40 protein-coding genes (2 of these 40 cut by a window edge) are annotated in these 57671 nt (G+C 70.9%); 8 read left to right on the forward strand and 32 right to left on the reverse strand.

The window, feature by feature from the left end; all coding sequences use genetic code 11:
* The 6 genes from SK571_RS19815 to SK571_RS19840 form a co-directional block, all read right to left on the reverse strand.
* On the reverse strand, nt 1-979 hold the 5' portion of the coding sequence (locus tag SK571_RS19815; RefSeq protein WP_319985567.1) for a lantibiotic dehydratase C-terminal domain-containing protein. Its footprint begins 101 nt before the window's first position; the window shows 979 of its 1080 coding nt (coding positions 1-979); it begins with the start codon at nt 977-979; the stop codon falls past the left edge of the window.
* Nucleotides 976-3351: a lantibiotic dehydratase gene (locus tag SK571_RS19820; protein WP_319985568.1), complete on the reverse strand. Its 2376-nt coding sequence runs from the start codon at nt 3349-3351 to the stop codon at nt 976-978. The genes SK571_RS19815 and SK571_RS19820 overlap by 4 nt, the downstream gene beginning before the upstream one ends.
* Before the next feature lie 38 nt (nt 3352-3389).
* Complete coding sequence (locus SK571_RS19825) at nt 3390-3563, reverse strand: thiazolylpeptide-type bacteriocin (protein ID WP_094030699.1); 174 nt, start codon at nt 3561-3563, stop codon at nt 3390-3392.
* Nucleotides 3564-3668: 105 nt separating this feature from the next.
* The gene (locus tag SK571_RS19830) at nt 3669-6353 is read right to left on the reverse strand and encodes an AfsR/SARP family transcriptional regulator (RefSeq protein ID WP_319985569.1); all 2685 of its coding nucleotides are present in this window, start codon (nt 6351-6353) and stop codon (nt 3669-3671) included.
* Nucleotides 6354-6660: 307 nt separating this feature from the next.
* The gene (locus SK571_RS19835; RefSeq protein ID WP_319985570.1) at nt 6661-7284 is read right to left on the reverse strand and encodes a TetR/AcrR family transcriptional regulator; all 624 of its coding nucleotides are present in this window, start codon (nt 7282-7284) and stop codon (nt 6661-6663) included.
* Between the two features lie 9 nt (nt 7285-7293).
* Nucleotides 7294-9621, reverse strand: coding sequence for a glycoside hydrolase family 3 protein (locus tag SK571_RS19840; protein WP_319985571.1), 2328 nt, complete (start codon nt 9619-9621; stop codon nt 7294-7296).
* Nucleotides 9622-9757: 136 nt separating this feature from the next.
* On the opposite strand from SK571_RS19840, the gene SK571_RS19845 reads away from it, so the two are divergent.
* The gene (locus SK571_RS19845) at nt 9758-10465 is read left to right on the forward strand and encodes an AfsR/SARP family transcriptional regulator (RefSeq protein WP_319985572.1); all 708 of its coding nucleotides are present in this window, start codon (nt 9758-9760) and stop codon (nt 10463-10465) included.
* A 204-nt stretch (nt 10466-10669) separates the two neighbouring features.
* Here the strand turns inward: SK571_RS19845 and SK571_RS19850 are convergent, their stop codons facing one another.
* Nucleotides 10670-12877, reverse strand: a complete 2208-nt coding sequence (locus SK571_RS19850; RefSeq protein ID WP_319985573.1) for a hypothetical protein — start codon at nt 12875-12877, stop codon at nt 10670-10672.
* A gap of 271 nt (nt 12878-13148) precedes the next feature.
* On the opposite strand from SK571_RS19850, the gene SK571_RS19855 reads away from it, so the two are divergent.
* On the forward strand, nt 13149-14378 hold the full coding sequence (locus SK571_RS19855; RefSeq protein ID WP_319985574.1) for an MFS transporter: 1230 nt from the start codon (nt 13149-13151) through the stop codon (nt 14376-14378).
* 48 nt (nt 14379-14426) lie between these two features.
* Here SK571_RS19855 and SK571_RS19860 read toward each other — a convergent pair whose 3' ends face one another.
* From SK571_RS19860 to SK571_RS19875, 4 genes are read right to left on the reverse strand one after another with little or no spacing between them, the layout of a single operon-like run.
* A complete protein-coding gene (locus SK571_RS19860; RefSeq protein WP_319985575.1) occupies nt 14427-14993 on the reverse strand; it encodes a hypothetical protein in 567 nt (188 codons plus the stop codon).
* Nucleotides 14980-16581, reverse strand: coding sequence for a VWA domain-containing protein (locus tag SK571_RS19865; RefSeq protein WP_319985576.1), 1602 nt, complete (start codon nt 16579-16581; stop codon nt 14980-14982). The genes SK571_RS19860 and SK571_RS19865 overlap by 14 nt, the downstream gene beginning before the upstream one ends.
* A 53-nt stretch (nt 16582-16634) precedes the next feature.
* The gene (locus tag SK571_RS19870; protein ID WP_319985577.1) at nt 16635-17771 is read right to left on the reverse strand and encodes a toxic anion resistance protein; all 1137 of its coding nucleotides are present in this window, start codon (nt 17769-17771) and stop codon (nt 16635-16637) included.
* Nucleotide 17772: 1 nt separating this feature from the next.
* Complete coding sequence (locus SK571_RS19875; protein ID WP_319985578.1) at nt 17773-18846, reverse strand: hypothetical protein; 1074 nt, start codon at nt 18844-18846, stop codon at nt 17773-17775.
* Between the two features lie 171 nt (nt 18847-19017).
* On the opposite strand from SK571_RS19875, the gene SK571_RS19880 reads away from it, so the two are divergent.
* Complete coding sequence (locus SK571_RS19880) at nt 19018-19350, forward strand: YciI family protein (protein WP_319985579.1); 333 nt, start codon at nt 19018-19020, stop codon at nt 19348-19350.
* Here the strand turns inward: SK571_RS19880 and SK571_RS19885 are convergent.
* The 12 genes from SK571_RS19885 to SK571_RS19940 form a co-directional block, all read right to left on the reverse strand.
* The gene (locus tag SK571_RS19885) at nt 19336-19719 is read right to left on the reverse strand and encodes a VOC family protein (protein WP_319985580.1); all 384 of its coding nucleotides are present in this window, start codon (nt 19717-19719) and stop codon (nt 19336-19338) included. The two genes, SK571_RS19880 and SK571_RS19885, sit on opposite strands and share 15 nt — an antisense overlap.
* A 92-nt stretch (nt 19720-19811) precedes the next feature.
* A complete protein-coding gene (locus tag SK571_RS19890) occupies nt 19812-20768 on the reverse strand; it encodes an alpha/beta hydrolase-fold protein (protein WP_319985581.1) in 957 nt (318 codons plus the stop codon).
* Nucleotides 20765-22459 carry an ABC transporter ATP-binding protein gene (locus tag SK571_RS19895; protein ID WP_319985582.1) on the reverse strand — a complete coding sequence of 565 codons (1695 nt, stop codon included), beginning with the start codon at nt 22457-22459 and terminating at the stop codon, nt 20765-20767. The genes SK571_RS19890 and SK571_RS19895 overlap by 4 nt, the downstream gene beginning before the upstream one ends.
* The gene (locus SK571_RS19900) at nt 22446-33260 is read right to left on the reverse strand and encodes a non-ribosomal peptide synthetase (RefSeq protein ID WP_319985583.1); all 10815 of its coding nucleotides are present in this window, start codon (nt 33258-33260) and stop codon (nt 22446-22448) included. Before SK571_RS19900 ends, SK571_RS19895 begins: the two co-directional genes overlap by 14 nt.
* Before the next feature lie 29 nt (nt 33261-33289).
* Nucleotides 33290-35086, reverse strand: coding sequence for an ABC transporter ATP-binding protein (locus SK571_RS19905; protein WP_319985584.1), 1797 nt, complete (start codon nt 35084-35086; stop codon nt 33290-33292).
* Nucleotides 35087-35119: 33 nt separating this feature from the next.
* Nucleotides 35120-36148, reverse strand: coding sequence for an iron-siderophore ABC transporter substrate-binding protein (locus SK571_RS19910; RefSeq protein ID WP_319985585.1), 1029 nt, complete (start codon nt 36146-36148; stop codon nt 35120-35122).
* 93 nt (nt 36149-36241) lie between these two features.
* Nucleotides 36242-37075 carry an ABC transporter ATP-binding protein gene (locus SK571_RS19915; protein WP_319985586.1) on the reverse strand — a complete coding sequence of 278 codons (834 nt, stop codon included), beginning with the start codon at nt 37073-37075 and terminating at the stop codon, nt 36242-36244.
* 29 nt (nt 37076-37104) lie between these two features.
* Complete coding sequence (locus tag SK571_RS19920; protein ID WP_319985587.1) at nt 37105-38169, reverse strand: FecCD family ABC transporter permease; 1065 nt, start codon at nt 38167-38169, stop codon at nt 37105-37107.
* Entirely contained in the window at nt 38166-39224 is a 1059-nt protein-coding gene (locus SK571_RS19925) for a FecCD family ABC transporter permease (RefSeq protein WP_319985743.1), read from the reverse strand. The genes SK571_RS19920 and SK571_RS19925 overlap by 4 nt, the downstream gene beginning before the upstream one ends.
* Nucleotides 39225-39265: 41 nt before the next feature.
* Complete coding sequence (locus SK571_RS19930; protein ID WP_319985588.1) at nt 39266-39709, reverse strand: hypothetical protein; 444 nt, start codon at nt 39707-39709, stop codon at nt 39266-39268.
* A 473-nt stretch (nt 39710-40182) separates the two neighbouring features.
* Nucleotides 40183-40569 (reverse strand): hypothetical protein, encoded by a 387-nt coding sequence (locus tag SK571_RS19935; RefSeq protein ID WP_319985589.1) that lies wholly within the window; start codon nt 40567-40569, stop codon nt 40183-40185.
* Between the two features lie 35 nt (nt 40570-40604).
* Nucleotides 40605-41474: an alpha/beta hydrolase gene (locus SK571_RS19940; RefSeq protein ID WP_319985590.1), complete on the reverse strand. Its 870-nt coding sequence runs from the start codon at nt 41472-41474 to the stop codon at nt 40605-40607.
* Between the two features lie 81 nt (nt 41475-41555).
* Between SK571_RS19940 and SK571_RS19945 the strand changes: the two genes are divergently transcribed.
* Complete coding sequence (locus SK571_RS19945; RefSeq protein ID WP_319985591.1) at nt 41556-41882, forward strand: DUF3099 domain-containing protein; 327 nt, start codon at nt 41556-41558, stop codon at nt 41880-41882.
* Nucleotides 41879-42259, forward strand: a complete 381-nt coding sequence (locus SK571_RS19950; protein ID WP_319985592.1) for an NAD(P)-binding protein — start codon at nt 41879-41881, stop codon at nt 42257-42259. Before SK571_RS19945 ends, SK571_RS19950 begins: the two co-directional genes overlap by 4 nt.
* 266 nt (nt 42260-42525) lie before the next feature.
* On the opposite strand, the gene SK571_RS19955 is transcribed toward SK571_RS19950, so the two are convergent.
* Nucleotides 42526-43851 (reverse strand): TIGR01777 family oxidoreductase, encoded by a 1326-nt coding sequence (locus SK571_RS19955; RefSeq protein ID WP_319985593.1) that lies wholly within the window; start codon nt 43849-43851, stop codon nt 42526-42528.
* Between the two features lie 187 nt (nt 43852-44038).
* Here SK571_RS19955 and SK571_RS19960 point away from each other — a divergent pair, with 187 nt between their 5' ends.
* Nucleotides 44039-44701 carry a lytic polysaccharide monooxygenase auxiliary activity family 9 protein gene (locus SK571_RS19960; protein WP_319985594.1) on the forward strand — a complete coding sequence of 221 codons (663 nt, stop codon included), beginning with the start codon at nt 44039-44041 and terminating at the stop codon, nt 44699-44701.
* A 54-nt stretch (nt 44702-44755) separates the two neighbouring features.
* On the opposite strand, the gene SK571_RS19965 is transcribed toward SK571_RS19960, so the two are convergent.
* The 8 genes from SK571_RS19965 to SK571_RS20000 all read right to left on the reverse strand — a co-directional run bounded on the left by SK571_RS19965 (nt 44756) and on the right by SK571_RS20000 (nt 55998).
* Nucleotides 44756-47068 (reverse strand): beta-L-arabinofuranosidase domain-containing protein, encoded by a 2313-nt coding sequence (locus SK571_RS19965; RefSeq protein WP_319985595.1) that lies wholly within the window; start codon nt 47066-47068, stop codon nt 44756-44758.
* A 202-nt stretch (nt 47069-47270) separates the two neighbouring features.
* Nucleotides 47271-47582 carry a hypothetical protein gene (locus SK571_RS19970; RefSeq protein WP_319985596.1) on the reverse strand — a complete coding sequence of 104 codons (312 nt, stop codon included), beginning with the start codon at nt 47580-47582 and terminating at the stop codon, nt 47271-47273.
* 43 nt (nt 47583-47625) lie between these two features.
* A complete protein-coding gene (locus SK571_RS19975) occupies nt 47626-48465 on the reverse strand; it encodes a LacI family DNA-binding transcriptional regulator (protein ID WP_319985597.1) in 840 nt (279 codons plus the stop codon).
* Complete coding sequence (locus SK571_RS19980; RefSeq protein WP_319985598.1) at nt 48455-50908, reverse strand: glycoside hydrolase family 2 protein; 2454 nt, start codon at nt 50906-50908, stop codon at nt 48455-48457. Before SK571_RS19980 ends, SK571_RS19975 begins: the two co-directional genes overlap by 11 nt.
* The gene (locus tag SK571_RS19985; protein ID WP_319985599.1) at nt 50905-51660 is read right to left on the reverse strand and encodes an ABC transporter ATP-binding protein; all 756 of its coding nucleotides are present in this window, start codon (nt 51658-51660) and stop codon (nt 50905-50907) included. The genes SK571_RS19980 and SK571_RS19985 overlap by 4 nt, the downstream gene beginning before the upstream one ends.
* Nucleotides 51657-53336 (reverse strand): dipeptide/oligopeptide/nickel ABC transporter permease/ATP-binding protein, encoded by a 1680-nt coding sequence (locus tag SK571_RS19990; protein WP_319985600.1) that lies wholly within the window; start codon nt 53334-53336, stop codon nt 51657-51659. Before SK571_RS19990 ends, SK571_RS19985 begins: the two co-directional genes overlap by 4 nt.
* The gene (locus SK571_RS19995) at nt 53333-54331 is read right to left on the reverse strand and encodes an ABC transporter permease (protein WP_319985601.1); all 999 of its coding nucleotides are present in this window, start codon (nt 54329-54331) and stop codon (nt 53333-53335) included. Before SK571_RS19995 ends, SK571_RS19990 begins: the two co-directional genes overlap by 4 nt.
* 2 nt (nt 54332-54333) lie before the next feature.
* Complete coding sequence (locus SK571_RS20000) at nt 54334-55998, reverse strand: ABC transporter substrate-binding protein (RefSeq protein WP_319985602.1); 1665 nt, start codon at nt 55996-55998, stop codon at nt 54334-54336.
* A gap of 135 nt (nt 55999-56133) precedes the next feature.
* Here SK571_RS20000 and SK571_RS20005 point away from each other — a divergent pair, with 135 nt between their 5' ends.
* Both SK571_RS20005 and SK571_RS20010 read left to right on the forward strand, forming a co-directional pair.
* Nucleotides 56134-57366 carry an ROK family protein gene (locus SK571_RS20005; RefSeq protein WP_319985603.1) on the forward strand — a complete coding sequence of 411 codons (1233 nt, stop codon included), beginning with the start codon at nt 56134-56136 and terminating at the stop codon, nt 57364-57366.
* Nucleotides 57367-57486: 120 nt separating this feature from the next.
* Nucleotides 57487-57671 carry the beginning of a PH domain-containing protein gene (locus tag SK571_RS20010; RefSeq protein WP_319985604.1) on the forward strand. 367 nt of this gene lie beyond the right edge of the window, so only the first 185 of its 552 coding nucleotides appear in the window; its start codon is at nt 57487-57489; its stop codon lies off the right edge, out of view.

Genomic DNA, 57671 nt, shown 5'->3' on the forward strand with positions numbered 1-57671 from the left:
TCGGCGTGACGTCGCAGATCGCCAGCAGCTGGTAGAGGACGTTCGTGCCGATGCGGTAGACGGCCATCGAGCGCGCGATCGCCGGGTCGGAGAGGTCCACGGTCCACATCGCGGTGTGGTAGTCGCTGAACTTCGTCCGCTCGCCGTAGTTGTAGCGGCGGATCGCGTCCTCGTCGCCGATCTCGTAGGCGCGTTCGCCGTGGCGGGGGTTGGGTTCCGCGGTGAGCAGGCCCGCGTCGTAGCGTTCCTGCGTGGTCAGGCGCAGCGCGATGGTCCAGGTCTGCCAGGCCGCTTCCAGGTGGGTGGTGGGGTGGCCCAGCGCCACCTGCTCGACCAGGGCGCAGGCGGCGGAGGCGTTCGCGGTCCAGATCGAGTCCAGTTTGGACCGGATGGTGCCGTCGGCGTCGTTGGCCAGCAGGAAGTCTTCCACGTGCGAGACGAACGAGTGGTAGCCGTACCGCAGGCCGGCCGGGTAACGGCTGGCGTGGACGGCCATCGCGGTCAGCGCGAGGGTTGCGCGAGGCACGGAGAAGGAGTGTCGCAAGGCCGGAACGCCCAACCGCAGGCCTTCGGCGCGCACGGCGATGTGTGCCTCTGACAGGAGCGAGCGCAGTCGCGTGTCGTCGGTCGGCTCGATGCGCACGGAGTTGTTGGGGTGGAGCGGGGTGAACGGCGGCAGGAGCAGTTCGGCGACGGACGCGGACTCGGCGTGGGCGAGCAGAGAGGCCTCGCTCAGTTCCACAGTGGACGGATGTGCGGCCAGGTAGGAGCGCAGCAGGGTGGCCAGCAGCAACGCCGCCGTGGGCGAGGACGGGCCGGACAGCACGACCCGCACGTGCGGGCCGTGCAGCCAGTGGCGTTCCACGTGGCCCGTGACGTCGGAGAAGGCGGCTTCGGTGGCGGCGAGAGCGGGCAGGACGCCGTCGCGCAGCAGCGGTGCCTTGATCGGGTCGTGGTAGTAGCAGACGACGTCGGTCATCCGGCCCTCCGGTAGGTCTCCGCGACGACCTCCAGCACCTGTCCGGACGGCACCGGAAGTGCTTCGGTCAGCCGGACGTGGTCGCCATAGCGGGGCGTCAGGCGAGGCAGGCAGCGCAGGTGCAGCGCGTTGGTGAGGTCGGCGTACTGCGGTTTCGGGCCGTTCACGCGCGCCTCGAAGTCCTCGCGGGAGGTGATGACGCCGCCCATGCCCGCGAACAGCTGCGCGGGCATCCCGTACCGGGCACGCAGCGCGGTAGCACCGGCCACGGACGAGAACGCCTCTTGCAGTGCAGCGGAAGGGAAGTCCCAGTAACGCCGGCCGAGCACGACGTCGCGGTAGCGCAGGCGATCGGCGACGCGCACGTCACCGCGAACCTCGACGGGCTGCAACGGCGAGAGGTCGGCCGCGCCGCACGAGAGGTCGGCGTGCAGGGCGGCGACGCGGTCGGGCAGCGAGATCGGCATGAGGTACCCGAGGTACAGCACGTCCAGCACGGCACCGCTGTCCCGGCGCCGCAGTCGCAGTTCGTCGGTCTCCTGGTCGTGGAAGATCTCCAGTGCGTCCGGCGTGTGGTCGGCCCAGTGCGGGTCCTCGCCGATCTCGGCGCGCCCGAGCAGCGGGTGCAGGTTCGGGTTGAAGCCCTGCACCGGCCGGTACTCCGCGAACCCGCGGGGGAACACGCCGTCCAGCGTGGCCCGGACTGTCGCGTAGGCCTCGGGCGGCAGCAGGTCGAGGAACCGGCCGGGGAAGCGGCCGAACCCGTCGTAGACGTGGTTGACCACCAGGCCGTCCGGCGAGGGCTGGGCGAAGAACGAGTACGAGACCGGCCTGGTCTTCATCCACGAGGGCAGCAGGTCCGCGGCGGCGGTGACGACCTCGTCGGTGATCACGCCGTCCCGCACCAGATCGGCGACCTGGGCGCGGCTCGCCCCGAGACCACCGGTCGGCGCACCGGACATGGCCTCGTGCATCAGCGGCGCGCACTCGGCGAGGCGAGCGGATCGGCCGTGACCGAACTTCGCGACGAACAGGTCGCGCGAGTGCCGCCGGATCGCGAGGTGCCGGTCGAACAGCATCAGCAACGGGGTGAGGCCGGCCAGCGACCGCACGCCGTCGTAGCCGTGTGCACGGCCGAGCCGGAACGACTGGGGCAGCACGACGTCCTCGCTCAACGGCGTCACGCCGCCCAGGTCCGCCCCGGCGACCGAGCCCAGTTCCTCCCATGCCGCGAAGAGGGCGGCGAGCGCGGCAGGCCGCTGTGCGGCGTCGGCGTCGGCGAACGCCAGGGTGTCGCGGTAGATCGAGATGACCCGGTCGGCGAGTTCCGGACGTCCGGTGTCGCGCAGCCACGAGGCCAGCGCGGGGCAGGCGGCGGGATCCTGCGGGTCCGTCGGCAGCACCGGCACGAGCAGCTTGATGTCGAGCAGCAACGCGACGTAGTGCTGCGCGCGGTCGGACTCGCCGTCGGGCAGCCGGGTCGCGAGCGCGCTGGCGAGCTCGGCGGGGCTGATGCCCTTGGGGTTCGCGCCGGTGAGGCCGACGAGGAACTGCAGCGGCGCGCTCGACGCCAGTTCCACGTCCTCCTGGATGCCGACGTACGCGCGCAACGGCCCTCGCGCGGGAACGTCGCGGCGGAACTTCATCCGGCCGCCGTCGAGGTGCACGTCGGGGGCGAGGCGGTGCGGGTGGTCGAAGAGGTGCGCGCGGTCGGAGAGCAGGGCGGCGATCAACCGCGACAGCAGCACCTGGTTGACCCGCGTGACGGCGACCGGAGTGCCCCAGTCGGGCGTGGGCGCGTCGGGGGACCAGGTGGCCCAGCCGACCGCCGCGTACCAGGACAGGGGACTGGTCTTCGACGTCGCACGCAGGGCGTAGCGCAGCACGGCCGGTTCGGCCTTGCGGGAGCGCTTGTCACCGGTGCCGGCCCGCGCGAGTCCCTGCCACAGGTCGCGGCCGCTGAAGACGGCCGCCTTCCGCAGGGATTCGGTGCCGCACAACGACGCGAGCACCTCGCGTTCGGCGGCGAGCGCGTCCGGCAGGAGCCGCTCGACCTCCTCGGTCAGAGCGGCCCGCTGGTCCATTGCGGCCAGCCACTCGCCGAGCTGCGGAAAGCGCGACACCAGCGCGTCGGCCTCACCGCGAAGAGAGGGCCGAGGCGACCGTCCGTTGTGGACGTCGCGGCGCAACGGCAGCACGACCGAGCGGTGGTAGGAGTCGGAGTGCGTGCCGGCGCTGTCGTGCAACAGGTCCGAGACCGGGCCGGCCAGCGACACCAGCGAGGCCTCCACCGCCGCCAGCGCCTCCACCGCCCGCCGGAACGGCGCTGCCGCCGCAGCGCCGTCCGGGTGCGGCAGGGCCGCCAGGCGCACGAGTGCGTATGGCGCTGTTTCTCCCTGCGCGCGATCGCTCATGCGTTCTGGACGGGAGGCTGGGTGCAGCTGCTGCACGACGAGCTGCCGCACGAGCACGACGACGCGCCACCGGACGCGCCGGACTCCGGCAACGCGACCGAGTCGCGCAGGGAGGTGACCGCGAGGTCGCCGAGCTCCAGGTCGTCAGGGTCGAACGAGAGATCCTTCATGCCGTGTCCTCACGTCTTCAGTTGTGGCGAACTCGCCCGCGGGCTGTTCGGACCAGGCTGAAGAAACGCGATACGGCACCGATCGCACTTTACTTGATCGGCCGCTCACAGACGTGAGCGGACCTCGTCGGCCCTGGGCTCGCCGAGCTCCTCGAACAACGTCACCGACTCCAGCCAGCACTTCTCCGCGCCACGGCGATCACCGAGCCCGTCCAGCGCCAGCCCCAGGTTGTCCAGCGACTCGGCCTGCCCGTAGAGGTCGCCGATCGCCCGGAACGTCTCCAGCGCCCGCTCGACGTACGACACGGCCTCGGGGAAGTCGAGCAGCCCCCGGTACACCTCGCCGATGTTGTTGAGCAGGATGGCCTCGCTGTACGGGTCCTTGATGTCCTTGCGGATCTCCAGCGCCCGCAGGTACCGCGACAACGCGACGTCGAACCGGCCCGCGTCGGCGTGCAGCAGTGCGATGTTGTTCAGCGTCACCGCTTCCGTGTGCAGGTCGCCCAGCTCACGGGCGATCTCGGCGCACTGCTCGTAGCACGCCAGCGCGTCCTCGGGCCGGCCCTGCACCATGTGGACGATGCCGAGGTTGTTGAGCGTCGGCACCTGGCGCGACTTGTCCCCGGTCGCGCGGAAGATCGCGAGCGCCTGCTGGTTGCACTCGATGGACTCGTCGTGCCGCCGGACCTCGCGCAGCGCGATGCCCAGCGTGATCAGCATCCGGCCCTCGGCGCTGCGGTCGCCGACCGACCGGGCGGCGGCCAGCGCGACACCGTGCGTGTCGATCCAGTCCGCCCAGTGCTTGCGCAGGTTGAAGAAGTCCCACAGGCATTGAGCGAGACTCCAGGACTGCTCGGGCAACTCGTGCTGGGCGGCGTCGCGGATCGCGGCGACGAGGTTCGCGCGTTCGGTGTCGCACCACAGCAGGGCCGCATCGCGGTCCGCGAACGTGCGCGGGTGCACGGCCGGATCAGCGGGAGCGATCTCCAGTCGGCGCTGCGGGTTGAGCTGCTGCGCGCTGTGCCAGGACGTGTGCACGTACCAGTCGAGCACCCGGCGCCGCGCCAGCGCACGGGCGGGTGGCGGTTCGGCGGCCATGACCTGTTCGACGGCGTACGTGCGCAACAGGTCGTGCAGGCTGTAGCGGCCGGGAGTGTGCTGCTGCAGCAGGTGTTCGTCGAGCAACGTCTCCAGCAGGTCGCTCGCCTCGTACGCGGTCAGCCCGGCGAGTGCGGCGGCCGAGTCGGCGGTGAGGTCTTCCCCCGGGTGGAGTCCGAGGAGCCGAAACAGGCGCCTCTGGTTCTCCGGCAACGCCTGGTACGAGAGGTCGAACACGCCCCGGGTACCGAGGCCTCCTCCCCGTTCGAGCCGGTCCACCAGGTCCCGCAGCGTCCACTGTGGACGGCGGGCCAGGCGTTTCGCGGCGAGCGCGACGGCGATCGGCAGGTGCCCGCACAGTTCCGCGATCCGTTCCGCGGCCGCGTGATCGGCCCGGACCCGGTCCTCACCGGCGATCCGGGAGAGCAGTGCGAGCGCCTCGCCGGGCGTGAAGACGTCGAGGAATACCGACTTCGCGCCGTCCAGCCGCAGCAGCGTGCGGCGGCTGGTGATCAGCACCATGCAGGTGGAACCGCCGGGCAGCAACGGCCGCACCTGGTCCTCGCCCGCGGCGTTGTCGAGCAGCACCAGCGCGCGCTTGTCCGTCAGCCGGTCTCGGTAGAGCGCCGCCCGTTCCTCCAGCGACTCCGGGATCTGCCCGCCGGGCACGCCCAGCAGCCGCAGGAAGCTCTCCAGCACGGCTGACGGGTCGGCGGGCAGCTCGTCGGCGTCGAAGCCGTGCAGGTCGGCCCACAGTTGCACGTCCGGGTAACGCTGAACGAGCCGGTGGGCCGCGCGCACGGCCAGTTTCGTCTTGCCGACACCGGCCATGCCCTCGATCGCGGAGATCACGACGGTGGTCTGCGGCCCCGGCTCGCACAGCCGCCGCAGCTCGGACTCGCGCCCGGTGAACTCCGCGATGTCCATCGGCAGCTGCCGGTGCGCGTTCAAAGCCGCGGGCGAGGGCACCCGGCTTTCGAGGACCACCTGCTGCAACCGGCGCAACCGCGAGCCGGGTTCGACGCCGACCTGCTCGATCATGTGCTTGCGGGCCGTCGCGTAGGCCTCGAGCGCCTCGCTGCGACGGCCGGAGCGGTCCAGCGCGAGCATCAGCTGCGCCCAGAACTCCTCGCGCAACGGGTGCAGCGCCGTCTCGCGCCGCAACCGGTCGATCACGTCGTCGAACCGGCCGAGTTCCAGCGATGCCTTGGCGAACCGCTCGACGGCCGTGAGCCGGCGTTCCTGGATCCGGGTGAACTCCGCGCGCAGCAACGGTCCCGCGTTCAGCTCGGCGGTCGGGATGCCGTGCCACCTGGCCAGCGCCTGGCCGAACAGGTCGGCCGCGGTCTCCGTGTCACCGTCCGAGAGCGCGTTCTCGCCTTCGCGCACCAGCTGGTCGAACGAGTCGAGGTCCAGTTCGCCGGGCTCGACCACCAGCTGGTAGCCGTGGCCGGCCCGGGTCTTCAGCCGGTCACCGAGGACCTTGCGCAACCCGGCGACGTACGTGCGGAGGTTCGATTCGGGTGACACCGGCGGAGAATCCCAAACCGCCTCTGTCAGCTGTGCGACGCTGACGGCTTCGTTGGCGTGCAGCAACAGCATGGTGAGCACCGCGCGCTGCCGGGGGCCGCCCAGCTCCAGCGATGTGCCCGTCCGCCGTACCGCCAGCGAGCCGAGCAACAGGAACTCCACAGGTTGATCGCTCCTCGATGATCCAGGCGTTGGGGTGCACAGCCATACTCGCGCACTTCCTGATGGTCTGTGCACGGCCTGGGCGAAATCTGTGCACGCCCCCTGTCATCTTTGTGTCCAGATCCGGTACCTGCGCCGCCGGGCCCGAGAACTCCCGGGAGTGGGGGTCGGCGCAGTTGCCGGGTCCGGTTCCCCCAGAACCCGGCCGGCGTGTGAAAGTCACCGCGCACGTCGGCCACCTACCGCAAGACCGGTGGCCCGGACGGGTCCCCCAGACTGCACCGGGCCACCACCTTGCGGTAGACCGTCAGCCCGCCCAGCGGGCTCGCAGGGTTCGGGTGAACTCCTCGAACTCCGCCGTCATCGACACCTCGTCCGGTTGGAGCAGCCACTGCTGCTGCAACCCGTCGATCACCGCGATCGTCGTGCGCACCACCGAGCCGACCGGGGCGTCCGCCGCGATCTCCCCTCGTTCCTGACCGGTGCGCACGGCATCGGTCAGCCATCGCAGCAGTCCGCTGTAGTGCCGGCGCACCCACGCGTGCGCGGGGTGGCCGGGTTCGGTCGCCTCGGCGGCCAGCCGTACGAACAGGCCGACCAGGTGCGGCCGCGTCGCGTTGCGCGCCACCAGGGCGGCCAGCGCGTCGAACGCCGCCCAGCCCAGCGGCGGCCCCCCGCCCCCGGTGAGGAAGTCGCCGTCCTGCCGGTCGCGTTCCTCCAGCACGGCCGTCAGCAGCGCCGCCTTGCTCGGGAAGTGGTGCAGCAGGCCGGACTGCGAGAGCCCGGTCTTCGCCGCCACGGCCGCGACCGACGTCCCCTTGAAGCCTGTCAGCGCGAACAGTTCGGTCGCGACGGCCACCGCTTTGGCCCTGGACTCCTCACCGGAGACGTCGACTCGCGACCTGGTCCGATACCTGGGCGGGACCGACACCGCGTCACCTCACTCCTGATCAGCGGGCAGGGTGACGCGGACGTCGCCGAGCCCGCGGGCGATCAGCACCTCGCCGCCGGTCAGAGGGTGCCAGCCGTCCGCCCACGTCCGCTGGACCCGCGCGTCGCACGGCACCTCGACCCGCACGGTCTGCCCGGCCTCGACGTCCGCCACCGCGAATCCGACGAGACGGACCGTCTCGTCTCGTGGGCGGAGGTAGACCTGCACGACCTCGCGACCGGCCCGTTCGCCGGTGTTGGTGAGCTCCACCGAGACCGAAGCGAGCACACCGTCCGCAGTGGACGTGTGTGCGTCCCCGTACTCCCAGGTCGTGTAGCCGAGACCGTGGCCGAACCAGAACAACGGCTCGGACGCGCCCCGGTAGCCGATCGCGGTGCCTTCGGAGTACACCAGTTCGCCATCGGACGGAATCAGCGGCAAGGCGTCGGCGTCGGAGCGGGGGAACGTCGTGACCAGGCGCCCGGCCGGTTCGACGTCGCCGAGCAGGGCGGACGCCACCGCGTCACCGGCCTCCTGACCGGGCAGTCCGGCCCACAGCACCGCGTCGACCTGTGCGAGCCACGGCATGAGCACCGGCGTGGCGGCGTTCACCACGACGACGGTGTGTTTCGCGGCCGCCGCCACGGCCGCGACCAGTGCGTCCTGCTCGCCGGGCAACGCGAGCGTGGTCTTGTCGAAGCCCTCGGTCTCCTGCTCCTCGGTGAGGCCGACGACCACGACCGCCACGTCCGCCTCGCGCGCGGCCCTCACCGCGGCACCGATGGCGTCGGCGGGAGCGCGGGGCACCGGCTGGGTGATCAGGCCGACCAATGCGCTGGCCTCACGAACGCGGGCCGTGATCCGGTCACCCGGCGACAGCAGCACCTCGGCCGTCCAGTGCGGCGGCTTGAGCAGTGCCTCCTCGACGATGCCGTTCGCCCAGGCCAGCAGCGTGGCGTGCTGCCGTCCGGCGACGTCGATCGTCCAGTTGCCGAACCCGCGCACGCCGATCAGCATCTGAGCCGGCTCGTCCAGCACGACCTCACCGGACACCTCGATCGACGCGGCACCCTGCGCCCAGCCGCCGTACGCCGCGAGCTCGGCGATCTCCATCTCACGCGTCGCCAGCACTTGACCGTCCGCGTCGTACGTCGTCGCGCGGATGTCCTTCAGCACCCCGGCGGCGGGAGCGGCGTGCCGGACCCTGACCTCCACACCGTCCACAACGGACACCCGGTCGCCGAGCCGGGAGGTCAGCCCGTCCGCGATGCTGATGACGTGCGGCGGCCGCACTCCGGCGGAGCCACCGCCCTGCGCGACGGTGTCGATCGCGTGACGGCCGATCAGCGCGACGCGGGACTCCTGCAACGGCAGCACACCGGAGTTCTTCAGCACGGTCATGCCGCCCGCCGCGAACCTGCGCAGCTGTTCACGGCGCAGCGCGCTGCCGGGCGCGGGCAGGTCGCCGGGCCACGAGCGCTGCTCGCCGAACGCCCCGGTCCGCGACGCCAGCAGCAGCAACCGGCGCAGGTGGTCGTCGACGACCGACTCCGCGACCTCGCCCGCCCGCACGGCCGCGACCAGCTCGTCCTCCCACGGACCGCCCGGGCCGGGCATGACCAGGTCGAGGCCGCCGTTCGCGCTCGCCGCGGTGGACTTCGTGGCGAACCAGTCCGACATGACCAGGCCGTCGAACCCCCACTCGCCCTTCAGCACACCCTCGACGAGTTCGGTGTGCTCGGTCGCGGGGATGCCGTTGACGTTGTTGTAGGCCGCCATGACCGCCCACGGGGAGGAGTCCTCGACCACGATCTCGAACGGCAGCAGGTAGATCTCGCGCAACGTCTTCTCGTCCAGCACCATGCTCGCCGTGCGCCGCTCGGTCTCGGACTCGTTGGCCACGTAGTGCTTCGGCGTCGCCGCGATGCCCTTGTCCTGCAGGCCGCGCACGTAGGCGGCCGCGATGACGCCGGTGAGCAGCGGGTCCTCGCTGTAGGCCTCGAACAACCGGCCGCCGAGCGCCGTGCGGTGCAGGTTGATCGTCGGGCCGAGCACGACGTGGACCTGTTGTGCCGCCGCCTCGTCCGCGAGCACCTCGCCGACCTCGCGCGCCAGCGCCACGTCCCAGTGCTGGGCGAGCAACGTCGCGTTCGGCAGCACGCACGCGATCGTGCCGCCCCTGAGTTCGGCGCCGCGGACACCCGTCGGGCCGTCGGACAGCTTCAGCGACGCCAGGCCGATCTCCGGCTCCGGGTGCAGCGCGAACAGCGCGGAACCGGTGAGCAGCCGGACCTTCCGCGGCAGGTCGAGCCCGGCGATCGCCTTCTCGATGTCCATGTCTTCGAGCACACCAGAAGCACCGACCGAGTACTCGGTCGGTATGTCGTGCCGTTATCGTTCGGTTATCTCGCCGTGATGTGCCGTCGCGCGGCACACCCGTGGCACGCCTTTTCTCGTGTCCAAGGGGAGGGGAATGCAGATGAAGATCGAGGTGCGGCTCCTCGGGCCGCTGGAAGTCCGCGGGCCGAACGGACCGGTGCGCTTCACCGGGGCACGGCGGCGGGCCGTGTTCGCGTTGCTGGCGCTGAGAACGGGCCGCCTGGTGTCGAGATCCGCGCTGGTGGACGGCCTGTGGGGCGAGGACGTGCCGCCCACCGGGACCAAGACGCTGCAGGGGCACGTGGCCAAGGTCCGCCGGGCGCTCGAACTGGCCGGTGCGGACGGCGTGGTGCTGACGCGCGAACCGGGCTACCTGCTCGACGTCACGCAGGTCGTCGTCGACGTCGAGGAGTTCGACGAGCACCTGCGGTGCGGCAGGTACGCGGAGGCGCTCGCCCTGCACCGCGGTGATCCGCTGGCGGACTGCCCGGTCGAGGGCTGGGCCGGTGCGGAGATCGTGCGGCTGCGGGAGGCACTGGCGTTCGCCGAGGAGAACCACGCGGCCGCGCTGTGCCTGGACGGCCGCTACGCCGAGGCGATCGCGCAGCTCGAACGGCTCGTCGCGCTCTACCCGCTGCGGGAGTCGTTGTGGGACCTGCTGATGGAGGCCCAGCACCGGGCCGGCCGGGCCGGCGACGCGCTGCGGACCTACCGGCGCGTGCGGGCTTTGCTCGTCGAGGAGTTCGGGATGGAACCCGGCACCGCGTTGCGCCGCAGGGAGGCCGCGGTGCTGGCGGGCTGAGCCGAAGTGCCGTGGCCCGTGTCGGGGGTGCGGGCCACGGCACTTCGGTGACCGGTCAGTACTTCCCCCTCGGAGGTACTCACCGGAGGTGGGCCGTCGCTCGCCCTGGGGGGTGCGAGCGACGACCCGGTCCGAACTGGATCTCCCCTTGCGCCCATCCTGCGGGCCCGCGGTGGTGATCCGGTGGCCGTGCGGTGGTCAAGATCAGCCGGGCCGGTACGAACAGCGGTAGCCGGTGGTCACGGCCTCGCGCAGCGCGTCCGCCGTGGACTGCTCGGTCGCCGCGATAGTGTCGATGGCCCGCCGGATCGCCTTGCGCACCGCGGTTCTGGCGCGTTCGGCCGGGCCCGCGAAGTTCCTGGCGCGCCCGCCCATGCCGGTCTCGCGTTCGAGGTGGCTCAGCAACGCCTCGAGTTCGGCCTCCAGGCGCGGCGTCGGGTTGTCGTCGAGCCGGGCGCGCAGGTCCCGGACGCGCGTGAGGTAGGCGGCGCGGGCCACGGGGTCGAGCACCGGCTGGTTGCCGCTGTCCTCGCCGCCGACGAGTTCGAGCGCGGGGATCTCGGTGCCGGGATGGGCCACCAGCCGCGCGAGGTACCGCATGCCCACGAGGTCCTCGACGCGGGTTTCCCTGCCGTGGTGGCGGACGACCCACCAGCCGTTCTCCTTGCGGATCGTGATCCGGCCGGACAGCCCGTCACGGGCCTGCGCCCACATCGCGGCGCGTGCGGTCATGCCGATCGCGTTCGCGTCGTTGACGGCGATGTCGAACAACGCCCTGCCCCGCTCGCCGCCGACGGTCTGGGCGAGGGTGGCGCGGGCGTACGCGGTCATCGGCAGGTTGCCGAGCCGGATGTTGGTGGTGACAGCGCGTTCCAGGTGCTCGGTGGCGAGAGCGGGGTCGCCGAACGTCGTGGCGGCGATGCCCAGCAGCAGTTCGGCCGAGCCGAAGCAGACGATCGCGGTGGCCGGCACGACGGGCAGCGGGGCGAACGGTTCGAGCAACCGGTAGGCCTCGCGGGCGATGTCCGCCTCGCCCAGCGCCGCCGCCACGTGCACCACGCAGAACATGCACGTGATCCAGGTGCTCGACAGCGGGACCGCGGTGAGCCCGTTGATGGTCAGCCGGTGCAACGCCGACCGCGCGCGGTCCCGCTGGCCCGCCTCGAGTGCCAGCAACGCGAGCGCGGCCTCGAAGCTGAACTCCAGGTCCGGCAGCGTGGGGGAGTGCGTGACCTGCTCGGCGAGGTCGACCAGTTCGCCGCCGCGTCCCTGCAGCCACCGGATCGCGAAGAGGTGCGTGCTGTGGAACGTCTCCGCGTCCACGTCACCCGCCTCGACCCCGATCCGCAGGCAGGCCAGGGACTTCTGCTCGGCCTCGGCGAACCGGCCCGCGCGGATCGTGCGCATCACGTCCATCGCGGCGTGGAAGAAGAGCAGGGCCGGATAGCCGGACGCGCGCCGCGCCAGTTCGGCCTGCGACCGCTCCGCGTGCGGATCGCCCAGGCAGAACAGGTCCATCGTGCGGCGGCACAAACCGCTGAGCGCCAACAGGTCCAGGCCCGCAGCCGACGCCACGGAGATCAGTTCGCCGGCCAGCGCCAGCCGGAAGGCGGTGTGCTCCGGAGACCACAACGCGTGATGTGCCAACGACAACGCCTCGGCCAGGGTGAGTTGGTCACCGGTGCTCCTGGCCTGCTCCAGCGCTCGCAGCACGGACTCGGTCTCGCGCCGGTCGTAGGCCTGCTCGGCGGTGAGCCTGGTGATCAGCCTGGTGCGCAACGGTTCGGACGGCTGGGCGGCCAGCGCCTCGCGCAAACGGGCGATCGCGAGCGCGCGATCGGCCCTGCCGCGGTACTTGTTGACCCACATGCCCGGCAGGCCGAGCGCCGCCTCCGGATCACCGTCGCGCGCGGCCTGGTCGAGCAGCTCGCGGGCCTCGGTGATCCGGCCGCCGGCCAGTGCGGCGTGCGCTCGTGCGACGAGACGGACCGTCTCGTCCAGCGCGGTGGTGCCGGTGGAGGTGACGACGATGACGACGGGCAGGTGGTGCACGTTCCCGGCCACCAGCTGCGTGAGCTGGAACGCTTCCCCGCCGGCCACGTCGATGTCGTCCATCAGGATCAACGCGGGTGTGCGCTTGAGGACGTCGACGACCTTCTGCGCGCAGACCTCGGGTTCGGCGTCCAGCACCGCCGTGTCACCGCCCAGCCCGGCGAGGACCGCGTGCCACGGCCAGTACGCCGGAGCGTCGGCGCGGCAGGTCGTCCAGACGACGGCGAGACCCCGTGCCTGAGCCAGCTCCACGGCCTGGACCAGGTACCGCGTCCGTTCGGCCCCCGGCGGGCGGGTGACCGCGAAGAGCTGCCCGGACCCCAGTTCCGCCCGTTCGAACGCCGACTCCGGCACCAGCACCGCTTCACCCTCGAATGCACTTCTTCAGCCAGGACTGGGGAAACCTAGCGGAGGGCGGCGACCGGCACGTACGCGGTCGACACGCATTCAAGCGCGATGCTTGGGTTCGAGAGCACGGACACGGACCGATGCAGTCGATGGGGCAGGCATTCGGAGTCGTCTCCGCGTGCGTGCTTGCTAACGTTGCGTTCATGCTGGGGGGCACGGTTCACCGTGTGCGGGCGTTCGTATCCTCCGCACACCACCTGTTGCGACGAGCGGTGCTCGACTGATGGGGCGTCGCGCGTTCGCGTTGCTGTGGAGCGGTCAGGTGGTGTCCCTCACCGGGTCCGGTGCCGCCACCTTCGCGCTGAGCACGGCCGTGTACGCGGCGACCGGACAGGCCGCCGCGCTCGCCCTCGTGCTCGCCGCGAAGTTCGTCACGAGCATCTACCTGGCGCCGCTGGCGGGGGCGGTCGCGGACCACTTCCCGCGGCGCGGGGTGATCATCACCTGCGACGTGGCGCTCGCCTGCTGCGCACTGGTGCTCGCGGCGCTCGCCACGTCGCTCACCCCCGGCGTGATCGGTGCGATCATCGCGGTGGTGGCGCTGTCCGGCCTCGTCGACGCGGCCCTCTCGGTGAGCCTGTCCGCCTCGGTGCGGCAACTGCGCGGCGAGGCGGACCTCACCAAGGTGAACGGGATGGTGTCGTTCGTCGAGAACCTGCCGGCGTTCGCCGGTCCGGTGCTCGGCGCCGCCGTGTACAGCTTCGCGAGCCCGTCGCTCGTGTTCCTGTTCGACGCCGTGAGCTTCACGGTCGCCGCGTGCCTGGCCCTGGCGGCCCGCTGGGATTCCGCCCCGGCCGGGCCGAAACGGCCGCTGCGCCCGTTCGCCGGGGCGGCCGCGGGGGTGCGGTACGTCCTGCGCGACCGGAGGTTCCGGCGGCTGCAGCTCTCCTTCGCCTGGAACAACTTCTTCAACGGCATGGGCGCGGCCGTGCTGACGGCGTTCGTGCTCACCGCCGCGGAGAACCCGGAGTGGAACCTCGCGCTCTACACCATCGCGAGCTCCGCGGGACTCCTGCTCGGTGCGTCCGCGGTCGTCCTGCTCGCCGGTCGGGTGCCCCGGCGGTTCCTCATCGGCGGCGGGGTGCTCGTCGGTGGTCTCGTGGGCAGGGTCGCGCTGGTGGCGACCGCGCTGCCGTGGGCGTGGGCGGTGTCCGGCTGCGCGCGCAACATCGCGGTGCAGATGACCAACGCGCCGCTCACCGCGATCTGGCAGGAGCGCGTCCCGCAGGAGAGGCAGGGGACCGTGTTCGGCGCGCGGCGGTTGCTCGGTCAGGGTCCCTACCCGGTCGCCGTGCTGCTCGGCGGCCTGCTGACCGACCACCTCGTGTCCGCGGCCACGCTGCTGCTCCTGCTCGGAGTGGCCGAGATCGTCGTCGGGCTCGCGCTGCTCGCCGGCAGGGCCGTCGCCGAGCTGAGCGAGGCACCCGCCGAGACCCCGGCGCCCAGCCGGTGAGGGTGTGCAGACGTCGGCCATCCCGCCTGACGCGGGACCAGCGCGACGCTACTCGCGGTCTTCGAGGTAGCGGGTGTGGTCGGCCTGCCGTTGCGCGTCGGCCGCGTGGAACCGTTCCGCGGTCCGGACGGCGTCGGCGTGCAGCAGGTCCAGCTGCCGCACCAGTTCCGCGCCGGAACCCCGTGCGGCGGCGTACCACCACGGCAGGTTCAGGTAGGTCTGCACGGACAGCGGCAGGTCGGTGCCGACGAGCCTGGTGACGGCGTGCAGGGCGTCCGGGTCGCCGCGCAGTGCGCGGGGACGGTCCAGCATGCCGCGCAGGACCTCGGCGATCTCCGCGATCCTCGGCGCGACCTCGTCCGGCACCCGGAACGTCCGCACCCGCTCCACCAGCGCGTCCAGTTCGGACCGCAGCGCGCCCGCTTCCTCCTCCGGGTCGGTCACCAGGGTGATCCGCTCGGGTGGCGCGGCCAGAGCGCCGACGCCGTAGAGGCCGATGACGACCACGATCCAGTACGACCCGGCGAGCCCGGCGAAGTGCAGGACGAGACCGATCAGCCCGCCCGCGCAGCCGGCCAGGTTCTTCCAGGAGGCCAGGTACCTACTGATAGCCACGGATCTCCTTGAAGGCGGCCGAGAGCGAACGGCTGCGGGCGTCGAACACCTTGCCGCCGCTCATCTTCGCCACCTGCTCCATCTCGGTCGTGGCGCTCTCGCCGAACAGGACGGGGAAGATCGGGACGCCCTTGAGGTCCGGCGGCAGGCTCTGGTGGAACAGCTGGAAGTCGGTGATGCCCTCGCTGCCGGTGTTCTCGCCGTCGGTCATCAGCACGATCGACGTGAACCGGTCCGGGTCGGCGTCGATCTGCTGGCGCAGCACGTCGTACCCGCCGCGCAGGCTGCTGTAGATCGCCGTGCCGCCGGACGCTTCGAGGCCCGTGGCGGTGGTGCGGATCTGGTCGAGGACCGGGCGCGGGTCGTCCTTCGGCACCTCGTACTTCAACGCCGGCCGGGCACCGCTGCTGAACGGCAGCAACGTCACCTGCTCGCGGCCGTGGAACCGGCTGAACCTGCCGGCCAGCGACTCGTCGGCGCCGGTCAGCCCGGTGAGGGCCTGGCGCAGGCCTTCGATCCGGTCGCCCTGCATCGAGCCGGACGTGTCGAGCACGTAGAGCGTGCGGGACGGGCGGCGCAGCTGGTCGAAGTACGTGGTGATCAGACCGTCCACAGCGGACTGGCTACCGGGGAACGGGAGCTCCACGAGGTCCTTGGCGGCGAACCGGCCGTCCAGCGGAACCTGCGGCACGGCGGGCCGGCGGTGCGTGGTCTCCATGATCTTGCGCTGGACGTCGGCGCTCCTGAGGTGGTCGGAGAGTTTCCGGTGCGCCTCACGGGCTTCCGACGACGCCGACGTGAGCAGCGTGAGCGGGTAGTCGGCCGTCACCACGCCGTCGCTCGGGTACACCAGGGTCAACGGCTGTGGCATCGACAGCAGCACCGACTCGTAGTTGATCAGACCGTCCACCTCGGTGCCGGGGTCCTCACCCCTGGCGCGCCGCACGTAGGCCTCGGACAGCCAGCCGGACGAGCCCGCAGACAGCTTCTGGGCCGAGAAGAACTGCTTGAGCTGCGGCGCGACCGCGTCGATCCGTGCCGCGTCGAGCGCCGAGCCCGAACCCGACAACGCCGCCGCGACGCCGACCAGCGCGGAGAACCCGGAGTTGGAGGCGGACGGATCGGTCATGCCGTACGTGAACTTCTGCGCACCCGCGGCCTCGGCGATCTCCGCCCAGCCGACGCGCTTGCCGTCCCAGCCCAGTTCCTCCACCTTCTCGGCGGGCAGGCCGAGCACGACGGGGGACGACATCACCTTGGTCGGCGTGCCGAGCCGCTTCTGGGCCTCCGGCACGAGTTCGAGGTAGCGGTTGGAGGAGAACCAGACCGCGTCGAAGCCCTGCTCGGCCGCGCCGCTCGCGACCTTCTCGGCACCCTCGACGGTGCCGGTGAAGCTGAACTTCACGCTGACGCCGGTGGCTTGGGCGGCCTCGTCGAGGATCGGCTGGAGGTCTGCCAGTTCGCTGCCCGCGAGGACGCGCAGGGTGCCGGGGGCGGCGTCGCCGACCGGTCTGTCCGGATCGGTCGAGTCGGAACATCCCGCCAGCAGCGCCACGACGGCGACCGCGGGGACGAGGCGGCGGATCATGCTGGCTCCTGGAAGTCGCGCTGATGGCTCGTGGGTGGTGCGGCTGTGGCCGGTCACGGCTGGTCCCCGGTCTCCCGCACCCGGCTCAGGTGGTCGTGGGCGCGCCGGATCTCGGTGTCCAGCGCGGAGACCGTGCTCGACATGGAGTCGGCCGCGCGGGCCTTGAACGTGTCGATCGCGTCGATCGCCGCGTAGATCTGGTCGAACGAGGTCCGCACCGCCTCGACGCCGACGGCCGGGGTCGAGGCGATGCGCTGGATCTCCTCGCCCTGCAACGACATCAGCGTCGCGTTCGAGCGCAGGATCGAGTCGGTCAGTCCGCGCACGGCGTCCACCTGGTCGATCACCTCGCGCTGGCCCGCCAGTGCCGCCGCGACCGCCACGCCGATCCGCAACGCGGTGACGGTCGTGCTGACCGCCCGTTCGATGCCCTTGATCAGCTCATCGTTGTTGCGGCGCACCACGTCCAGCGCCAGGTACCCCTGCGCGCACACGGCCAGCTGGGTCAGCAGGTCCTGATGCCGTTGCCGCAGACCGAACAGCACGTCGGCACGCAACGCCTGCGCGCGTGCGGGTTCAGCGAGGTCCAGGACCGCGACCTGCCGTTCGACGGCCTCGTCCATCTCGGCGGCCAGCGCGGCGTCCTGCGACAGCTTGGTCATCAGGTCCCACAGCCGCTGCCGCTCGCCCTTGATGGCGGCGTTGTCGCGCTTCAGCGCGTCCTGGCCGGACCTCAGCTTGAGCACGATGCGGTTGAGCGGCTCGTCGGCCGCGCGCAGCCGTGCAAGCAGACTCCGGGCCGAGTTGCCGCCGGGCAGGAAGCCGAGGATCTTGCGGCCGGTCAGCTTGCTCAGGTCCTGCGGGTCGAGCTCGCGAACGGAGCGCCGCAGCTCGGTCAGGCTCGTCGAGACCTGCGCACCGTGCGGTGACGAGACGGACGCGAGCGTGCGGTCGAGCAGACGGCCCGCGATCTGCGCCGCCAGCCGCATCTCCGCCTCGCCGAGCACCAGTGCCTCGTCGGCGATCCGGCCGAAGTCCGGTGACTGCGGGTCGACGGCACCCAGGGCCGAGACGAAGGCCTCGGCCCGTGACGACAGCTCGGCCTTGTCGCCGACGGGGATGAGCCCGGCCGCGCGGCCGACCGGCACGGGCTCGACGGGATCCGGTGGTGTCAGAACGAAGTCGGTCACGTCAGTACTGCTTCGCGATCGCCTCGAGCATCCGCTCCAGGGTTTCGTGCGCGGGCGGTTCGACCACGTCCAGGATCGTCTGCGGCACGGTCAGGCTCTTCTCCTCGACGACGTCGTTGAAGTGCTTGGGGTCAGCCGTGCGGAACCCGAACGTCGCGGCGAGCCTGCCCAGTTCGGCATCGCTCTGCAGCAACTGCCCGACCCGGTCACCGGTCTCGCGCAACGGCACGAGCGTGTGCTTGGACAGCACGGTCGGCGCCGGGTAGAGCAGCTTCATGTCCGGCCGGACCGACGAGTCGCCCCGCACCACCCGGTCCACGAACTGCGCCTCGTACGCCAGCACCAGCGGCGTCTTGCCCATCCCGGCGGACAGGTAGTCCTCGAACGGCCCCTCGGTGCTGCTCTGCGTGTATCCCTGGTCCAGGAACAGCTTCGACACCGCCGGCAACACCTTCGCCTCGGCGTCCTGCGACGACACCACCCCGCCGTTGGCGACGAACGACGTGATCGCCAGGTACATCGCCGCCGAGTTCGAGTCACGCGGATCGGTCGTCGTGACGAGCAGGTTCTTGCGCGCGGGATAGGCCGTGTTGCCCGGCAGCTGGTCCCAGCGCGTGCCCTTGGCCGCGAGATCCAGGTACGCCTGCACGTCGAACGTCTGGTAGCCAGGCCCGGCCTTGACCACACCGGCCTTCGTCAGCAGGTCGACGATCGGGTCGAACGTGGCGACCACCATCGGTGACGAGAACGGCGCGTACGTCCGCGCGGCCTTGCGATCGCGCTGGATCTTCTCGGCGGCGGGCGCCGAGGAGGGAAACGCGAAGTCGTACGAGTTCAGGTCCGCGGTCGTCGCGATCTGCCGCGACCCGGCCGGATCCACCTCGACCTTCAGGCCGTGCTTCGCGAACACGTCCTTGACCCGCTGGTCGGCGAAGAAGGCGAGCTTCTCCGAGCCGATCACACCGCGGACGGGCTGGAGCCGGCCCTGTTCGCCGGAGCCCTGCCCCAGGACGATTGCCGTCACGACCCCGACCAGCAGCACGACCGCAAGACCTATGCCGAGCGTTCTCTTCACTGTCCACCTCTACGGAAAAGCCCTGTCAGAGAACAGATCTTTCGTCACTTCGACGCCGTTTCCGGGTGGGTCGTCGCAATCGTGAGGTGAACAGTCGATGAACGGGCCGATGAGTTCCGGGCCGCGCGGGAGTCGGTACGGCTGAACAGTCCGAATCGAGGAGGTTCAGCGATGAAGTTCGTGACGATCGGCTACGGGGAGCGTGCGGACTACGACCGAACGGCAGCGGCCGTCCGAGACGAGGCACACGCGCACGACGCACGTCTGCGCGCGCAGGGAGTGGAGATGGGCATCGCCGGGGAGCCCGTGCAGGTGCGCAACCCCGGCAACACCGGCACGACCACGAAGACAGGGGCTTTTCTCAACTCCGCCCTCCCAGTCGCGGGTTTCGCGATCATCGAGGCCGATTCGGTGGAGGAGGCCGTCCGCATGGTGGCCGGAACTCCGTGCGCGGTCGCACACGGAGTCGTCGAGGTGTGGCCCCTGCAGTCAGCCCAGGGGTGACCGGTCGCCCACGGACCACTTGTGGCCGAACGGGTCCGTGAAGCCGCCCTGCCGGTGCGTGCCCCACGGCATCTCGTGACTCACGACCGCGGAGCCAGAAGCTCCCGCGGCCACAGCCCGGGCGACGACGCCGTCGGGGTCGTCGGTGAACAGCTCGACCCGGACGCTGGTGACGTCCCCGGGACTCGATTCCGCGGGGTTGGCGGGGTTGACCTGGTGGACGAAGAACGGCGAGCCGCCGATCTCCAGACCGGCCACGCCGCCGAGGTTCCACCGCTGCGTGGCGCCCAGCGCGGCCTGGTACCAGGCCACCGCCGCGTCGGCGTCCGGAACGATCAGCATCACCGAGATGACCGGGGGTGTCGGCATGCCGCCCAGCCTGCCGGGTCGGCTCGCGGATCGCTGGACGATCTACCTGTTCCGGACCGTTCAACCGGGCCGGTCCGCGGACCGGCCCCTGCTCAGCTCAGCAACCAGGCGACGTCGCGCACCAAAGCGTGCCGCCAGCCCACGCGGTCGTGCCCCGCGGGGGAGCGGTGCACCCGCACGGTCGCACCCGCCTGCGCCGCAAGCTCCTCCACCACCGAGCAGTGCCGGTGCATCCGGGGCTCGTGCTCACCGGCGTCGAACGCGACGCGCAGCCCGGACAGGTCCGGCAGCGCCCCGAGGCGCTCCGCGATCTCACCACCGGCCGGGCCGTCGAGCGACAGGCCGTGCCGCGGGAGGTCGCGCTTCCACCAGAACGACCCCGACTGGCACGCCACCTTCGTCACCAGCGAGGGGAAGTCCAGCGCCGCCCGGAACGCGCTGAGCCCGCCCAGGCTCTGCCCGGCCACCACGAACCGCGACAGGTCCACCGTCACGCCGTTCGAGGCGAGCAACGGCAGCAGCTCGTCGCGGATCGCCTGCCACAGCTCGGGTGAGTTGTACTCGGCATCGCGATCACGGGGCGTGGGAAGGAAAACCAGCGTGGCGGGCGGCATCTCGCCGTTCTTCACCGCCGACTCGAACGCCGCGACGGCGGGGTGCACGTACATCCAGTCGTCGCCGTCGAGCAGCAGCACGACCGGCTCGCCGCCCTGGTGCACGCGCACCGTCTTGCGCCCCAACGCGCCGTTCCACCGGATGCGCAGCGACGGCACGTCCAGCACCTCGTCCGGTCCGACGACGGGCCAGTGCGGCTGCGGCTCCAGGTCCGGCGTGGTGAAGATCGACCGGTTCGGGCCCGCCCCGGCGGGATTCGACGGGTCGGCGTGCTCCTCGCCCTCCGAGAAGAAGTGGTAGGTCACGCGCAGCCGGGCCGGCATCTCGACCTCGGCGGCCCAGAGGTCGCCTCCCTCCTGCGTCAGCTCGACCGGGTCCAGCACGCTCTCGAACCGCACGGAGGCCGGGCCTCCACGCCACTCGAACCTCGTCATCGGGCCACCGCCAGCTGGTAGGAGGAGTCACGGCCGAGCAGTTCGCGGTGCGTGCCTTCGGACGCGACCGTGCCGCCGTCCAGCACGATCACCCGGTCGGCCACGTCGAGCAGCGCCGGGCTGCTCGTGATCACGATCGTCGTCCGGCCGCGGCGCAGCTCGGTCACGTTGCGGGCGATGAGCTGCTCGGTCACCGCGTCGACGGCCGTCGTCGGGTCGTGCAGCACCAGGATCTCCGGGTTCGCGGCCAACGCCCGCGCGAGCGACAACCGTTGCCGCTGCCCGCCGGACAGGTTCGCGCCCCGGTCGCGCACGGCGTAGTCGAGGCCGTCGGAGTGCAGGGCGACGACGTCGGTCAGCATCGCGGCGGACACCGCCTCGTCCACCAGCGTGCTGGTGCCGGCCGGATCGACGTTCTCCCGCAACGTTCCCGCGAACACCTCGTGGTGCGAGGGGTTGACCAGCAGGTGGGTGCGCACGCTCTCGATCGTCAGCGACGCGACCTCCTGCTTGCCCACCCGGACCACACCCGAGTACGAAGCCGGAGGTACCTCGACGGCCAGCACGGCGGCCAGCTCGGCGGCGGCCTGCGGCTGGTACGCGGCGATGGCCACGAACTCGCCGGGCTGCACGGAGAACGTCAAGTCCCGCAACGTTCCGTGCGTGACACCGGAGACTTCGAGCCCGGTCTCCGCAACGACGACCTCCTCGACACCGGGGGTCATCCGCGGGGGCGCGGCCAGGACCAGCGCCATCCGTTCGGCCGAGGCCCGCGCCATCATCACGTACTTGGGCATCTCCGAGAACAGCTTCAGCGGCTCGATCAGGAACTGCGCCAGCCCGACCGCCATCACCAGCTGGCCGATGGTGATCTCACCCTGGAACGTCAGCAGGCCCGCCCACAACGTCACCGCCGCCGCCAGCAACGAGTTCAGCGCCAGGGCCGTCCCGGCGTAGACGCCGTTGACCCGCGCCACGACGATCGACTGCTGCTTCGCCTCGGTGCTGACCCGGCGGTAGGCCTGGAAGGCCGCGTAGCTGCCGCCGAACCCGTGCAGTGGCCGCAGTCCGGCGATCAGGTCGGACACCTTCGCCCCGGCCCGCGCCACCTTCGCCTGCTGCACCTGGGTGTTGCTGCCGATCCGCCGTGACATCACGCTGAGCACGCTCAGGATCGCCGCCGTGCCGACGAACACCAGCATGCCCAGCGGCACGCTGATCACCACCAGCACGACACCCGTGATGACCACCGACACCAGCGAGCTGACCAGCAGCGGCACCACCTCGATGATGTCCGCGGTCTGGTCGGCGTCCTCGGTGGCGATGGTGAGCACCTCGCCGGACTTCAGGTCGACCTCGCGCGCCACCGGCTGCAGGCCGCGGTCCGCGACCTCGACCCGCCACCAGTGTGCCTCGGTCGTGTTCGCCTTCTGCAGGATCCGCATGCCGAACCGCCACGAGTACGACACCGTGGCCATCACGAGACCGAGCGCGAGCAGCGCCAGCCCGAGCGAGCTGAGCCGCCCTCCGCGCAGCGCGTACTCGACGATCACGCCGAGCAGGATGGGCACGGCGGTCTCGGCGGCCTGGTAGGACCCCATCAGGAGGGTCCCGGACGTCATGGCGCCTCGGTTGCGGCGCAAGGCGATCCGCAGGATCTCCTTGCCGGTGCGTACTTCAGTGTTCGTCAACGTGGCGCGCAATCGCTTCGGGGGTGGAGAGGGACAGCAGGTCGCGGATCGTGACGACGGGACCGAACTCGCGGCGGAGCAGTCCGATGAGCCGCACCGCGAGCATCGAGTGCCCGCCCAGGTCGGTGAAGCCGCTCGCCATGCCCACCTCGTCCTCGTCGAGATCGAGCGCCTCCGCGAACATCTCGCGGACGAGCGTCTCGGTCTCGGTCAGTTCCCGATCCTCGGTCCTGGTCATCAGCGTGCCGAGCGGACGGGCATCGGGCAAGGCCGACGTGTCCGCCTTGCCGTTGACCGTGAGCGGGATCGCGTCCACGGCGGCGTAGTGCGACGGACGCAGGTAGTCCGGCAGGCCGGTCCCGACCTCCGCCGCGATCGACGGGATGTCCGCACCCTCGGCCAGGACCAGGTAGGCCGCGAGCCGGTACGCGCCGTCGACCTGCGGGTCGGCCTGCGCGACGGCCGCGACGAACCGGACGCCCCGATGTGCCGCGAACCGCGCCTCGACCTCGCCCAGCTCGACGCGGTGGCCGCGGATCTTGACCTGCTTGTCCGTGCGGCCCAGGTAGAGCAGGTTGCCGTCCGGGCGCCGGATCACCAGGTCACCGGTCCGGTACATCCGCTCACCGGGCACCCACGGGCACGCCACGAACCGTTCGGCGGACTGCCCCGGCTGCCCGAGGTAGCCGCGCGCGATGCCCACGCCCGACACGTAGAGCTCACCGGGGACGCCGTCCGGCACGTGCCGCAGCCACGGGTCGAGGACGTAGACGTCGGTGTTGTCGATCGCCACACCGACCACCGGGTCGACGCAGTCGAACGTGCCGACGCCCAGCGTGTTGATCGTGTACTCCGTCGGCCCGTAGAGGTTGTAGCCGATGGTGCCCGGAGTGTCCGCGAGCTGCTGCCACAGCGTCGGCGTGACCGCCTCACCGCCCAGCAGCACCAGCGCCGGCTTGTGCTCGGCGCCCAGCAGCCCTTCGGCCACCAGCTGCTGCGCGTAGGTCGGCGTCACGTTGATGACGTCGATCTCGTGCCGCAGGCAGTACTCGACCAGCCCGGTCGCGTCCCGGCGCAGCTCCTCGTCGCAGATGTGCACCTCGTGGCCGTCGGCGAGCCAGAGCAGCTCCTCCCACGACATGTCGAAGGCGAACGACACGGTGTGCGCGATCCGGAACGTCCGGTGCCCGTGCTCGGCCAGCACCGGCTCGAAGATCCGCCGCTGGTGGTTGACCAGCATGTTGGTCAGGCCGGCGTACTCGGTCACGACGCCCTTGGGCTTGCCGGTCGAGCCGGAGGTGTAGATCGTGTAGGCCGCGTGCTTGAGCCGGTGGGGGGCATCGGCCGCGAACGTGATCACCGGTTCGGCGTCCGGCCAAGGCTCGTCCAGCTTGAACGTGGTGCCCTGGATCCTCGGTGCCACCGCGCTCGTCGTGATGATCAACGAGGGTCGCGCGTCGTCGATGATCGCGGCGATCCGCTCGTCCGGGTGGTCGAGCTCCAGCGGCACGTACGCCGCGCCGCAGCGCAGGATGCCGAACAGCGCGACGACCCAGTCCAGCGACCGCGGCACCGCGATGGCGACCGACGTCTCGACGCCGATCCCCTTGCCGGACAACACCCCGGCCAGGTGCCGGCTCCGGTCGCGCAGTTCCGCGAACGTCATCGTCCTGCCGTGCGCCACGAGCGCGACTCGATCGGGGTTGCGGTCGGCCGCCTGGTCGAACAGGTCGACCACGGTGAGGTTGCCGAAGTCGTTGGCGGGGTTGAGCTCCGGCGTGACCACCGAGCCGCCGACCGCGCCGAGCAGGCCGTCGGCGCGGGTGAGCTCGTCGAGCACCCGCAGGTACCCGTCGAACAACCGTTGCGCGAAAGCGGGATCGGTGACGTCCGGCCGGTACTCGACTTTGACCGTCAGCTCCTCGCCCGGCGTGACGACCCACGTGAACGGGTAGTGCGTCGAGTCCTCGGCCTCGTGGGCGGTGATCCCGTTCTTGGAGTTGAACTCGGTGAACGTGTCGTCGTCCAGGAAGTTCTGCAGCACGAACAGGCTGTCGAACAGCTCGTCGTGGCCGCTCGCGCGCTGGATCTCGCCGAGCCCGAAGTGCTCGTGCTCCATCGTCGCGACCCGCGAGGCCTGGACGGACGCCAGGAACTCGCCCACGGTGTTGTGCGGCTGCGCGGTCACCCGCATCGGCACGGTGTTCAGCAGGACGCCGACGATGCCTTCGGTGCCCTCCTGCTCACGTCCGGACACCGTCACGCCGAACACCGCGTCGCCGCGACCGGTCTCCCGGCCGAGCGCCAGCCCGAGCGCACCGGTGACCACCGAGTTCACCGTCACGCCGTACCGGCGCGCGGCCTCCCGCACCCGGTTGGACGCCTCGACCGGCAGGGTCCGCACGATCTTCGTCGGCAAGGAGTCCGAAGTGGACCCTCCGCCGAGGAGTGTCGGGCCGGGTAGGCCGGCGAGGTAGCCGGCCCAGAACCGTTGCGCCGCCTCGGCGTCCTTCTCGGCCAGCGCACGCGTGTAGCTCTCGAAGCTCGGCGTCGCGGGCGTCGAGTCGACGGGCTCACCCGCCAGGAACGCGCGGTAGGCGTCGAACAGGTCGTCCAGCACGATCGCGCGCGACCAGCCGTCCCACAGCAGCAGGTGGTTGGTGAACAGCAGCGTGTCGCGACCGTTCGGCAGCCGCAGGACGGTCAGCCGCACCAGGGGCGGTGACGTCAGGTCGAAGCCCGTGGCGCGGTCCTCGACGCGCAACGCCTCGACGGCGTCGGAGTTCAGCACGTCGACGGTCCGCACCGGCACCGGGCCGCTGGCGCCCAGCACCTGCACCGGTGTGCCGTTCTCGTCGGACTCGAAGCCCGCGCCGACGACCGGGTGCTTCGCGATGACGTGTGCGAGCGCCCTGCCGAGCGCGTCGGGGTCGAGGCGCCGGTCGAACGCGAAGAAGCTCTGCGCCACGTACTGACCGGACTTCCCGGCCAGCTCCGCCTGGAAGTACAGGCCGCGCTGCAGCGGCGAGACCGGGGCGGTGTGCCGCACGTTCACCGAGGCGTCCGCGATCCGTTCCAGCGCCATCAGCCACCGCGCCGCGATCTCGTCCGACACGTCCTCGGTCAGGCCGAACGTGGCGCGCAGCGAGCCGGTGGTGTCGACCCAGCAGTTGACCTCGACCGCGTACGGGCTCGGCCGGTTCTCGGGATCGACGTGCAGTGCCTGCGACTCGCTGCCGCGGCCGAGGTAGTTGAACAGCACCTGGGGCTTGGGCAGCGCGGCCAGCACGGGTGCCGTCTGCGGGTTCAGGTGGCGCAGCTGACCGAACCCGACGTGCGCGACCTCGTCCGGCTGCCGCTCGACGACCTCCCGCGCCGCCGCGACCGGATCGGTGGCGGGGCTGAGCCTCACGGGCGCGACCGCGGTGAACCAGCCGACCGTGCGGGTGTAGTCGTGGTGCTCGGCGGCGGGGACGCGGCCGTGCCGTTCGAGGTCGATCACCAGGTCCGTCGGCGTGCTCTGGATCTCGGTGAGTGCGGTCCGCAGCGCGCCGCACAGCAGTTCGGTCAGGCCGATGCCGAGCGCGTTCGGTGCGGTCCGCACGACGTGGCCGGTGATGTCGGCGGCCAGCGTGACGGTGACCTCGCGCCGTTCACCGAGCTGCGGCGTGAGCACCGAGGCGTCGAGCGCCTCGATCCACCGGCGCAGGTCGCCACCGGACTGGGCGTTCAGCGTCAGCGCCGCGGCGTACGAGGCGAACGACGTCGTCACCGGCGCCGGCTCGTTCCCCCGCATCGCGACCGCGAGGTCTTCGAGCAGGATCATCCAGGACACGGCGTCCACCGCGAGGTGGTGCACCACGACGACCAGCTTGCGGCTGTTCTCCAGCCACGTGAACGCCGCCATGACACCGGCCTCGGGGTCCAGCCTGCCCGCGGCCTCCTCGGCGGCCTCCTGAGGGTCGTCCGCCGACACCACGACGTCGACCTCGGCCGCCGGTTCGGTCCGCAGCGACCACACGCCCTGGTCGGTGTTGAGGCGCAGCCGCAACGCGGGATGCGTTGCCACGACGGCGTTCGCGGCGCGCCGGGCGTCCGGTAGGCTCGCGCACTCCAGCTGCCTGGCCTGCGCGAAGAGGTCGAGCGACCCGCCGAGCTCCCGCAGCCGCAACACGATCGGCGTCGGCACGACCGGACCGTCGGAGGGCTCCTCCACGGCCGGGGCCCTCTGCTCCACGGGCTGCGCGGCGAACTTCTCCGCAAGCGCTCGCGGGGTCTTGTGCAGGAACATGTCGCGGGGCGAGAACGTCACCCCGAGCGCCCGCGCCCGGTTCACCACGCCGATCGCCACGATGCTGTCGCCGCCCGCCACGAAGTAGTCGGTGTCGGCGTCCACATCGGACTCAGGCAGGGCGTCGCGGAAGATCCCGACCAGCGCGTCGAGCACGGAGGTGTTCGCCGCTGCGACCGGCGCGACGACCGGTGCTTCGTCCTGGCGGGCGCGTTCCTCCAGCGCGGCGCGGTCCAGCTTGCCGTTGACCGTCATCGGCAGCTTGTCCAGCGGGATGACCCGCTGCGGCACCATGTGCTGGGGCAGCTTCGCGGCGAGCACCGTCGTGATGTCGGCGGGCGGGGTGCCCACGACGTGCGCGACGAGGTGGTCGGCGGTGTCCGCCACCGTCACGGCCACGTCGACCACGCCCGCGACCTCGCGGACGACGGCCTCGATCTCGCCCAGTTCGACGCGGAACCCGCGCAGCTGCACCTGGCCGTCGGCGCGGCCGAGGAACTCGATCTCGTCGTCGAGGTTCCACTTCGCCAGGTCACCGGTGTGGTACATCCGGGATCCGTCGCCCGCGAACGGGTCGGCGACGAACCGGCTCGCCGAGAGCTCCGGCCGGTCGAAGTAGCCGTCCGCGAGCTGCGGGCCGGCGAGGTAGAGCGAGCCGACGACACCCGGCCCGACCGGCTGCAGCCGGTCGTCGAGCACGTAGGCACGCTGGCCGGGCACGGACGGGCCGATCGGGGCGCCTTCGGCACGGCCGGGTTCGTAGTCGTGGTCGTCGAGCACGTGCCGCGTGGTGTACACAGTGGACTCGGTCGGGCCGTAGCAGTTCATCAGTGCCGGGCGCTGGGTGCCGTACCGCGCCGCCCAGTCGCGCATCCGGCCGGGCTCCAGCACCTCCCCGCCGATGATGACCCGGCGCACGGACGTGATCGGCTCGCTGTGCCTGTCCGCCTCGATGAGCTGGTAGAACGACGACGGCGTCTTGATCAGGAAGGTGACGCCGCGCTCGCGCACCAGCCGGTGGAAGTCGACCGGCGAGCGGGTCAGAGCGCGGTCGGGCACCACCAGTTCGGCGCCGTTGGTCAGCGAGCCCCACAGCTCCAGCACCGACGGGTCGAACGAGAACGAGTGGAACTGCGTGATCACGTCGTCCGGCCCGAACTCCACGTCCGGCTGGATGTTCGCGAGGAACGTCACCACGCTGCGGTGCGACACCACGACGCCCTTGGGTTTGCCGGTCGACCCGGACGTGTAGATCACGTACGCCGGGTGCCGCCAGGTCGCCGGGGTGATCACGCCGGCGCCGGGCACCTCGTCGCCGATCGCGAGCACCCGTGCGGCGCTGCCGGTCCTGGCGACGATCGCGGCGAAGCGGTCGCGCTGTTCCGGGGCGATGAGCACGACCTGCGGCGCGGTGTCGGAGATCAGGTACTCGAGCCGGTCGTCCGGGTACGCCTCGTCCAGCGGCACGTACGCGCCACCGGCGGACACGACCGCGATGAGCGAGACGACCTGCTCCAGCGAACGGGGCACGGCGACGACGACGCGCTGGTGCGGCCCGACCCCGACGTTCGCGAGCGTGCGCGCCAGCCGGGTCTTCGCCTCGGCCAGTTCGCTGTAGGACAGGCTTTCCGAGCTGCCGTCGAGCCGGCACAGCGTCACCGCTCGTGCTTCGGGTGCGCGGTCTGCGGCGGCGTCGAACAGTTCGGCCAGCGTGGCCTGCTCGACGGCGGCGGGTTCGATGCTCTGCCGCGCGGGACTGATCTCGCCGGCCAGCAGCGCGGTGAGGGTGTCGGCGAAGGTCCGCACGATCCGGCGGGCACCCGCCGGGCGGACGACCGCGCTGTCGTGCACCAGGTTGAACCGCAGCGAGCCGTCGTGCCGGCGTTCGACCACCAGGGTCAGCGGGTAGTGCGGCGCGCCCTCGCCGACGACGTCCGCGATGCCGAACGAGTCGCTGCGCAACGAGGTCACGTCGGTCGCGACGTCGAACACCACGAGCGTGTCGAAGAGCGAACCGGCGCCGGCGAGCCGGCCGATCCTGGTCAGCGACACGTGCTGGTGCGGCAGCACGGCGGTCTGGTGCTCGCGCATCGCGTCCAGCAGCTCGCGGGCGGTCGTGTCGCCGGACCACCTGGCGCGCACGGGAATGGTGTTGATGAACAGGCCGACGAGCTCGTCGATGCCGGGCACGTCGGCGTCGCGACCCGACACCGTCGAGCCGAACACGACGTCCTGGCTGCCCAGGATCCCGCCGAGCGTCAAGGCCCACGCGCTGTGCACGGCGATGCTGAGCGACACCCCGGCCGCCCGCACCCTTTCGTCCACATCGGACGGTGCGTCCAGGTGCATGTCGGCGAACCGCTCGGACGGCGAGTGGTCCGGCACCGTGATCGACGGTCCGGTCAGGCCCTCCAGTTCGTGCGACCAGACGCGGTCGCTCTCCTCGGCGTCGCTCTCGACGAGCCACCGCACGTAGTCGGAGTAGCTGCCGCGCACGTGCACCGACCCCGGCGTGTCGTACTCGGCCAGCAATGCGCGCAGCATCGGCGGCACCGACCAGCCGTCCGCGATGATGTGGTGCACGGTCTGGATCAGGACGTACCGCTGCGGCGCGGTGAGCACCAGCGTGAAGCGCATCAGCGGACCGGTGGCGAGGTCGAACCCGGCGAAGCGGTCGCGTTCGGCGAGCTCGGCGATCTCCTCGTCTGACATGCCCTGGCCGTTCACCGTGGTGAACACCGGTCGCACACCCGACTCCAGCACCGACACGACCCTGCCGTCGGCGAGGCTCGCGAACCGCGCGGCCAGGTTCGGGAACAGCTCGAACACCCGCGCCGCCGCCTCTTCGAGCCGCTTGGCGTCGACGGCGCCGGTCAGCGTCAGCAGCTGCTGCTCGACGTACCGGTGCGCGGAGTCGTCGTCGAAGACGGAGTGGAAGTACAGGCCTTCCTGCAACGGCGTCAGCGGCAGGATCTCGCGCAACGCCGGGGAGTCCAGGGCGTCGACGTCGGCCTGGGTGAGCGGCAGCAACGGGAAGTCGCTGGGGGAGTGGCCACCGGTGGTGAGCTCCGCCAGACCTTCCAGCGCGGCGACGAAGTACTCGCCGATCCTGGCGATGTCGGCGTCGGTGAAGACCCCGGACGGCCACGAGAGGACGGTGACCAGTTCCAGTTCGCCGTCGGCACCGGGTTCGGCGGAGGCGTTGAACTCCAGGGCGCGCGGCAGCCGCATCGCCGGGTCGCGCTTCTCACCGAGCTGGCCGGCGTTCTCCGCGAGCTGCCAGTCCCCGTTCGCGCCACCGGCGAACCGGCCGAGGTAGTTGAACAGCACCTGCGGGCGCGACGCGTCGAACCGTTCGCCGCCCAGGTACTTCAGAGCGCCGTAGGAGACGCCGTTGCTCGGCACCCGAGCGAGGTCCTCCTTGACACGCTTCAGAGCCGCGCCGAGGTCGTCGACGTCGACCGGGTCGACCACCACCGGGAACAACGTCGTGAACCAGCCGACCGTGCGCGACAGGTCGGGGTCGCGCGGCACGAACCGGCCTTCGCGGCCGTGGCCCTCCAGCTCGACGTGCGCGAACGTCTGGTCCTGACCGTTGTCGCGCCGCCACCGGGCCAGCGCGACCGCGAGACCGGTCAGCAGCACGTCGTTGACTCCTGCGTGGAACAACGCCGGCACGTCGCTGAGCAACGCCGCGGTGGCCCGGGAACCGACCGTCACGGTGCGGACCTGCTCACCCGCGACGACGTCGTCGCCGGTCAGCTCACGCCGGCCGAGCAGCTGGTCCACGCCCGGCAGCGCGCGCTCGTAGTACGCGCGGTCGGCCGAGAACGACGCCTGCTCCAGCAACTGGGTCCAGCGCCGGAACGACGTGTCGACGGGGCGCAGCTCCACGGCCGCACCGGAGGAGACCTGCTGCCACGCCAGCGCGAGGTCGTCGAACAGGATGCGCCACGAGACACCGTCGATCACCACGTGGTGGATCACGAGCACGAGCTGACGCGCCCGCGGCCGCCACACCGCGCGCAGCATGACGCCCGCGTCCGGGTCCAGCGCCTCGGTGGCCGCCGCGACGCACTCCTCCAGCGGAGCATCGCTCTGCTCCCAGAGGGCGTGTCCGTCGGCCGGGATGTCGAACGACCAGCGCTCACCCCGGACGAGCCTGGCGCGCAACATGTCGTGCCGCGCGACCACCGCGTCGAGGATCCGGGTCAGCGCGTCGGCGGTCAGCTCCGCCGGGGTGTTGAGCACGACCGACTGCACGAAGCCGTCGATCGCGTCCGTGGTCTCGCCGAGCCACTGCACGATCGGCAGACCCGCCACCGGGCCGGTCGGCACGTCGTCGTGGTCGACCGCCGAAGCACCGTCACGGGACGCGACTGCGGCGAGCGCGCGCGGGGTGCGGTTGACGAAGATCTGGGTGGCGGTGACGAACACGCCTTCCGCCCGCAACGCGCTGAGCAACGAGATCGCGAGGATGCTGTCGCCGCCCAGCTCGAAGAAGTCCTGGTCCGCGCCGACCTGCTCGACCCGCAGCACCGAGGCGACGGCCGCGCAGATCACGGCCTCGTCGTCGTTGGCGGCGGCGGTCACCGGACCGGTCTCCACCACGGGCTCGGGCAGCGCGCGGCGGTCGAGCTTCCCGTTGGGGGTCAACGGGAACTCGTTCATCACCACGACGTGCGCGGGCACCATGTACTCGACGAGGTGCTCGGTCGCCCACTGCTTCACGGCGTCCGGAGTCAGGCTCTCGTCCGACGGCACGACGTACCCGACGAGGTAGTTGCCGCCGGCGGAGTTCTTGCGCACCACGACACAGGTGTGGCGGACCCCGGGGTGCTCGGCGAGCGCGACCTCGACGTCCTCCAGCTCCAGCCGCATGCCGCGGATCTTGACCTGGTTGTCGACGCGGCCGAGGAAGTCGAGCGACCCGTCCGGTGCGAACCGCGCCAGGTCACCGGTCCGGTAGAGGCGCGAACCGTCGGCGGCGAACGGGTTCGCGACGAACCGCGACGCTGTGAGGGCCGGAGCGTTCACATAGCCGCGCCCCAGCAGGAATCCGCCGATGTACAGCTCACCGCCGACGCCGACCGGGCACGGCCGCAGCTCGTCGTCCAGCACGTACAGGTCGGTGTTGGGGTTGGCCTTGCCGATCGACGTCGACAGCCGCTCGGCCTCGCCGCGGTAGATCACGTGCGAGACGCCGATCGTGGCCTCGGCCGGGCCGTAACCGTGGTACATCGGGATGTCGAGCTGTGTGCGGAACCGCTCGTACAGCTCGGGAGTGAGCACCTCGCCGCCGCACCACACGTGCCGCAGACTGGCGAGCTCACCGTCGCCCGCGATGTTCAGCAGCACGTCCAGCATCGACGACACCAGGTACACGAACGTCACGCGGTGCCGGGCGATGGTCGCCAGCAGGTGGTGCGGGTCGCGTTCGCCACCGGACCGCACGACGACGGTCCGGCCGCCGCACACCAGCGGCAGGAAGATCTCGTTGACGGAGATGTCGAACGACAGCGGCGCCTTGAACAGCGACGCGTCGGAGTGTCCGAAGTGGAGGATCTGGTCGACCTGCCACAGCAGGCGTTCGCTGATCGCCTCGTGCCGGATCATCGCGCCCTTGGGGCGGCCGGTCGAGCCGGACGTGAACATCACGTACGCCAGCTGTGCGCCGCGGATCGTGACGTCGGTGGGCTCGGCGGAGTGCTCGCCGAACCCCCAGTCGTCCAGGTCGACCGCGACGGACTCGGGCTCGTTCTCCTGACCGGCGCCCAGAAGCAGGACGACCTGCGCGTCGGTGATCACGGACTCGCGGCGGGACGCCGGCCACTGCGGGTCGAGCGGGACGAACGCGGCCCCAGCCTGCAGCACGGCGAGGAGGCTGATCACCATCTCGGCCGAGCGGGGCAGCGAGATGGCGACGACCTGTTCGGTGGTGACACCCCGGGCGATCAGGTGGCGGGCGAGCTGGTTGGACCGGGCCATCGCCTCGCCGTAGGTGACCGCGCGGTCGCCGTCGTTGATCGCGACGGCGTCCGGGCGCTGCCGGGCCTGCGCCCGGAACAGCTCGACGATGCTCGGCCGGTCGCGCGGGAACTCGTTGTCGTTCCAGCGGGCCAGGTCCGCGAGCCGGTCGTCGATCGTCTGGGAGGTCAGCGTGCCGATGGCGCGGTTGGGGAACTCGGCCAGGTCGTCCAGCACCCGTTGCGCCGCAGCCGGGTCGACGCCGTCCGGCACGGGGATCGCCCAGCCGTCGGGGCGTTCGGTGACATCGACGTTCTGGCCCTTGTCGGCCCACACGAGCACGTCGCTGAACAACGTCGCGGGGGTGAGCTCGAACCCGTCGACCGCGAAACCGGGGGTGGCCCAGTGGTGCAGGGCGACGGCACTCGCGACGGCGATGGTCCGCTGGGGGTACTCGCCGGCACGGCGCCGGACGGAGGCGATCCGGGCGGTCGAAAGAAGTACGTCGTGCTCGGCCATCTGTTCCATCGACGACTCAGCCATCCCTTCACGATCGGTGAAGGTAGCCTAACCTAAGTATTTGCGGTTCCGAATCGCCAAGCGGCCCAAAGTGCCGCGTAACGCCCGTCACGCGCGACAAGTTCTTCGTGAGTTCCCTGTTCCAGCACGCGACCCGCGTCGAGGACGGCGATCCGGTCCGCGGCGATGGCCTGGGTCAGGCGGTGCGCGACCAGGAGTGTGGTGCGGCCCCGGCAGGCCGCGAGCGCGGCGCGTTCCAGCGCGGCGGCACCCTGGCTGCCGGCCTCGGCCGTCGACTCGTCCAGCACGACGACGGGGGAGCGGCCGAGCACCAGGCGGGCCAGCGCGATCTGGGCGACCTTGGTCACGTCGAGCCGTTCGCCGCCCTCGCCCACATCGGTCTGCAGGCCCTGCGGCAGCGCCTCGACCCAGGAGTCCGCGCCGACGGTCCGCAACGCGTCCATCAGCTCGTCGTCGGTCGCATCCGGTGCGGCCAAACGGAGATCCTCGGCCAGCGGGCCGGCGAACACGTGCGCTTCCTGGGTCAGGATGCTGACGAGTGCGCGGGCTCCCGCCTCGTCCAGGGTGGCGAGGTCGGACTCGCCGATGTGCACGGAACCGGTCAGCGGCGTGCCGGTCCCGGCGACCAGCGCCGCCAGCGTCGTCTTGCCCGCGCCGGTCGCGCCGACGAGCGCCAGCGACGTTCCCGCCGGGATCTCCAGGTCGACGTCCCGCAGCACGTCGTGCTCGGATTCGGGGTAGCGGAAGGAAAGTCCGCGCACCGACACAGGAAGCGGCTGTGCTCCGGGGTCCACGGCCACCGCGCTGCGCACGAGCTCGTCGCCGTCGGACTCGGTGAGCATGCCGACCAGCCGCGTCAGCCCGGCACCGGACTTCTGCGCCTCGTCGAAGAAGGCCATGATCAGGCCGAGCGGCACGAACAGCTTGTGGAACAACAACGCGGCGACGGAGACCTGGCCCAGCGACGACTGCCCGTTCGTCACCAGGAAGTAGCCGACGACGATGATCAGGCCGAGACCGATGAACTCGGCGCGGTTCTCCCGTCCGATGAACCGGCCGAAGAACCGGAAGACGTCGATGCCGATGTTGCGCACCCGCCACGACTCCGCGGTCACCTTGTCCCGGAACGCGTTCTCCAGGCGGTAGGCGCGCACCGTCGCGATGCCGTCGAGGCCGCTGATCAACGCCTGCGCGCGGTCGGCCTGGGCCTCGGACCGGGCGCGGTAGAGCGGCTGTGACCGCGGCAGGTACCACCGCAGCGCGAGCCAGTAGGCGGGCAGCGCGCAGGCGCCTGCGAGACCGAGCCGCCAGTCGAGCCCGAACATGCCGGCGGTGGCGATGACGACCAGGACGACCGCCGAGAAGATCGTCGGGATCGCCGTGCGGAAGCCCTTGGAGATGACGGCCACGTCGTCGCCCACGCGGGAGAGCACGTCACCGCGGCCGACTTCCTCGATGCGCGCGCTGGGCATCCCGAGCACCGCCCGGACCGCGCCTTCCCGCAGGCGCGCCAGCATCTCCGCGCCGACGCGGCCGACGAGGTAGGTCGAGACCGCGGTCATGACCGCCCCGGCCAGTGCCGAGACGACGGTCGCGATGCCGATCGACCAGAGGATCGACGCGTCGCGCCCCTGCACGATCCCGTCCACCACGGTGCCGAGGAGGAACACCGGGACGATCTGCAGCACCGCCCCCGCCACCGTCGCCACCACGGTGGCGATCGGCAGGGCGGGGGTGGAGCGGCAGTGGTCGAGCAACCAGCGGGAGGCCTCCCGTCCGGACGCCGTGCGCAGGATCTTCGACGGCGCGCCGGAGACGCTCGTGGTCACGAGGGGAGGCCTTTCGCTGGTGTTGTGCGTGGATCAGGCGCCGGACTTGGCGGCCTTCACCAGTTCGTCGATCGCGTAGGGCAGGGACGGCAGGGTGGCCTGCGAGATCGCGGCGCCGACCGCGGGACCCTCGCTGTCGAGGATCCAGTGGACCTTGCCGGCCTTGACCGCGGGCAGGTTCGCGAACAGCTGGAAGTTCTTCAGCGCGTCCGCGTCCGCCTTGTCCGCGATCACGAAGATGCGGTCGGTGTTGATCAGGTCGATCTTCTCCGGCGAGAGCTTGGCGGAGAAGCCGCCCTCCGCGATCTCGTCGACCTTCGTGTTGCCCTTGAAGCCGATGCCGGTCACGAGCTGGCCGCGCACGTCGGTGGTGGTGAACGGCACGATCGCGTCCTTGTACCAGGTCACGACGGTGGCGGTCTGGTTCGCGAAGTCCGGGTTGGCCTTCTTGGCCTCGGCGAGCTTGTCGTCGAGGCCCTTGATCAGCTTCGCGCCCTCGTCACCCTTGCCGACCGCCTTCGCGATCTGCAGCACGTTGTCCTGCCACTTCGCGCTGAAGGGCTCCTTCTCCTGCTTGGTGCGGCCGACCACCGGTGCGATCTTGGTCAGCTTGTCGTACCAGGCCTGGTCGGCCTCGGAGTACACCGCGACGATCAGGTCGGGGCGCAGCTGCGCGATCTTCTCGTAGTTCGGCTCGGTGTCGCCGTTCTTCATGACGACCTCGGGCGTGGTCGAACCCCACTTGTCCTTCACCCAGGCCCACTGGGTGTTGATGTCGGGCTTGGTGCCCTCGGGGTTCGGGTACTGGTCGACCATGCCGACCGGGACGACGCCGAGCGCGAGCAGCGTCTGGTCGTCGGTGTAGCCGAGGGAGAGGACGCGCTTGGGCGCCTCCTTGATCTCCGTCGTGCCGAAGAAGTGCTCGACCTTGGTCGGGAACGTGCCACCGGAGGCGTTGCCCGCGTTCGGGGTCGTGGCAGGCGTGGAGGAACCGCACCCGGCGAGGACGCTGGCACCGACCACCACGGCTGCTGCCACAGCGGTCAGTCGCTTCCAGGTCATGGTCGTTCTCTGGCCCATTCGGCACCTCTTCTTCGCTGCCCACGCGGCGGGGGAAATTAGGACCCCCGAACCTTATCACCCGGTTAGGGCAGGCTAACCAAGGTCTTGGTCACTCTTCGATACCACGTGGGTCCGTCCGATCGGGACGATCAGCGGACGCTCGCTCACCGGGTCGTCGATGACCTTCGCCTGCAGGCCGAACGTGTCCAGCAGCAGCTCGCTCGTGATCACTTCGCCCGGATGCCCCTGTGCGACGATCGACCCCGACTTCATCACGATCAGGTTGTCGCTGTAGCGCACGGCCAGGTTCAGGTCGTGCAGGACCATGACGATCGTGCAGCCGCCCTCGTGCAGGTCGTCGACGAGGTCGATCACGTCGATCGCGTGCGCGAGGTCGAGGTAGGTCGTCGGTTCGTCCAGCAGCAACAGGTCCGTGCCCTGCGCGAGGGTCATGGAGATCCACACCCGCTGCCGCTGGCCGCCGGAGAGCGAGTCGACCGGGCGGTGGGCCAGATCGGCGACGCCGGTCATGTGCAACGCCTTGGCGACGACGTCCGCGTCGTCGCTCGACCACTGGCGCACCCAGCTCTGGTGCGGGTGCCGGCCGCGGGCGACCAGGTCGGCGACCGTGAGCCCCTCGGGCGCGATCGGGGTCTGCGGGAGCAGGCCCATCCTCTTCGCGATGTCCTTGGTCTTGAGCCGCGCGATGTCACCGCCGTCGAGCAGCACCGTGCCCTGGCGCGGTTTGAGCAGCCGGGACAGCGTCCGCAGCAGCGTCGACTTGCCGCAGCCGTTGGGTCCGATGACCGTGGTGATCACCCCGGTCGGGATGGCGACGTCCAGGTTGTCGAGCACGACCCGGTCGGCGTACCCGACCGTGACGCCCTCGGCACCCAGTCGGGCGGCATCGTTGCGCAGCGCGGTCATAGGCCAACCTTACTTAATGCAGGCTTACCTCAGGCCGCACGCCTGAGGTTCGCCCGCACCAGCAGGTAGACGAGGAACGGACCACCGATGATCGCCGTGACGATGCCGACCGGCAGGTCGTTGGGCAGGACGGTCCGCGCGATCAGGTCCGACCCGATCAGCAGCAGAGCGCCGAACAGCCCTGACGCGATCACCGGCGGCACGGGGGAGCGCAGCAGCCGCATGGTGATCTGCGGCCCGACCAGCGCCACGAACGGCACCGGACCTGCGGCGGAGACCGCGACACCGGCCAGCAGCACCGCGCAGAGGAGGAGCACCGCGCGCACGGCCGAGTAGCGCACACCGAGACCCGCGGCGACGTCGTCACCGAAGTGCATGGGCTGCATCTGGAACACGACGGCCAGCACGACGACGACCAGCGCGACCAAGATCCAGAGCGACGCCCACACCTCGGCCCACGACCGCGAGTCGAGCGACCCGACGAGCCACCTCTGCGCGCGCGTCACGTCGCGGATGTCGCCGAGCGTCAGCAGCCACGTCGTGAGCGCCTGCATGACCGAGTTGACCGAGACGCCGATGAGGATCAGCCGGAACCCGTCGATGCCCTTCTTCCACGCCAGGAAGTAGACGAGCAGACCGGTCAGCAGCCCACCGATGAGCGCGGCCGCGGAAAGCCCGATGGCGCTGCCGATCGCCGTGCCACCGCCCGCCGTCACGACGAAGACCGCCGTGGCGCTGGCGCCACCGGTGATGCCGAGGACGTCGGGGCTGGCCAGCGCGTTGCGCGCGATCGACTGGGTCAGCGCGCCGGAGATGCCGAGCGCGATGCCGGCGATGAGACCGACCAGGGCGCGCGGCATCCGCAGGTCCATGATCACGAACTCGTCGACCCGCTCGCCCTGCCCGATGAGCGTCCGGAACACGGCGGGCAGTTCGATGGTGAAGTCGCCGACCGCGATCGACACGCAGAAGATCAGGAACGTCAGCGCCGCCAGCACGACCGTGACGAGCACGGTCCACGGCCGCCAGACCCAGGACCAGCCGCCGATGCGGATGCCGCGGTGCAGTTCGGGTGTCTCCGGTGCGGTGATCATGCCTGCCTGAACTTCCCGAGCCAGACCAGCACCGCGAAGAACGGGGCGCCGATGAGTGCGATGACGATGCCCGCCTGCAGTTCGGCGGGACGCACGACGAGCCGGCCCGCGATGTCGCTGATCAGCAGCACGGCCGCGCCGAGCAGCCCCGCGTACGGCACCAGCCAGCGGTAGTCCGGCCCGGTGAACCAACGGGCGATGTGCGCGACCATCAGGCCGAGGAACGCGATCGGCCCGCACGCCGCCGTGGCAGCGCCCGCGAGCAGCGTGACGGCCAGGACGCCGACGGTGCGGCCGGCCGCGATGTTCACGCCGAGGCCGCGCGCGACGTCGTCACCGAGGTTGAGCAGGTTGATCACGGGCAGGTTGATCAGCGCCAGCACGAGGCCGACGCCGGTGAAGATCGCCGCGACCGTGATCACGTCGAACCCGACGCCCTGCACCGAGCCCGCGTTCCAGAACCGCAGCACGTCGAGAGTCTGCTTGTCTCCCAGCGCGACCGCGGTCGTCATCGCGGCCAGGAACACCGTGACGCCCTGCCCGGCCAGCGCGAGCGTGAGCGGGTTGCCCGCGCCGCGCCCGAGGCTCGACAGCCCGAACACCACCACGCCCGCCACCGCGGCGCCGAGGAACGCGAACCACATGTACTGGACCGGGTTCTGCAGGCCGAACAGGTAGACCGAGAGCACCACGGCGAACGACGCCCCGGAGTTGACGCCGAGCAGGCCGGTGTCCGCGATGGGGTTGCGGGTGTGGCCCTGGATCAACGCGCCCGCGACGCCGAGCCCGATGCCCGCCACGATCGCGAGCACCGTCCGCGGCACGCGCAGCGTCTGCACGATCAGCGTGATCTCGACGAGCCGCTGGTCGTCGCCGGGATCGCCGAACAACCCCTGCCACACCTCGGCCGGGGTGAGCGACCGCGCGCCGATCACCAGCGACAGCACCGCCGTCACGGCCAGCAGCACCAGCAGAGCCGCCAGCCCCAGCCGGCGCCGCCGGTGCGGGTTCTGCCCGGGCGGTGCGGCCTCGGGTCCGCGTTGCTCCACGACCATGCTCACGACGGGCTACGTTAGCTCCCGCCCGGCCCGTCCGGTCAGGGCACCCTAACTTCGACCGCCCGCACGGTCTTCTCCAGAGCCCCGCCCAGCACCTTCCTGCCGAGCAGCCCGAGCGAGAGACCGAGCAGTTTCCCCTTCAGGTTCTTGCCTTCCCGCACCACTTCGGCGTGCACGAGCGTCGTTCCGTCGGCCTGCCTCGTGAACGTGTAGGTGTGGCCGGAACACCCGCCCCACACGTTGGAGTCGACGGTGGTCAGCACGACCCGGCCGAGGTCGGACCAGTCGTAGTGCAGGCGCTCCCAGATGCCGCCGGACCCCTCGGTCACGTCCGCGAACGTGTCGCCCCGCTCGTGCACCCGCAGGTCGGCGTCGGCGCTGTTGGGGAACAGCTCCGCGCGGCCGGGGCCGAAGTCGGTGAGCCCGGCGACGAACTCCTCGGGCGTCGCGGTGGTCTGCTGGGTCAGGGTGATGGTGGGCATGTCGTCCGCTCCTCGTGTTGCTGTTGCAGGAGTCGGACTTCCCGGGCCAGGGTGTCGTTCGCGCCCGTGAGTGTCCCTGGTCGCAGGTGCTCCCGCAGGCGGTCCGCCTCCTCGTCGCGGCCCCTGTTGTTCCAGCATGCCGAGCGCTCGCCGCCAGACCTCCGCGGCCCGTTCCGGGCGGCCGAGCGCCAGGTGGGTGTGGCCGAGGTTCGTCAACGTGCCGGCCGTGCCGCAGTCGTCGTCGGCGGCCCGGTACGACTCGACTGTGCAGCGCGGCGCGCGACCGCCGCGGCGGTTCGGTGCCCCAGACGCGTCCGGTCAGCTGCGTCACGGTCACGACCTTGTTGACGTCGATCGCCAGCGCCGCCAGCACGCACCGCTGCCGCGCGTGCCCGAGCTCGACCGCGACGCCGTCGACGCGGGCGCCCACCTCGCAGAGCAGGGCGATCCCGACCGCCACGGCCGCCCTCCGGTCAGCTGTCCTTGCCGACGGAGAGGAGCGACACGACGGCCAGACCCGTGTTGACGGCGGAGATGATCGTGGTCAGCTTCGCCGCCTTGGCCGGCAGTTCGCCGCGCCTGCCGGCGTAGACGGCGGCGGCGGTGTCCGTGGCGTGGATCAGCACGGCCTGGCGCAGGACCCGGCGGGCGTGGGCGTCACCGCTCTTCAGCATCAGCAGGTCGACGCCCAGGACGAGGGTGCGGATGCCGAACATGCGGGCCGGGTAGACGAACCTCCTGTCGTCGCCCAGCTCGTCGCCGAGGCTCTTCGCCATCCGGTCCGCGGCGACCAGGCCGAGGGCACCGTTGAAGATCCGGACGCAGGCCAGAGTGGTCCGCGTGACATCGCCCAGCTTCATGCCGCCACCTCGTGTCGATCTCGGTTTCGCGAAGTCTAGGAGAGACGTGCGGCGAGCCACCGCTCGATGTCGTCTCGTGCCGCCCGCGCCATCTTGGTGTCGCGGTTGGTGAAGCCGTGCAACGACTCCGGGTAGACCCTCAGGTCGACCTCGCCCACCGCCGCCACCCGTGCCGCCATGGCCAGGTTGTCCTCCAGCAGGACGTCCAGGGCGCCGACGACCATCAACAGGGGCGGCAGACCGCGCAGGTCGCCGTAGATCGGTGAGATGTCCGGGACGGTGCGGTCGGGCGCCTGCCCCGCGTAGGCCTCGATGAAGTACTCGTTCGCGATCAGCCGGCCGGCGGGGGTCAGGCCGCTCAGGTCGTAGGTGCCGAACTGGAGTGCCGCGCCCGCGAACGGGTGGTCGCGCAGCCGGAGCAGCGTCGTCACGGCGAGGGTGGCGCCCGCCGAGAAGCCGCCGATGACCATCCGGCGGGTGCCGAAGCGTTCCTCGGCGTGGTCGATCAGCCAGCGCGCCGCGGTCTCGGCGTCGTCGGGCGCGGCCGGCCACGGGTGCTCCGGAGCGAGCCGGTACTCGACGCCGACGACCACGACGCCGAGCGCGTCCGCGAGCCGCTGGTCGCGTTCGTCGTCCTGCGCGGTGACACCCAGGTAGAAGCCGCCGCCGTGGAGGTGGAGGTAGACGCCGTTCGGACGGCCTCGCGGCTCGTGGATCCTGACGGGCACCCGCCGGCCGTTCGCCTCGACCGTCGTCGAACCGCCGAGCGTCGCGGGCCTCATCTCCCGGAGTTCGCTCGCGTTGGCCGGGCCTCTTCTGGTTCCCCTGCGGGCGTTCTCGCTCCGGGCCTCCTCGGCGTGCCGCGCCGACTCCGGGGCGATGAAGTCGTTCAGGCTCAGTCGCACTTGGGCATCCCCCTGCCGTGTTCGGTCCGTCGAGTCAACCAGCCGCCGTGACGCAGGAGACACGAACCCGATCGGCCTCCGATGCGAACCTCTAGGAGATACGGAGGTGTTGCTGTGAACTCGTCCAGGCGAGAAGACCCCGTGCTGATCACCTCGGCCGCCCCGTCGTACCAGGAACAGCTCGCCGCACGGCGCCGCAGGTACGCCCTGATGATGAGCCTGCGCATCCCGTGCATCGTGCTGGCCGTGGTGTTCGCGAAGATCTGGTGGCTCGCGCTCGCCCTGATCCTGCTGTCCGTTCCGCTGCCGTGGATGGCCGTCCTCATCGCGAACGACCGGCCGCCGCGCAAGGCCGAGAAGCCCCAGAGCCTGCAGCGGTCGCGACGGGCGATCGAGGAGTCGCGGTGATCGGTTTCACGGTGGTGGTCGGGTACGGGGATGCGGCACTGGACGTGCTGAGACACCTGCCGTTGCACGTCGAGAACCCGGAGGTCGTGGTGGTCGACCCCGACGCGATCGCGTTGACCGGTGCGCTGGCCAACGGCGCCAGGGCCGTGCGGGGTGACGGGCGGGACGTCTGCGCGCTGCGGCAGGCGCAGACGCAGTTCGCGGCACGGGTGGTCGTCGCCGTTCCCGACGACAGGGACGGCCTGCAGATCACCATGGCGGTGCGCGGCCTCAACCAGACGGCGGTCATCGTCGCGGCGGTCCGCGAGTCGGTGAACCAGGAGCTGTTCACCAGGCTGGGCGCGGACGAGGTCTTCGTGCGCGCCCGATCCGCCTAAGCAGGTTGCCGGAAGTTGTGTCCGTTACTCGCCCTGCGGACATGCGTCCGGCCCCCTGGCGTCTGCAAGTACCACCAACTCAACATCAACAGGCACTTCGCTACCACCAACAGGCCTGTTCTGGCCTGAGGGAGGTACAGCGGTCCGGCGGACGAGCGGCGGGTTGGGTGTGGTTGACGGCGATTCGATCATGAGTTGGTGGTACTTGCAGACACACTCGGCGCCACCGAGCCCAGATGTTCCGGACAGCACCTCTGGTCAGGTGCTTAGTTCGTGCGGCCCAGCAGGTGCCGCAGTGCCGGTTCGAGGTCCGGGTACCGAAACCTGTGCCCGGCCTTGGTCAGCACGGCGGGCCGGACCAGCTGGCTCGCCTCGGCGAGTTCACGCGCGCCCTGCTCGCCCAGCAGGAGCCGCGGCCCGAACGACGGCACCGGCAGCAGCGCGGGCCGGTGCAGCACCTTCGCGAGCGTGGCGGCGTAGGTGCTGTTGCGCACGGCGTCCGGGGCGACGGCGTTGACCGGCCCGCTGAGCCCGGTGTCGTAGAGCGCGCGGTGGTAGACGTCGACCAGGTCGTCCATGCCGATCCACGACTGCCACATCCGCCCGTCGCCGAGCCTCCCGCCCAGCCCGGCGGCGAACAGCGGGTGGAAGAGCCGCAGCGTGCCGCCGTTCGGGGACTGGACCAGCCCGGTGCGGACGTTCACCACCCGCACGCCGGCCGACGCGGCGGGTGCCGTGGCGGCCTCCCAGTCGGCGACCACGTCCGCTAGGAAGCCCTCACCTCGTTCGCTGTCCTCGGTGAGCTCCTCGTCGCCGCGGTCGGCGCCGTAGAAACCGATCGCGGACGCGCTGACGAACACCGGCACACCGGTGGCGGCGGCCAGATCGGCGAGTGCCCTGGTAGGGCCGATCCGGGACGAGCGGATCGCCCGCCGGTGCGCGTCGGTGAACCTGCCCGCGATCGACGCGCCCGCCAGGTGCACCACGGCGTCCACATCGGACAGGAGGTCGGGCGCGGGGCGTTCGGGATCCCAGCGCCGCTCGTCCGGGGCGGCGGGGGAGTGGCGGACCAGCTTCACCACCCGGTGGCCCGCCGTGCTGAGGAACGACCACAGCGCGGTGCCCACAAAGCCGCTGCCACCGGTGATCGCCACCGTGATCGGCCGGTCGCCGGCCTTCCGCGCGGAGGCCTGGGCCGCCAGGTCGGCGGCGAGCTGGCGGTGCCGGTAGGCGAACATCGACCGCAGCAGCGCACCGGGAACCGGCGTCTCCACGCGGTCGGTCATCCGCGTCCGGTCGCCCTCCGCCGCGAACTCGTGGGTGTGCCGCCACTTCAGCGCCCAGCTCAGCGGCGCGGAGTCCAGCTCGTCGACGAACCGGTGCGGCGGCTCGAAGCCGGTGTGCCGGGCACCCCAGCGCAGTCCGAGCGGCAACCCCAGCACCGCGCGACCACCGTCGAGGGTGCTCGCCTCGCTCACGACGCCCACCGGCTGCCACGGCGGCGAGAGCCGGTGGATGGCTCCCGGCCGCGCGTGCCAGGCGAACACCTCGTCGAGGGGAGCGTCGACGACGCTGGAGAAGATCAGGGACATGCTTCAACGATAAGTGCGCCCTGGGGCGTTCGCTTGATGGATCGTCGGGCAGTTCGGGGCGAATGTCGTGATCACTCCGCGTGCCCTTGTGATCTCTGAGAGTCATCTGTAGGGTTGATGTTCTGGGAGCGCTCCCAATCCGCCGCTGCTGTTTGAACGTCGATCATCGGAGATCGGAGGCTCATTCATGCGCACGCGCAGCACCTACGGGTCGCTCACCAGACGGCGGGGCTTCATCGCACTCGTCGTCAGCGCGCTGGTCTGCACGTTCCTGTGGACCCCCACGGCGTCGGCACACGGCACGATCGTCGGCCCTGCCACCCGCGCCTACCAGTGCTGGCAGACGTGGGGAAGCCAGCACACGAATCCGGCCATGCAGCAACAGGACCCCATGTGCTACCAGGCCTTCCAGGCCAACCCCGACACCATGTGGAACTGGATGAGCGCGCTGCGGGACGGCCTCCGCGGGAACTTCCAGGGGTCCACTCCGGACGGGCAGCTCTGCAGCAACGCCCTGACGCGCAACAACTCCCTGAACACGCCCGGCCGGTGGAAGACCACCAGTCTGGGCAGCACCTTCTCGATGCACCTGCACGACCAGGCCAGTCACGGAGCTGACTACCTGCGCGTCTACATCAGCAAGAACGGGTTCGACCCGACCACCCAGCGCCTGGGTTGGGGCAACCTGGACCTCATCACGCAGACCGGCAGGTTCGCTCCGGCCAAGGACATCAGGTTCAACGTCCAGACCAACGGCACCTACCGCGGCCACCACGTGGTGTTCACGATCTGGCAGGCCTCACACCTCGACCAGACGTACATGTGGTGCAGTGACGTGAACTTCGGCTGACACGGCCGGAGCGGTGCGTGTCCCCGGTGGTCTCCGGGGACACGCACCACGCGTTCAGTTCGCGACCAGGCGCCAGCGGTTGTCCGCGCTGCCGTTGTCCGAGTCCTGCACGACCTGCGCACCCGCGGTGGTGGAGCCGTTGAGGACGCCGAGCAGCTTTCCGCTGTGGGCGTTGCGGACCTTGTAGGTGCCGTCGCCGTTGGGGACGAAGGTCCACCTGTGGTCGGCGGTCCCGTTGTCGGACCACTGCAGGACACGGGCGTTGTCCGCCGTGGACATGTTCTCCACGCCGAGGACCTTGCCGCTGTGGACGTTGCGCAGCCGCACGTCGGACCCGTCGGTGATCAGCTGCCAGTCGTGGTCGGCCGTTCCGCTGTCGTGCCACTGCACGGCCAGCCCACCGTCCACCGTGGACATGTTCTGGATGCCCAGCACCATGCCGGTGCCCGCGTTGACCAGCCGGTGGCTCGCGGTGGCGCCGCCGGTGCTCCAGTAGACGTTGTAGTTGAAGCCGTGGGCGTCGTGGAACGGCCCGAGGTTCACCCGCACCCCGTTCGCCGTCGCCGTGAACGCCAGTGACGTCGTGCTGGTGCGCGTGACGGAGCCGACGTCCAGCGACGGCAACGCGGACAGGGTCGTGTTGCCGTAGTTGCCCGCGAGCACCGCCGGGCCGTAGGTCAGCGCGACGACGCCGGCGTTGTCGTTGGCGGGCTGGGCGATCACGCGCATCGGCAGCCGCAGCGCCACCACGTCGCCGGACGTCCACGAGCGCGTCAGGGACGCGTAGGTGCCGGGCGTCGCGGTCACGTTCTGCGCCACGCCGTTGACGCTGATGGTCGCGCCCGTGGTCCAGGCGGGGATGCGCAACCGCATCGTCCACGAGCCGGCGGCGTTGCCGGTGACGGTGAGCGTCGTGGTGTCGCTCGCCGGGTAGCTCGTGGTCTGGGTGACGGTGATGGCGCGTGCCGACCACGTGAGCACCGACGGCGTGTACAGGTTCACCGTGAGGGTCGTGCCGCTGTGGAAGTAGACGGAATCGGCGAGTTTGGTGTTGGTCTCCAGTCCGGTGCCCTGGCAGCACCAGAACGTGCCGTAGTCCGTGCTCCAGTTGCCGCCGCCCCACGCCGGACCGGTGTTGCCCCTGCGGTGGCCGGGGTTGAGACCGGTGAAGTAGCAGATGTGGCCGTGGGGGTCCGCCGGGTTCTGCTGGCCGATCAGGTGGTTGAGCAGCGCGCGCTCGTAGTAGTCGAAGTAGGCCGCCCGGCCGGGGTCGGTCAGCCAGAGCTCCCGGGTCAGCTTCAGCATGTTGTAGGTGTTGCACGCTTCGCACGCGTCGGTGTTGAGGTAGGCAGCGATCGCGTTGGGCGCGCGGAAGTGTTCTGCCTGGCTGTTGCCGCCGATGACGTAGGTGTGCGCTCCGACGGTGATGTTCCAGGCGTTGAGGGCGATGTCCCGGTAGCGGGTGGTCCCCGTCGCCTTGTACTCGCGCGCCGCGCCGATCCACTTCGGCACCTGGGTGTTGGCGTGCAGGCCGTTCAGGCGGTCCTGGCCGGACGCCAGCGGGTCGAACACCGCGGCGTGGTCGAACCGCTGGGCCGCCGTCAGCCAGCGGGAGTCGCCCGTCTGCTGGTACAGATCGGCCAGCACGGCGTTCATGCCGCCGAACTCGGTGTTCAGCACCGACTGCATCCGGCTCTGGGGCAACCGGGCCGTGCGCCAGTCCACCCATCCGGCGAAGCGCAGCAGCACGTCCCTGGCCTGGGTGTTGCCGATGTATCGCCACACGTCCAACAGCCCGGCGAGGGTCTTGTGCAGCGAGTAGTACGAGACGGACTTGGGGGAGCCGTTCTCCAGCGCGTCGAAGTCCGACTCGGGGAAGCCCGACAGGTACCCGGTGTTGAAGCCCGCCGCCGAGTTGTTCGCCTGGCACTTGGCCAGTTCCGCGACCATGTGGTTCGCCCTGTCCCGGCACGTCGTGTCGCCCAGGACCGCCCACGCCTGCGCCCAGGCCGTGAGGAAGTGCCCCTGGCTGTGCGTGCGGAACGGGAAGTTCGGCGCCTCCCAGCCGCCCAGCGCGGCGGCGCCGTTCGTCGACAGCCGGTGGTTGGCGCGGAAGTTGTAGAGCAGGCGGTCGACGTCGACGAAACGCAGGTAGGACAGCGTCCGGTTCTGGTTGTCCAGCCATCGGCCGGAGGTCAGCCGCACCTCGGACAGGTCGAACGGGTGGGCCGACACACCGGCGTCGGCGCGCACAGGCGGTACCGAGGCCGCCTGCGCGGACCCGGCCACCAGTGACGGCGCCGTGGTCGCGAGGGCGGCCACACCCGCGGCTTGGAAGAGCCTGCGTCGACTCAACGGTGAGGACATGAGGATGCTCCAGTCGCTCGGCGAAACTGCAGTCGCGGCGCGCAACGGAATGTAGCCACGACGTTGCCGGGAGGTCAACGCTCAATGTGAGCGTTAACTTTGAGCAATGTCGCGACCGGAGGCATCTCTCATGCCTTGATCAGTCAAGCCCTGTTAGCGTTCACAGCATCTGGCGAACGGCTCCCCGCAGGGCTGGCCGACCTCAGCCGCGCTTGCGCCGGGCCGGCGTGATCGCCGGTTCGTGCTCGGGGCAGTCCGTGCGCAGGGCCGCCAGCGGCAGCGGGATGCGCAGCAGGTGGCAGTGGTGGGGCGCGTCCGGCTCGGGGTACTCGTCGCGACCGAAGAAGCGGCACGTCGTGCACGTGTGCGTCACGCTCACCACGCCCGCGCGCTGCAGGTCCGCGATCGCGCGCAGGACGGTGTGCAGCGTGACGACGACCAGGAGGGCGAGTTCGACGAGGTGCTGCCAGTAACGGCGCAGGACGATCGACCGGGCGTCGGCATCGGTGGCCACCCGGCCATCATGCCAAGGCCCGCAACCCTGGGACCGGCCTGTCCTAAGTGGACGCGGTCGCCGTCGTGCCGCGTGGCAGGTAGCGGGCCGTCGGCGACCAGCGCGGCGTGACCGGGCCGCCGTCGATCCGCTCCAGCACCGACTCCGCCACCGACACGCCGAACTGGTGGACGTCGACGCTCATCGTCGTGAGGGCGGGGGAGGCGAGCCGGCACAGCGTCGAGTCGTCCCACGCCACGAGGCTGAGGCGGTCCGGCACCGCGACACCGAGCTCGGCGGCCGCGGCGAGTCCCGCCACGGCCATCACGTCGTTGTCGTAGAGGATCGCGGTGGGCGGCTCCGGACCGCTCAGGAGCCCGGCGGTGAGCTTGGCGCCCGACTCCTCGGAGTAGTCGCCCTCCACGATCACCGGCTCGACGCCCGCCTGTGCGCACCCGGCCAGCAGCGCGTCCGTGCGGGCCCGCGTGTGCAGCAACGCCGAGGGGCCGGTGACCCTGGCGATCCGCCGGTGTCCCAGCTCGAGCAGGTGCCCGAGCGCTTCGGCGACCGGCCCGGCGTGGTCGGTGCGGACCGAGGGCAGCCGGTGGTCGTCGCCGACGACCACCGCGGGCAGTGCGATCTCATCGAGCACGGCCGGGCGCGGGTCGTCCGCCACCGGGTTCACCACCACGACGGCGTCCACCAGGCCGCGGCTCGCCCAGCGGCGGTAGGCCGCGATCTCGGCCTCGTGGTCCGCCACCACGTGCAGCAGGACGGACAGGTCGCGCTCGGCGAGCCGTTCCTCGATCCCCGCGATGAACTCCATGAAGAACGGCTCGACCCCGAGCAGGCGTGCGGGCCGCGCGAGCACGAGGCCCACCGCGCCCGCCGGTTCACCGGACATCGGGCACCGCGCGGAGGTCGTTGGCACAGCGCAGGACCAGCGGATCGGTGAAGGCCGCCGGGTCGACGACGGCGTCCGTGCGGATGTGGAACACGCGCACCTCTCCGGCCAGCATCGGCACGAGCGAGTCGTCCACGACCGCGTCCGGCGCCACCCGGTCGGCCAGGACGGCGACGTCCCGCGCGAACGAGCCGGCCCGCACCTCGACCTCGTACCCGCCGTGCACGGCCTGCGCCTGCGCGGCAAGGGGACGCGGATCGTAGGAGAGCTCGACGTCCTCCCGGAACGGCAGGATCGCCCGGGCTTCGGCGGTGGTCGCCACCATCACCTCCGCGTCGTCGTTCACCGGCTGCAGCAGCGCGTCCTCCAGGTCCAGGCAGAGGACCGAGCGGGGTGGCACCGTCCGGCGCAGTCTAGTCAGGTGCAGCGTGACACCCCGGAACGTCTGCCGATCAAGGGTGAGGTGCGCGTCCCACGGCTCGTCGTGGTCGTTGACGGCGACGAGGACGAGCCTCCCGTCACGCGGCTGGAAGGTGAGCAGCCGGGGCTCGTAGGCGTGCCGAAGCCCGTACCACAGCGGTTTGAGCCGTTCCTCGCTGTCGATTGCCGCCCAGGACGTGACCGGCCAGCAGTCGTTGAGCTGCCACACGATCGCACCGGCAGTGCGCGGCCACCACGAGCGGAAGTGCTCGACGCCGAAGCTCACCGCCCGCGCCTGGTTGAGCTGTGTCGCCCAGTGCCAGTCCTCGAACCGCGCCGGCACGGGCAGGTGCGCCGCCAGTCCGCGCACGAGCTTGCCGTTGCCGTCCTCGGCCTTCTGGTGCGCCAGGAAGCTCGGCGAGTCCGGGGACAGCGGCCGGTCGTGGATCCAGCGGGTGAGCGTGGCCCACGCCGGCGGGCCCTGGAACCCGAACTCCGAGCAGAACCGCGGCACGTGGTCGCGGTAGTGCTGGTAGCCGGCCTCGTTCCAGACGTGCCAGTCGTGACGTGTGCCGTGGTCCTCGTCGTTGGGGTGCACGCCGTCCACCGGGCTGTACGGGCTGCTGGGGCAGTAGAACCGCGTCGGGTCCAGCTCGGCCACGATGCCGGGCAGCAGCTCGTCGTAGTGGCCGAGGCCCCACGTCCGGCCGTCCAGCTGCTCGGGCCAGCCCCAGTCGGCGAACCCCCAGACGTTCTCGTTGCCGCCGTTCCACAACGCCAGCGAGGCGTGGGACATCAGGCGCGCGACGTTCTCGCGGGCCTCGGCCTCCAGCTCCCCGCGGATCGGCTCCTCCTCCGGGTACGCGGCGCACGCGAGCGGGAAGTCCTGCCACACCAGGACTCCGCGTTCGTCGCAGACGTCGTAGAACTCGTCGGACTCGTAGATCCCGCCGCCCCACACCCGCAGCAGGTTGACGTGCGCGGCCACGGCCTGGTCCACCCTCCGCACCAGCCGGTCGCGGGTGATCCGGGTGAGGAAGTGGTCGTCGGGGATCCAGTTGGCGCCCTTGACGAAGAGCGGCCGGTCGTTCACGACGACGGTGAACGGGGTGCCGTGCTCGTCCGGGGTCGTGTCGACGGTGATCGTGCGGAACCCGATCCGCTTCGAGGTGCTGTCGAGGACGCCGGACTTCCCGCGCAGCACCACTTCCAGGTCGTACAGCGGCTGTTGGCCGTGCCCGGCCGGCCACCAGAGCGCGACGTCGGGCACGTCGACGCGTGCGACCAGGCCGTCCTGTCCGGCCGGGACGGTGACCGTGCGCTCGTGGCCGCCCACGGCGATGTGCAGCGTCAGGTCCTCCGGGACGGCCCACTCGAAGTCGGCGTGCAGCTCGACCTGCCCCGTCGTGCCGGCGACGGTGACGACCGGACGGACCCGCGCGAGCCGGGCGGTGTGCCAGCGCTCCAGCCGCACCGGCCGCCAGATGCCCGCGGTCTGCAGGTCGGGGCCCCAGTCCCAGCCGAAGCTGCACGCCATCTTGCGGATCATGTTGAACGGGTGGGCGTTGACGTGCGGCCGGCCGCCGAGCGCGGCCTCGGCCTTCTCGGCGTGGGCGAGCGCGGACGAGAACGACACCGTCAGGTCGTTGCCGCCGTCCACCAGGAACTCGCGGACGTCGAACCGGTAGCCGCGGTGCATGTTCGCCGTCTGCCCGGCCACGTGCCCGTTCAGCTCGACGGTGGCGATGGTGTCGAGGCCGTCGAACACGAGGTCGACCCGCTGCCCCGGCCTGGCCGTGGCGGCGAGGAAGGTGGTGCTGTAGCGCCAGTCCGCGCGGTGCATCCAAGCGAGTTCCTCCTCCGCCCGGTCGAGGAACGGGTCGGTGATCAGCCCGGACGCGAGCAGGTCGAGGTGGGTGCTGCCGGGCACCGCGGCGGGCACCGTGCGGCCCCGGATGTTGTCCGGCACCTCGTTCGTGGCCGCGGTCAGCTGCCAGCCGTCGTGCAGGTACTGGCGGATCAAGACTGTCCTCCTTGTCGGAAACGGGCTTCCGGGTCGGGCGCGGCGGCGGCGAGCTGCCGGGTGTACGGGTCCTGCGGACGCAGGAGCACGTCGTCGCCCGGACCTCGTTCGACGATGCGGCCCCGGTGCATCACCAGGACCTCGTCGGAGAAGTGCCGGGCGGTGGCCAGGTCGTGCGTGATGTAGAGGACCGCGAGGTCCTCCTCGCGTTGCAGCCGGTCGAGCAGCTTGAGCACACCCAGCCGGATCGAGACGTCCAGCATGGACACCGGTTCGTCGGCGATGATCACCTTCGCGCCCGGTGCGAGTGCGCGGGCTATCGCCACCCGCTGCCGCTGTCCGCCGGACAGCTCGTGCGGCCGGCGACGGGCGAGGTCCGGGGTGAGGCTCACCCGCTCCAGCAGGTGAGGCACCTCCGCACGAGAGCGTCCGTGCAGCAGCAACGGCCGGGCGAGGTGGTGTTCGACGGTGTGGAAAGGATTGAGCGAGGCGAACGGGTCCTGGAAGATCATCTGCACGTGGTCGCGGTACGCCCGCCGCGCCACCTGATTGCCGTCCTGGCCGGTCAGGGTGATCTCGCCGGAGGTGGGACGGACCAGGCGGGCGATCATCCTCGCGATCGTCGACTTCCCCGACCCGGACTCGCCGACCAGCGCGACGGTCCGGCCGGGCGTGAGCGTGAACGAGACACCGTCGACCGCGCGGTGCCGGTGGAACGTCTTCGTCAGGTCGCGGACTTCGAGCGTGGTCATCGGATCAGGGCTCCTCGCTCGCCGGTCAGGCTGGGGAACGACGCCAGCAGCTGCCGCGTGTAGGGGTGCTGCGGCCGCAGGTACATCTCCTCGGCCGTCGCGTACTCGACGACCTCGCCCTCGCGCATCACCGCGATCCGGTCGCTCAGCTCCAGCAGCAGCGGCAGGTCGTGCGTGATGAACACGACCGCGAACCGCAGCTCGTCGCGCAGGCGCTTGATCTCGTTGAGGATCTCGCGCTGCACCAGCACGTCGAGAGCGGTGGTGGGCTCGTCCATGATCATGACCTGCGGTTCGAGCAGCAACGCCATGGCGATCATCACGCGTTGCCGCATGCCGCCGGACAGCTCGTGCGGGTAGGAGCCGAGCCTGGCCGGGTCGACGCCGACGAGCCGGAGCACCTCCGCGCACCGCGCCGCCCGGTCCGAAGTGGACATCGAGGGGCGGTGCGTGCGCAGGACGTCCTGCAGTTGCGCGCTGATCGGCGTGACCGGGTTCAGGGAGTTCATGGCGCCCTGGAAGACCATGGACAGCCTGACCCAGCGGAACCGGCGGAGCTCTTCCGGGCCCAGCGCCAGCACGTCGACGCCGTCGAACACGACGGACCCCGAGGTGACCTCGGCCGGCGGCCGGTGCAGGCGGTTGATCGCGTAGGCGAGGGTGGTCTTGCCGCAGCCGGACTCGCCCGCCAGTCCGAGGATCTCGCCGCGCCGCAACGTGAGCGACACGTCCTTGACGGCGTGCACGGGTGTGGCGCCCTGGTAGAAGACGTTGAGGTCGCTGACCGTCAGCACCACGTCCTCGTCCACGGCTTCCACCACGGGCGTGGTGGCCACGACGTCGCTCCGGCGCCGGACCCGTTCGCGCAGCGCGGGGTTGATGATCTCGTCGATGCTGAAGTTGACGAGGGAGAGCGCGCCGCCGAACAGGGCGATGACCAACCCCGGCGGGACGAACCACCACCACGCCTCGCGTTGCAGCGCGAAGCCGTTCTGCGCGTAGTAGAGCATCGTGCCGAGCGTCGAGGAGTCGGCCGCCCCGAGTCCGAGGAACGACAGGCCCGCCTCGCTGAGGATCGCCAGGACGACGGCGAACACGAACTGGGAGGCGAGGATCGGCAACAGGTTCGGCAGGATCTCCACGCAGATCACCCGCCACGTCCTCTCGCCGGACACCCGCGCCGCGGCCACGTAGTCCCTGTTGCGCAACGACAACGTTTGCGCGCGCAGCACCCGGGCGGCCGCCGCCCACCCGGTGATCGCGAGCACCAGCGAGATCGTCCACGTGCCGCGCTGGTCGGCGGGCACGAACCCGGCGACGACGATGACCAGCGGCAGGCCGGGGATCACCAGCATCACGTTGGAGAACAACGAGAACGCCTCGTCCACGGCACCGCCCGCGTAGGCGCCGACGATGCCGAAGACACCGGACAGCACCGTCGCCATGACCCCGACGAGCAGGCCGATCCACAACGACCCGCGGGTGGCGTGGGCGAGCTGGGCGAGCACGTCCTGGCCGGTGATCGTGGTGCCCAGCAGGTGCCCGTCACCGGGCGGGGTGAGCCCGACGTCCCTGATCGTGGCGGGGTCACCCGTGAGCAGCGGACCGAGAAGTCCGAAGAGGACGATCAGGCCGGCCAGGCCGAGGCCGGCGCGGAGTTTTCCGGACCAGGTCATGACGCCGTGCTCCGATCCCTCGTGCGGGCGTCGATCAGCCCGTACAGCAGGTCGACGACCAGGTTCGCGCCGAGCACCGCGATCGTGATCACCAGGAAGATCCCCTGCATGAGCGCGTAGTCGTTGTTCTGCACGGCCTGCAGCAGCTTCGAGCCGATGCCGGGGTAGGAGAAGACCTGCTCGGTGACGATCGACCCGGACACCACGAACCCGAGTGAGATCGCGAACCCGGCGACGGAGGGCAGCACGGCGTTGCGCGCCGCGTACCGGACCATGACGCGGCTGCCGGTCAGGCCCTTGGCCCGCGCGGTCAGCACGTAGTCCTCCGACATGGCCGAGACCATCATGTTGCGCATGCCGAGCAGCCAGCCGCCGACCGAGGAGAGCACGATCGTCAGCGCGGGCAGGGTGCCGTGGTAAAGCGCGGAGCCGAGGAACTCGGGGTTCCAGCCGGGATCCAGGACCACGTCGTAGCCGCCGTTGAGCGGGAACCAGCCGAGCCCCGACGAGAGCAGCGCGACCAGGATCAGCGCCAGCCAGAAGTACGGCACCGCGGACAGCATCGTGGTCGCCGGCACCAGCGCGTCGAGCCAGGTGCCGCGCTTCCAGCCGACGAGCGCGCCGAGCCCGACCCCGAGCACGAACGAGATCAGGGTCGCGAGCCCGACCAGCACGATCGTCCACGGCAGCGAGTCGCCGATCACGTCGGAGACCTTCGCCGGGAACGCGCTGACCGACACCCCGAGGTCCCCGCGCAGGAGGTTCCCCAGGTACGCCAGGTACTCCTGCGCGAACGACTCGCGTCCGCCGGTGCCGAGCAACGTCTCGTAGGCCTGGCGGGCGGCGGGGTCGACGGACCCGCCGCGCTGCTGGAGCTTGGCCATCAGGATGTCCACCGGGTTGCCCGGCAGCAGCCGCGGGATGACGAAGTTCAGCGTCACCGCCGCCCACAGCGCCGCCAGGTAGAAGGCGACCTTGCGCAGGTGGTAGCCCATCGTCAGGACCCGGCGGGCTTGAGCTTGGCGTACACCTGGGAGGCGTCCGGCCGCTTCCACACGGCGGGGAACGCGTAGAGGTCGTCCTTCGTCGGCCAGCCGGTGAACGCCTTGTCGTTGTACTCGTTCGGGACACCGCCGGTCAGCACCGGGATGTACGGCATGGACTTCTCGAGCTCCACCTGGATGGTGTCGTAGTGCGACTGCCGCGCGGGGTTGCCGCGGTCGGTCTTCTTGAGCTCGGCCAGGGCCGCGTCCACGACGGGGTTGCTGAACCGGGCGAAGTTCGGGTTGGCGGCCTGCCCGACCGGCGCGGTGGTCGCGGTGGAGAAGAAGTAGCTGTAGGTGTAGTACGGGTCCGGTGCCGGGCCCTGCTCCACCGAGTCGATCAGCAGCTCGAACTGGCCGCGGCCGCGCGCGTCGGCCCACTCGTTCCACGACAGCTGCTGCGGCGTGATCTTGACGCCGATCTGGAGCAGCTGCTGGCTCAGGGTCTCCAGCGCGGTGATGTAGTCGGTCCAGCCGGCGACCACCTTCACGGTCAGGGCCAGCGGTTTGCCGTCCTTGGCGTAGATGCCGTCCGCGCCCTTGACGTACCCGGCGGACGTGAGCAGTTCGGTGGCCTTGGCGACGTCGGCGTTCATCGGCGCCATGCGGTCGGTGAGCTTGCTCGACAGCAATGCCGAGTCGCGCGGCTGCAGCGTGAAGCCGGGTGACATCTCGCTGCCGGTGTTCTGGAAGGCCAGCGAGTTGATCTGGGTGCGGTTCATCCCGTGGTAGATCGCCCTGCGCACGGCCGGATCGGTCTGCGCCCCCTGGCAGCCGAGCTGGGCGTTGGAACACGTGAACAGCGAGACCTGGTTGAGCGGCAGGGTGACCGCCTTGTAGCCGGGGTAGTTCTTCTCGACGTCCTTGATGTCCGGGACGGGGCCGGTCTGCCAGTCGATCGAACCGGCCTTCAGCGCGTCGACGCCCGCCTGGTTGCCGGACAGCGAGAGGTAGCGGATCTGCTTCAGCGCCGGCTCGCCGCCCCAGTGCTTCGGGTTCGCCTTGAGCGTGAACGACTGCGCCTTGAACTCGCCGAGCTGGAACGGGCCGGTGCCGACCGGGCTCGGGTTCACCTCGGTCGCGGGCGTGGCGTAGTTCTTCCAGATGTGCTCGGGCATGATCCACAGCTGGCCCAGCACCTGAGGTCCGTCCATGTAGGACGGTTCGGGGAACTTGACGACCACGTGCGTGTCGTCGACGGCGGTGGTCGTGCCCTTGAAGCCGGTCCGGTTGACGGCGGGGGTCCTGGCGACCATGTCGAGCGTGAACTTGACGTCCTCGGCGGTGAACTTCTCGCCGTCGGACCAGGTCACGCCGTCTCTCAGGGTGATCGACAACTCCGTGCCGTCCGCGTTCCACCCGAACTCGGTGCCGAGCAGGGGCTTCGGTGGTCCGTCCTTCGCGATGTTGAAGAAGAACAGCGGTTCGTAGATCGTTCCGGGCCCCTCGATCTGGGTGGGGGCGTACGGGTTGAAGTTCAGCTGGTAGTCGCCGGCCTGCCCGGTGTAGACGACGAGCGTGTCGCGGGCCCGGCCCGCGCCGCTGGATCCGGAGCAGGCAGCGGTGGCCGCGACGAGGACCGCGAGACCGAGTGAGCAGAGCCGCTTGTGCAGGAACATCGTTGATCCTCCCGTGGCTGGGTGGTTCGCGGCGAGGATTCTTCAGTTACTAAACAAAGAAAGTCAACGCCTCGGGATGCTTTACTGATCCCGAGGTTGTCGATGGACAAGTTCGCCGTTCGACGGAGGAGTGCTGTGAGCGGACCGGCGCGGGTGACCCACGCCAGCACCAGGGCTGCCGTGCTGGACCTGGTCAGGGCGGCGGGCGTGATCAGCCGCGTCGGCCTGGTCAACGCCACCGGTCTGACCGGCGGCACGATCTCCACCGTCGTGCGCGGCCTGATCGACGAGGGGCTGGTGGCCGAGACCGGGCACGCCGAGTCGACCGGCGGCAAGCGCCGGGTCATGTTGCAGCTCAACCACTTCGCGCGCTACGCCGTCGGCGTGCACCTCGACGACGCGCGGATCACCTACGTGCTGACGAACCTCGGCGGAGCGGTCGTCGCCAGGATCTCCCGCGCGGGCGCCGGTGCCGACGAGCCGGCGGCCGTGGTCGCCAGGGTGGCTCGCGAGGTCGACGCGCTGATCGACAGCGTGGGCGTCGAACGCGATCGAATCCTCGGGCTGGGACTCGTGGCGGCTCGTCCGTCGGAGCACCAGGAGTTCGGCCGTGCGCTCGAGCGGGCGACGGGCCTGCCGGTCGTGCTCGACAACGACGCGACCGCGGCGGCCATCGGCGAGCACTGGTCCGGAGGCGTCGGCGCGACGTCGACGTTCGCCGCGCTGTTCATGGGAACGGACGTCGGCGCGGGCATCGTGCTCGGCGGCGCCACCTACCGGGGCCCGAGCGGCCACACCGGCGAGATCGGCCACACCTGCCTCGACATCGACGGCCCGTGCTGCCGGTGCGGCGCGCGGGGGTGCCTGGAGGTGCTGGCCGGTCCCGCCGCGGTCGTGGAGCAGGCACGGGCCGATCGGGCACTGAGTCGCGCGGCGGGCCTCGTCGGAGGCCGGACCCGCCCGGCCACACCGGTCGCGGCCGACTTCGCGGCGATCAGCAGGGCGGCCCGGCAGGGCAACACCCGCGCGGTCGCGTTGCTCGAACGGTCCGCCCGGTACTTCGCGGCCGCCGCGCGCACGCTGGCGAACGTGCTGGACCTGGAGGTGCTGGTGCTCACCGGCCCGAGCTTCGCGATCGCGGGCTCGGTCTACCTGCCCGTGCTGCGCGCCGAGCTCGACAGCGCGTTCATCGCGCGCGACGCCCACCCGATCTCCGTGCGGCTGTCGCCCTCGGCGGCGTCGGCGCCCGCGATCGGCGCCGCGGCGATCGTGCTGCAGTCGGAGCTGGTGCCGCGGCGTCAGGGCCTGCGGCTGCCGGACGACCTCGCGGCGGAGGAGCCGCCCGTGTTCGGACAGCTGGTCCGCTGAGCGTCGATCCAGTGGTGTGGCTGGGAAGGTCGCCGGGCGAATTCGCGGTCTGTCGCGAGGCGCCCTGCTGAGCGTGAATTGCCCAGCCGACCTTCCGGCGCACGACACTAGGGTGTGCGCATGAGTCGGGGCAGGGCGGCAGTGGTGCTGCGCAGGAAGTTCGACAGCACCTTCAGCTGGATCGTGACGCTGGGCGCGCTCGGCACGAGCACGTACGTGCTGCTCAACCCGTTCCCCGGCAACGGGTTCGGGCACCAGCTGGAGTTCATCGCGATCATGGCGCCGCTCACGTGGTTCATGTGGAT

The organism is Lentzea kristufekii (assembly GCF_033949925.1).
In the GTDB taxonomy this organism is placed as follows: Bacteria; Actinomycetota; Actinomycetes; order Mycobacteriales; family Pseudonocardiaceae; genus Lentzea; species Lentzea kristufekii.

What these genes read in the sequence shown, in the direction of transcription:
- SK571_RS19825 (WP_094030699.1), bottom strand. Translation starts at nt 3,563, where the DNA reads ATGAAGGATCTCTCGTTCGACCCTGACGACCTGGAGCTCGGCGACCTC.
- SK571_RS19840 (WP_319985571.1), bottom strand. Translation starts at nt 9,621, where the DNA reads ATGGACATCGAGAAGGCGATCGCCGGGCTCGACCTGCCGCGGAAGGTC.
- SK571_RS19845 (WP_319985572.1), top strand. Translation starts at nt 9,758, where the DNA reads ATGCAGATGAAGATCGAGGTGCGGCTCCTCGGGCCGCTGGAAGTCCGC.
- SK571_RS19855 (WP_319985574.1), top strand. Translation starts at nt 13,149, where the DNA reads ATGGGGCGTCGCGCGTTCGCGTTGCTGTGGAGCGGTCAGGTGGTGTCC.
- SK571_RS19865 (WP_319985576.1), bottom strand. Translation starts at nt 16,581, where the DNA reads ATGATCCGCCGCCTCGTCCCCGCGGTCGCCGTCGTGGCGCTGCTGGCG.
- SK571_RS19880 (WP_319985579.1), top strand. Translation starts at nt 19,018, where the DNA reads ATGAAGTTCGTGACGATCGGCTACGGGGAGCGTGCGGACTACGACCGA.
- SK571_RS19885 (WP_319985580.1), bottom strand. Translation starts at nt 19,719, where the DNA reads ATGCCGACACCCCCGGTCATCTCGGTGATGCTGATCGTTCCGGACGCC.
- SK571_RS19890 (WP_319985581.1), bottom strand. Translation starts at nt 20,768, where the DNA reads ATGACGAGGTTCGAGTGGCGTGGAGGCCCGGCCTCCGTGCGGTTCGAG.
- SK571_RS19900 (WP_319985583.1), bottom strand. Translation starts at nt 33,260, where the DNA reads ATGGCTGAGTCGTCGATGGAACAGATGGCCGAGCACGACGTACTTCTT.
- SK571_RS19910 (WP_319985585.1), bottom strand. Translation starts at nt 36,148, where the DNA reads ATGACCTGGAAGCGACTGACCGCTGTGGCAGCAGCCGTGGTGGTCGGT.
- SK571_RS19915 (WP_319985586.1), bottom strand. Translation starts at nt 37,075, where the DNA reads ATGACCGCGCTGCGCAACGATGCCGCCCGACTGGGTGCCGAGGGCGTC.
- SK571_RS19920 (WP_319985587.1), bottom strand. Translation starts at nt 38,169, where the DNA reads ATGATCACCGCACCGGAGACACCCGAACTGCACCGCGGCATCCGCATC.
- SK571_RS19925 (WP_319985743.1), bottom strand. Translation starts at nt 39,224, where the DNA reads ATGGTCGTGGAGCAACGCGGACCCGAGGCCGCACCGCCCGGGCAGAAC.
- SK571_RS19930 (WP_319985588.1), bottom strand. Translation starts at nt 39,709, where the DNA reads ATGCCCACCATCACCCTGACCCAGCAGACCACCGCGACGCCCGAGGAG.
- SK571_RS19935 (WP_319985589.1), bottom strand. Translation starts at nt 40,569, where the DNA reads ATGAAGCTGGGCGATGTCACGCGGACCACTCTGGCCTGCGTCCGGATC.
- SK571_RS19945 (WP_319985591.1), top strand. Translation starts at nt 41,556, where the DNA reads ATGCGAACCTCTAGGAGATACGGAGGTGTTGCTGTGAACTCGTCCAGG.
- SK571_RS19955 (WP_319985593.1), bottom strand. Translation starts at nt 43,851, where the DNA reads ATGTCCCTGATCTTCTCCAGCGTCGTCGACGCTCCCCTCGACGAGGTG.
- SK571_RS19960 (WP_319985594.1), top strand. Translation starts at nt 44,039, where the DNA reads ATGCGCACGCGCAGCACCTACGGGTCGCTCACCAGACGGCGGGGCTTC.
- SK571_RS19965 (WP_319985595.1), bottom strand. Translation starts at nt 47,068, where the DNA reads ATGTCCTCACCGTTGAGTCGACGCAGGCTCTTCCAAGCCGCGGGTGTG.
- SK571_RS19975 (WP_319985597.1), bottom strand. Translation starts at nt 48,465, where the DNA reads ATGTCCGGTGAACCGGCGGGCGCGGTGGGCCTCGTGCTCGCGCGGCCC.
- SK571_RS19985 (WP_319985599.1), bottom strand. Translation starts at nt 51,660, where the DNA reads ATGACCACGCTCGAAGTCCGCGACCTGACGAAGACGTTCCACCGGCAC.
- SK571_RS19990 (WP_319985600.1), bottom strand. Translation starts at nt 53,336, where the DNA reads ATGACCTGGTCCGGAAAACTCCGCGCCGGCCTCGGCCTGGCCGGCCTG.
- SK571_RS19995 (WP_319985601.1), bottom strand. Translation starts at nt 54,331, where the DNA reads ATGGGCTACCACCTGCGCAAGGTCGCCTTCTACCTGGCGGCGCTGTGG.
- SK571_RS20000 (WP_319985602.1), bottom strand. Translation starts at nt 55,998, where the DNA reads ATGTTCCTGCACAAGCGGCTCTGCTCACTCGGTCTCGCGGTCCTCGTC.